Source organism: Mesorhizobium sp. M0615 (genome assembly GCF_040320805.1).
GTDB lineage: Bacteria > Pseudomonadota > Alphaproteobacteria > Rhizobiales > Rhizobiaceae > Mesorhizobium.
In genome coordinates this window covers 446,764-502,540 of record NZ_JAMYQI010000001.1, presented here as the reverse complement: position 1 = coordinate 502,540, position 55,777 = coordinate 446,764, and the positions used below count along the sequence as shown (strand labels likewise).

The following is a 55,777-nucleotide window of genomic DNA, read 5'->3' as shown; positions in this document are numbered from 1 at the left end:
GACGGCGAACAGCTGCGCATGCGCAACGCCCGTGATGCGGCCAGGCACGGCATCGGCATGGTGTTCCAGGAACAGTCGCTGGTGCTCAACCTGACGGTCGCCGAAAACATCTATCTCGGCGAAGAGGACCGCTTCACCCGTTTCGGCCTGGTCAACTGGCGCGCCATGAACGCGGCGGCGCGTCGGCAACTGGCCAAGATCGGCATCGACATCGACGTCACCGCGCGCACCTCCGAACTCACCTTCGCCGCACGCCAGATGGTCGAGCTCGCCAAGGCGCTGACCCTGGAGGAAGTGGTCGAGCGGCAGTTGCTCATCCTGCTCGACGAGCCGACCTCGGTGCTCAACGCCGCTGATATCGAGGTGCTGTTCGCGCGGGTGCGCTCGCTTAAATCCCGCGCCAGTTTTGTGTTCGTCTCGCACCGCCTCGACGAGGTGCTCAACATCTCCGACCGTGTCTACACGATGAAGGACGGCGCCGTCGTCGCCGAGCACCGTGCAGCCGAAGTCACCGCGCCGGAGCTGCACGAGATCATGGTCGGGCGCGGCCTGCAGGCCGAATATTACCGCGAGGCCCGCCAGCTGGCACCGCGCGATACAGTGATGGTCGAGGCCAAGGGCCTTGGCGCCAACGGTTACTATCACGGCGTCGATCTCTCGATCCGGGCGGGCGAGATCGTCGGCATTGCCGGCGTCGTCGGCTCCGGCCGCGAGGAGGTGACGCGCACCGTTGGCGGCTTCGTCCAGCATGATGCGGGCGAGATGAAAATCGCCGGCGATGCCGTGCGCTTCTCCTCGCCGGAACCGGCGGTGCGCAAGGGCATCGGCTATGTCCCGCGCGAGCGCCGGCTCGAAGGGCTGGTGATGTTCCTGTCGATCGCGGAGAACATTTCGCTGGCCGATCTCTCCAGCGTCATGCGCCATGGCGCCATCGACTATGGCAAGGAGCGCCGGCTTGCCGCCGACTGGATCAAGCGGCTGCGCATCAAGGCGCCCGGTCCCGATGCCGCCTGCCGCAAGCTCAGCGGCGGCAACCAGCAGAAGGTGGTGCTGGCGCGCTGGATGACGGCGGGCTCGCGCATCCTGGTGCTCGACCATCCCACACGCGGCCTCGATGTCGGCGCCAAGGAGGAGGTCTACGAATTGGTGCGCGATCTCTCGGCGCAAGGCGTGGCGATCCTTTTGATTTCCGACACGCTGGAGGAAACGATCGGTCTGTCGCACCAGGTGCTGGTGATGCGCGACGGTGCAATCACCGCGCGCTTCGATGCCAGTCCGGGCAACAAGCCGAACCAGGTCGATCTTCTCAGGGCAATGGTGTGAACCGATGAATGAGGCGTTCTCCATCAGGCAGGTTTTCGAGGGCAAGTGGACGCAAGGCGCCATTCCGCTGATCCTGCTGGTCGGCCTGCTGCTGATCATCGAGATCGCCGCGCCCGGCTTCCTCACCGGCGAAACCGTGGCGCTTTTGTTTGCCAACACCGCCGTGCTGTTCATCCTGGCGACCGGCGTCACCTTCGCCATCCTGCTTGGCGGCATTGATTTGTCGATCCAGGCGGTGGCATCGCTGGCCAGCGTCATCCTGGCGCAATTGCTGCCTTCGCTCGGCCTTGCCGCCTTCCCGGTGGCGATCCTGTCGGGGCTCGCCTTCGGCGTGTTGAGCGGCGTCGTCCACGTCAAGCTGCGCGTGCCGTCCTTCGTCGCGACGCTCGCCACCGGCGGCGTCGTCACCGGCTTGGCGCTCTGGGTCTCCAATGGCCGCGCCATCACCATCGAGGAGGCTGGTCGCGAAAACACCGCCTGGATCAACGCCACTGTCGCTGGCATTCCCGTGGTGGTGCTGATTTCGGCGGTGATCGGCATCGCCGCCTTTCTGGCGCTGCGCTACACGCGCTTCGGCCGCCAGGCGATCGCGGTCGGCGCCGGCGAGCCGGCGGCGTGGGCCGCGGGCATCAATGTCGACCGCACCAAGATCATCGCCTTTGCCGCGTCGGGTATGCTCGCGGCCATCGCCGGCATCGTGCTGGCAGCCAGGCTGTCGAGCGGTTCGCCGGTGCTGGCCAACCAGCTGCTGCTGCCGGCCATCGCCGCCGTCATAGTCGGCGGCACGGCGATCACCGGCGGGCTCGGCGGCGTTGCCCGCACGGCGGTCGGCGCGCTGATCATCTCGATCGTGCGCATCGGCATGACCTTTGTCGGCCTCAACATTTTCCTGGAAAATATGGTGTTCGGCGCGGTGCTGATCGCTGCCGTCGCCATTACCATCGACCGCAGCAAGATCGCGGTCATCAAGTGATCCCGCCTCCCAGGCAAGCGCGGACAGGACGGGACCGCATCGGCGCGAGGCCGATGCGGTCCGGCCCGATCGGATCACATTGTGTCGAGGCCGATCAGCTCGATCTTGTAGCCGTCGGGGTCTTCGACGAAAGCGATGTGGGTGGTGCCGTGCTGCATCGGGCCGGGCTTGCGCGGGATCTTGGCGCCGCGCTTTTCCAGTTCGGCGCAGACGGCGTAGATGTCGTTGACGCCGAGCGCCAGATGGCCGAAGCCGGTGCCGATCTCGTAGGGCTCCTCGCGGCCCCAGTTCAGCGTCAGCTCGACGACGGCTTCCTTGTCCTCGGGGCCGTAGCCGACAAAGGCGTTGGTGAACTTGCCGCCGGGGTAGTCGTCGCGGCGCAGCAGGGTCATGCCGAGCACCTCGGTGTAGAAGGCGATCGACTTGTCGAGGTCGAGCACCCTGATCATGGTGTGCATATAGCGAAATCCCGGGGCGTCGCTCATTGGGGAAGTCCTCCGAATTCTGTGATTTGCGGCTCTGATCATCCACATCGAACACTTGGCGGCAAGACGGCCTCGCTTGATGTTCTAAATCAGGGTTGTATGATAACACGACAACGTCGGTATTTGTCCAGTCGTTTTGCCGAGGGGCCCAGAGCCAATCCATGAATGCCGCGCCCTCCGCATCGCAGATCGCAGCCCTGGCCGGCCTGCTGCCGAATGGCGGGCTGCTGACCGAGGAAGTGGATCTGGCGCGCTACAGCCGCGATTGGTCGGGCGATCATTTCGGCCGGCCGCTGGCGGTGGCGCGGCCCTCTTCGGTTGAGGAGATGTCGGCGCTGATGCGGTTCTGCCATGCCGAGCGCATTCCGGTCGTGCCGCAAGGCGGGTTGACCGGGCTCGTCGGCGCCGCAGTGGCGGCGGATGGCGGCGAGATCGTCATCTCGCTGGAGCGCATGAACCGTATCCGTTCGATCAGCCCGATCGACTATGCCATGGTGGTCGAGGCCGGCTGCATCCTCGAGGACGCCAAGCGTGAGGCTGAAGCGAGCGACTGCCTGCTGCCGATCACCTTCGGCGCGCAAGGCAGCTGCCGCATCGGCGGCAATGTCGCCACCAATGCCGGCGGCTTCAACGTGCTGCGCTACGGCATGACGCGCGACCTGGTGCTTGGCCTCGAAGTGGTGCTGGCCGACGGCCGCATCTGGAACGGGCTGAAAGTGCTGCGCAAGGACAATCGCGGCTATGATCTGAAGCAGATCTTCATCGGCTCGGAGGGCACGCTCGGCGTCGTCACCGCGGCGGCGCTGAAACTATTCCCCAAGCCGACGCAGATCGAAACCGCGCTGGTTGGCCTCCGCTCCGTCGACGATGCGATGGCGCTCTATGCCCGCGCCCGGCGCGACTGCAGCGACCTGCTCACCGCCTTCGAGCTGATCCTGCGCGGCGGCATCGAGATCACCATGCGCGAAGGCCAGGATTTTCCCGATCCGCTCAGCCAGCCCTATCCCGTCTATGTGCTGATCGAGGTGTCCTCCGGCGGGCTCATCGACCTCTCCAACATGCTGCTGGGGTTTCTCGGCAGCGTCGAGGACATCGTCGAGGATGGCGTCATCGCTTCGACCAGGGCGCAGGGTGAGCGGTTGTGGCTCTACCGCGAGATCATGGTCGAGCGGCAGGGCAGGGGCGGCCGCTACCTGCGCACCGATGTGTCGGTGCCGATCTCCAGGCTTGCCGATTTCGTCACCGATGCGCTGGCCGCCTTGGAGAAAGCCCGGCCCGACGCGCTGGCCGTCACCTACGGCCATGTCGGCGACGGCAACATCCACCTCAACGTCGTGCCGCCGGAAGGCATGGGCATCGAGGCGATGGAACATCTGTTCGAGCAGGCGGAAGCCGAGATCTTCACCGTCGTCGATCGCTATGGCGGCTCGATCAGCGCCGAGCACGGCATCGGCCGGGTCAAGCAGAAGGCGTTCCTCGAACGCATCGATCCGGTGACGCTCGACCTCGCCGCCGGCATCAAGGACGCATTCGACCCGCGCCACATTCTCAGCAACGGCCGCATTCTGGCGCCGGCCGCCGCCGTCGACTATAGGTGAGCGATGACGCTGAAACTCGACAAGGTCAATCGCGGCCCACACCTCTCCACTCTGGTGGCCAGTTCCATCTCGCGCGAGATCGCGCAAGGCCGGCTGAAGCCGGGTGACCAGCTGCCGACCGAACAGGCGCTGGCGACCACATTCGGGGTAAGCCGCAACGTCGTGCGCGAGGCGATCGCGCGGCTGCGCTCGGAAGGCCGAATCTGGTCGCAGCAGGGACGCGGCGCCTTCGTGGTCGAGAGCACCAACCCGACGGTGCTGACCATCGACCATGAGACGCTGCAGCGCGCCGACTCGTTTCGCAATCTGTTCGAACTGCGTGGCATCCTCGAAGTGCAGGCGGCGGCCCTTGCCGCAAAACGGCGCAGCGACGCCGATCTCAAAGCCATGGGCGATGCGCTGTCCGGCATGCGCGCCGCCCCCTATGGCAGCGTCGCCTGGCTGCGCAGCGACCTCGAATTCCACCGCACCGTCGCCGAGGCGACGCGCAATTCCTACATGGGCCAATTCCTGGTCTTCGTGTCCGAGCGGGTGCGCGAAAGCATTCTCGCCGCCGGCAACCAGCAAAAGTCGGACGACATGGCCCGCATCACGCTCGGCGAACATGAGCGCATCCTGAGAGCGATCCGTGCCGGCGACGCCGAAGGAGCACAAGCGGCGATGCGCGACCACCTGGCGGGCGCGGCGCTGCGGGTGGGGTTGCATGAGGGGGAAGCTGCGGAGATAGCGCCGGGGCCCGAGGCAGCGTCTCCGGTACGGCATTCGCGGTTGCGGAAGGCTGTGCGCGGGCAGGCTTAGGGATAGCCTTGCCTTGTCCGAGCGCTGGGCCAATCGCCTATGGCAGCGCTGACCCCCACTCCGTCTCGGCTTCGCCGAGCCACCTTGCCGGGGCGAGCCACGGGTCTCGCCCGTCCTTCGGACCCCCCATTTCATGGGGGATGAGGAAATGCCAATCTCCGAGATCGCAGCCCTTCAAAAGCTTGGGTTTCCTCTCCCCCACGAATGTGGGGTAGAGGTGGCTCGGCGAAGCCGAGACGGAGTGGGGGAGCGCCATATCAGATTTCACACGGTCGTCGGCTCAACCAGCTCAGGGGCGGAGATAGGCCGCCACCCCACCGCGCTATTTCAGCGGCAGAAACAGCTCAAGCACCACCTCGCGCACCGGTCCGTTCGACGAAAAGTGCCGTTGGCAATAGATCGGAAAGTTGCGCGCCTCCTCGCCGCTGGCCGGAAGCCACTCCCGATAAAGGTAAAGCGCTGCCGGCTCGAGATTGTTGGTGTTGCCGGGGTAGCGCAGCACCGCGCAGCGTCCGCCGGGGATCACGCCGGCCTTCATCTGCGCGTCCTCGATCGGCCCGCCTTCTACCGGCAGGTCGGTTCCGGCACAAATATCCATGCTGTAATCGGCCGGGTTCGCCGGCTCCCTTTCGGAACGGAAGATGTTGAAGGTCGGGCTTGTCTCGGGCGAGAGGCCGGCCGCCTTGCGCCAGGCGATGAAGCGCTGGATGGTGTCAGGAAGCGTCGCCCGGTCGCCGCGATGCTCCATGATCGCCACCGGCGTCGGCAGCACATCGCGGATGATCACGTCGGCGGGTTCGAAGATTATCTGCATGAGCGTGGTCCTTGCTTTTTCGAGCGGCCCGAAGGCCATGAGCCACGCCCCCCAGTCGGGAGACTTCCGGAACGACGAAGGCGATTGTCCGAACCGTTGCCGAAAGGCGCGGGCGAAGGCATCCGGCGCGTCGTAGCCGGCATCCATCGCTATATCCGTGACGCTTTGGGCGTCGCTCTCGGCAAGCCTGTAAGAAGCGCGCTTCAGGCGGGCGAGCTGGACATAGCGATGCACGGACAAGCCGAAGGTTGACGTGAACTGCCGGTGGAAATGGTATTTCGAGAACGCCGCGACGCCGCTCAACGCTTCCAGGCCCAGATCTCCGTCCAGATGCTGGTCTATGTGGTCCAGCACCCGCTGCATCCGGGCATGGTAGTTTTCAAGTGCCGTCATCAACGTCTCGTCCTGCGTGGCGACACCAGATAGGCGCTCTTGGAGATGTCGCGCTCGACCGATCTTGCGGTTTGGCATGGATGGATCGGTGCTGGGCGCGGGCAATTCATGACTGTGGAAGGTTTCTCCGCAAGGAGGTTTCGGGATAGCGGTTTCGGCCCGCGCCCTCAATCGCGCCCATAGCACATGTCAGCGCTGGCCTCCTCTCCGTCTCGGTTTCGCCGAGCCACCTCTCCCCATTATGAGGGCGAGGAATCGCTATCGCAGAGGTCGCGGCCCGGAAAAAATTCGGTAATAGGTAGCAGCTACACCTGAGATTCCCGCGCTGCGCTGGGCATGTTACGGGCATTGTGCTACGGTTCGAATGTCGGAGGCAGCATGACCCAGTTGATACTTACGGGAACGATCGGCGGGCTTCTTGGCACCGGGCTGGCTCTAATTGGTGTTCGGCAGGTGAGGATTCTCGACTGTGTGGTCGCGTTCGGCATGTTGCTTCTGGGGCTGACGTGGTTTGTGGGCTAGCGCAACGCGCTTGTTAGCTCGACGGCTTCTCACGCAGTTGCACCGATCCTGTCCCGTTCCATTGGATGAACTCAGCCTTCTTGTCACAATCGCTTCAACAGCGGTTCGTGGACCTCACGAAGCGCGCGGTAGTGCTCACTCGGGTACGCTAGGAACGGACCGACGATGGTCTTGTGCATCGCCTCCGCTGCTACCAGAAAGCGCCCGATTTGGGGAGCGCCGTACGAGGTTTTACTCCGCCGCCTCCACCAGCGACACCCCATTCAGCCCCGCCACAATATCCGACAGCGCCGGCACGAACTTCTCGCCGTGGCCGGTGGTGACTGCCGTGGCGAACCCATTGCGCACCGCGGCGCCGATCGGGTTGGCGATGCCGGTGGCCTGGGCGAAGGAGGCGAGGTAGGTCATGTCCTTCAGCGCATTGGCGATGGCGAAGCGCTGGGCGTTTTCGTTGCGGTTGAGGACGAAATCGAAGAAGGCCTGGTAGAAGCCGCAATCCATGCGGCTGCCGGAGATGACGCTGTTGAAGACCTGCGGCGTCAGGCCGGCCTTGGCGCCGAGGCTCAGCGCTTCCGAGTAGATCGCGGAATAGCCCATCGAGACGAAATTGTTGAGCAACTTCATGGTGTGGCCGCTGCCGGTCGGGCCGGTGTGGACGATTCGCGCGGCGAAGGCCTCGAGCACCGGCCGCGCTCGGGCGACGATTTCGGCCGGGCCGCCGACCATGACGTCGAGCTTGCCCTCGGTGGCTTCCTTGGGCGTGCGCGCCAGCGGCGCGTCCATCAGCGTCATCCCCTGCTCCGCGACGTCGGCGGCAAGCGCTGTCGTCGATGACGGATTGGAGGTCGAGCAGTCGATGATCAGCAGCGGCGTCTTGGCCGCAGCAAGCCCGTCTGCGCCCTTGACCAGCGCTTCGACCTCGCGCGAACCGGTGACGCACAGGATGACGATGTCGCTCGCGGTGGCGAGCGCGCGCGGGCTTGGCGCTTCGGTGGCGCCGGCGGCGATCAGCCGGTCGGCGGCCGTGCGGCTGCGGTGGACATGCACCGTCAGCGGCCAGCCCTTGCGCAGCAGATTGTCGGCCATGCCGGCGCCCATACTGCCCAGGCCGATGAAGCCGATGCGTTCTTTCATGCAATCCTCGGGTTTTTTCATGTAATTCTCCTTGGACCCACACCGGCGGGCTCACCTTTCGTCACCTTGCGGCGAGCACCTGTCGATGCAATCCTTTGAACAAGAATCGAACCGGAGTCGCGCTGATGGCGGAGCCCATGACTTTCGACGCCATACCGCAGGCGCCCAACCTGCGGACGGGTCTGGTCAACACGCTGATTGCGCAGATCGAATCCGGTGACCTTGCGCCGGGGCAGCGGCTGCCGACCGAGCAGGAGATTGTTGCTGCCACAGGCGTCAGCCGCACCGTGGTGCGCGAGGCGCTGGCGGCGCTGCGTGCGCGCGGGCTGATCACCACGCGCCAGGGGCTCGGCGCCTTCGTCGCCAAGGATCCGCCGCCGAAGACGTTTTCCGTGCTGCCCGACGATCTCGAATCGATCGACGAGGTGCTGCGCGTGCTCGAACTGCGCATGGGCATCGAGGTGGAAGCGACCGGCCTTGCGGCCCAACGGCGCAGCGAGGCGGCGCTTCAACAGATGAGCGCGCGGCTCGACGCGCTGGAGGCGGCGGTGCGTGCCGGCGGCTCCGGCTCGGAAGAGGATTTCGGCTTCCACCGCGCCATTCTCGCCGCGACGCAGAACCCGAATTTCACCCGGCTGTTCGACACGTTCGGCAGCGCCATGGTCCCGCGCCATTGGACGCGGCTCGACCGCATGACGGAGGCCGAGCGGGAAAAATATCTCGACCGCATGCAGCGCGAGCATCGCGCCATTCTCGGGGCCATCGAAGCCAGGGACGTCAACGCCGCGCGCCGCGCCATGCGCAGCCATCTGACCAAAAGCTATGCCCGCTTCGAGGATCTGCGCAACAAGGCTGTTCACGATTAGGGGGCCAACCACGGTTGACGGACTGCTCATCCGGCGACCCCGTCGGAGATCGAGTTCGCGAATCAGCGACATGTTCCTCCCGGCTCGAAATCGTTGCAATCTTACCGGGTTGTCATACAACCCAGTGATCTGGTAAATCCAGGGAAGAGGGATGTCAATCGCGTTGCCGTGCGGTATGAGGCTCCCCGAAAAATCGCAATCATGGAGCCGGCATTGCCGGCGAAGCCGCAAGTCAGGAACAGCGAAATGCATTCACGGAAATTTGGCCGTACCGGCAGATCAGTCAGCGAGATCGGCTTCGGCGCCTGGGCAATCGGCGCAGCCTGGGGCGAGGTCAATGACGACGATGCGGTGGCCGCCCTGCATGCCGCGCTCGATGCCGGCGTCAGCTTCCTCGACACCGCCGACGTCTATGGCGACGGCCGTTCGGAAAAGCTGATCGCACGGGTGATGAAGGAACGCGGTGGCGCGCGCCCGTTCATCGCCACCAAGGCCGGACGGCGGCTGCCGAAGCAGACGGTCGAGGGCTACAGCGTCGAGAACCTCACCGGCTGGATCGACCGCAGCCTGAAATACCTCGAGACCGACACGCTCGACCTGGTGCAGCTGCATTGCCCGCCGACCGATCTCTACTATCATCCGGAGGTGTTCGAGCGTCTCGACAAGCTCACCGAGCAGGGCAAGATCCGCAATTACGGCGTCAGCGTCGAGCGCGTCGAAGAGGCGCTGAAGGCGATGCAATATCCCGGTGTCGTCAGCGTGCAGATCATCTTCAACGCCTTTCGCCAGCGCCCGGCCGAGCTGTTCTTCGACCAGGCGAAGAAGAACGATGTCGCCGTCATCGCCCGCGTGCCGCTGGCCAGCGGCCTGCTGTCCGGCAAGTTCAGGACGGACACCAAGTTCGAGACCACCGACCATCGCCTGTTCAACAGGAATGGCGAAGCCTTCGATGTCGGCGAGACGTTTTCGGGCGTGCCCTATGAGGTCGGGCTGGGGGCGGTCGAGAAGGTGCGGCCGCTGGTGTCAGGCGACACCACCATGGCGAAATTCGCGCTGCGCTGGATCCTGATGTTCGACGCGGTGACGGTTGTCATCCCCGGCGCCCGCAATCCGGCGCAGGCGGTTTCCAATGCGGAAGCGGCTGAGCTTGCGCCGTTATCCTCCGAGTTGATGGCCAAGGTGAAGGCGGTCTACGATGAGAACATCAAGCCCTACGTGCATCAGCGCTGGTGAGCCAGCGCCTGCCGCCCTCGACCGGCTGACTGACCAGAGGTCAGCCGGGGCAAAATTGCGCTCGTCGTTACAAGCTGTGCAGCGGCTCCTGTGATCCACCGGTCATTTAATCGGCCGTGCCGCTTGTTATTGTGCAGTGCAGCAACGATATTGCTGCGTGTGCGTTGTGTGCACGAGTCTGCCCATTCCGGCGCGCAAGGATACCAATTTGCGAGACATATCCGATACGATCGCCCGGCTGAGCGCGATGCGCCGCCGGCCAGCCGGTGCAGGACAGAGCAAGGAAGATCACCTGTCCGAGATAACAGGGTTCGGGTCCAATCCGGGCGCCTTGCGTGCGCGGCTTTATCTTCCTGAAAACCTGCCGAAGCAGGCGGCGCTGGTCGTGGTGCTGCATGGCTGTACCCAGACTGCCGCCGGCTACGACCATGGTTCCGGCTGGACCGAACTTGCTGCCGATCAGGGTTTTGCCGTGCTTTTCCCCGAGCAGCAGCGCGCCAACAACGCCAATCTTTGCTTCAACTGGTTCGTGCCAGGCGATATAAGCCGCGACAGCGGCGAGGCGCTGTCCATCCGCCAGATGATCGAGGCGGCGGTGGTCACTCACGGTCTCGACCGCAAGCGGATATTCGTCACCGGCCTTTCCGCTGGCGGCGCCATGGCGGCGGTGATGTTGGCGACCTACCCGGACGTGTTTGCCGGTGGCGCGATCATTGCCGGGCTTGCCTATGGCAGCGCCTCGACCATCCCCGAAGCCTTCGACCGCATGCGTGGCCATGGCGGCCCGTCCAGAAGCGACCTGCAGCGTCTTTTGCGGGAGGCCTCGCCGCACAAGGGGCCGTGGCCGAGGATTTCGGTCTGGCAGGGCTCGGCCGATACGACCGTGGTGCCTTCCAATGCCGACGCGGTGCTGGCGCAATGGCAGGGCGTGCACGGCCTCGCTCAAGCACCGACACGCACGGAAAAGGTCGACGGTCAGAGCCGAAAAGTCTGGTCCGATGGCAAAGGCCGCGACGTGGTCGAGGCATACAGCATTGCCGGCATGGGCCATGGCACACCATTGCAGGCGAGCGGCGACAATGCTCTCGGCAAAGCAGGGCCGTTCATGTTGGATGTCGGGATTTCCTCGACGCGCCACATCGCCCGTTTCTGGGGGCTGACGAAGCCAGAGGTACGACGCACGGCGAAAGCCAAGGCCGCTTCAGGCACTGCATTGCAGCCTTTCTCGCTGAAGGAAAAACCGCGAGCTGTCCGTGTCGATCCGGCCCCGGAGCCTGTCAATCCGCCAGGCGGTCCGGCGGGCGGGATTACCAAGGTCATCGAGGACGCGCTGCGGGCAGCGGGATTGATGCGCTGAGGCTGAGGCTCCCCCCGCACAAAGGACAAGGGCAAGCGCCAGCATCATTATCGCAGCAGGCCTTCGTCCTCGAACGCATCCCAGCCCTTCAGTCCGGGCGGCGGGCCATCCGTGTCCCGGGCGTTCCTCGCAGTGCGAGCCTGCCCGGTGCCCTTTCCCGCGCGCGTCAGCGCGGCCTTGCCCGCGCCGCGCCGCCTGTTCTCGGCGACCTCCTGGACATCCTGCTCTCTCCAGACGGTTGCCAGATCGCGGTCCAGGACGTCCTCGATGTGGCGCGGGTCGAAAACGTGGAAGGTGACAGACTTTGATCGCCCACGCATCTTGACGGTGCGTGTGCCGGTGCTTTGCAGCCGACCGTCCTTGAGCCATTTGTGGCGCTCGCGCGAAGAGATCGTAAGGATATCCTCGACCTCGCGTGGAAGCACAGGCAGCGCTTCCACTCCCTCCAGTGTTTTGGAGATACTGGCAGAGGCGGCCTTGAACGCTTCCGCTTCGGATCTCGACATTCGCAATGCGATGCGGCCCGTCTCGGCCTTGACGTGCTTCCTGACTGCCCATGGCAGCCGGGCTCTGACTTCACGTTCGATCCCCTTGGAGCGCGCGGCGGACCCGAGTGTCGCTGACGGCGACAACGGCCATTCGGCAATCAGTTGCGGGGACGGGCTCATGCTTTCCTGGGGCTGGGTTGGTTCGACGTTAACACGGCGAGAGCCGGTCAAGCCAAGGCAACAGCGAAAAGGGGCAGGTCCGATGAGAACCCGCCCCTTATGGCCGAATCTGAACGTCGCTTTCAGTGCGCCGACAGCACCTTCGGCCCCGCCGCCGTACGGCGACGGGGCTCGATGATCAGAGTGGGCTGGCGTTGCGCGTTCTGTCGCGCTCGGCCTCGATGTCGGTGTAGGGGTCGGCATTGGCATCGAAGCCGGTCCAGCCCCCGGCTTCATAGGCGCGTCGGCGGTCTTGCAGATCGACCGAGTTGGATTCGCCAAGAATACGCTCTGCCTCGTCGGCGAGTTCGTCGCTGACCCTGGCCGTCACCATCGTGCCACCGCGGCGAACGCCCTCCGCATAGACATGCGCATCCCTTTCGGGGACGCCTGACTCGGTCAGCGCCCCGACGATGCCACCGGCAGCGCCACCGACGACCGCGCCGCCAACGGCGCCGACCGCGGTGGCGGCCAGCCATCCTGCGGCCACGACAGGACCGACGCCAGGAATGGCCATGATGCCGAGCCCTGTCAGAAGCCCTCCGGCGCCGCCAATGACGGCTCCGAGACCGGCGCCCCCGGCTGCATCCTCGGCGGCGTTGGAAGTGTCGCCGTCGTCGTACCAGTCGTCCGAATTGTTGGCGACGATGCTGATGTCGGCCTGCGGCACGCCGATTGCCTCCAGTTCGCCGACGGCATCGGAGGCGTCATCGTAGTTGTCGAAAAGTCCGGTTACGGTTTTCATGGTCTTGATCTCCTCGATCTGGTTCAGAGGTTCAGTTGGCGCCGGCAACGACGTTGCCCTGATAATCGAGCGCCACGGTCGTGGTCTTGCCATCCTTGGTGGCCTGACCGCGCCAGATGCCCTGGTCGTCTTTGGTTAGCTTGGACACGCCGGAGAAGCCGGCATCCTGAATGCGGCTCTTGGCCTGATCCTCGGTGAAGCTGTTGGCACCCGGGACCGGGGCGGCCGGATTGGTGGTGTCGGTCGTGCTCACGGCAGGGGTGGTGGAGCTGGTGGTCGACGATGCATTGTCGGCGGAAGCGATCTTCTCGACCATTTCCTGATGCATTTTGAGCGTCGGCAAGGTCTCGGAGGCGAAGGTCTTCAACTGCGCGTTGTCGCCGTCCTTGGCATAGCTCTCGAACAGCGTGACCGCCTCCGAATGCGCATCGCGCTGCATCTGGAAATAGGGCTTGTCGACGGCATCGTTGGCATTCTGCAGAGCCTCCAGATCGGCCTTGTGCTTGGCGTCCAACTCCGTCGGCACTTTCAGCTTCTGTTCGCCGGCGATGGTCGCAAGCTTGGCGTTGGCGGCGCCGTGATCGTCGATCATCTTCTTGGCGAAATCCTTAACGCCTTGATCCTGGGCCTTGCCTTCTGCGATCTTGCTGGAATCCACTTCGAACAGGCCGCCGATGGCAGCCTTGTCGACAAAGTCCTGAGCACTGTCGGCGGCAAAGGCGGGCAGGGCGAAGACCATGGCTGTGGCGGTGGCCAGCGAAGCTAGAAGAACACGTGTTTTCATGGACAGAGATCCTCGTTGGGGCACACATCGTGCTGTGAGCCTAACCAGTGCGGCCAAGCTTTGTTCCGCCGCCCAAGCGTTATAACCGGGAGGGTCGATGCCGCGATGATGGCCCCTCATCCTCGGATTTTGCGCCTTTGCGATGTCGACGCGTGGCTCGGACGGCGACCCGCTCGATGGGCGCCTTGCAAGTCCATCGCAAAGGGAAACGAGGCCTTCGCCGCCCGCAATGAATAGTGCCCGCGGTGGCCTATCGAGGTTCAGCGATCGTTGCGTTCGAGGCGGCGCGCAACCTCTGTCTGGGCGACCTGCAGCAGCGTGTCTATTTCGAACATCGCCGCCGCATGGCCGCCGTCGCGAATGACAAGGCGGGCGCGGTGTAGCAGATCGGAGACCGTCCGCAGCGTTTCAGCATGGCTCGATCGATTCGACAAATGCGTGCCCTCCATCAGCCACAACCGTTGGATCGGGAGAGTGTTCCCAAAGTTGGCGGCCGGCCGGGTGAATGACTGTGAGCGCAGGCAGCGGAACCATCCTTGTCCGTTGGCCGTTCCCCCTGCCTCAACGAAAGGAACAGCCATGGCCGACAACGACACCCCGAAGGACACCGCGAAGGACACCCCCAAGGACACCCCGAAGATGTCCGCCCGAGAGGCCCAGGAGGCCCTGGAGAAGCAGGTCGCATCGCTGAAGCGCGAGATCAGCAAGATCAACCGGACGCTTGCCGACCGCGCAGAAGATGCCGTCGGCGAAGCCGGCGGCTGGTACGGCAGCGCGACCGAGCGCGCGGCACGGGCAACGCAGCAGCTGAGATCGCAGGCGCAGACGGTGTCCGAAGCCGTCCAGCAAAATCCCGGCACCATCAGCAGCGCTTTCGTGCTTGGCGGCATTGCCGGGTTGTTGATCGGCATGCTGCTCGGGCAAAGCCAGGAACGCGACCGAAGCTGGTTCTAGCGGCGTATCTTATGACTATTGCGCCCGCCGGCTTTGCTGGCGGGCTTTGTATGGACGCCAGATCACTGTGGCTTTGAGTGAAAAACTCCCCGCTCGGGTAAACGGGATTTGTGGTCGGCGCCGCCCGCGCGGCGCCCTCGACAGGTGAGTTGAGTTTCCCTGCCGCGGTCGTATGTTGTTGACCGTAGTGGAGGATCACAAATGCCCATTCGACGCAAAGCCACCGAGGCCGGCGTTTTGCAGCCATCCGAACTCGAGCTGTTGGGCCGTGTATTCGAGCAGCTTAAGCGCGACGGTCAGTCGCCCGAAGCACGCGACGCCATCGCATCCCGGATTATCGCGAACTATATGGCCGGCGTGGTCGACGAAGCCGAGCTCGTCAGTCTTTCGAGGCAACCGCTGGGCCGGTAGTGCGCTTTCCATTCCGGGTTCAGAAGAGTTTCAGGTCGACACATCAGAGGGATAAGGCAATGCCGACTGACCCACCGATAGAGCGACGGTCGCATATCCGTGATCTTGTTCTGAAGGAAGCGACAATCCGCGTTGGCGACGCCAGTATCAATTGTCTGGTTTGTAACCAGCACGCCCATGGCGCGGAGCTACGGGTGAAGGCCGATATCGCAATCCCCGACCGTTTCGTGCTTCACGTGCCGGTAGATCATACCAGCTATCGCGCCGTGGTGCGGTGGAGACGGAACGAGCGACTTGGGGTGCAGCTTGATTCGGGAAGGCAGGCCTAGATGGCGGTAGCGGGGACGGATCACCCAGCTGTTCAAGTGCAGGGTTGATGGGACAAGGCAGGGCTCGTTTGCGGCACGAACGCTTCCTTCCATGCCGCTTGCGATTTGCAATCAGTTGCGATAGCCTCTGACCGCTTGCATTGCAAGCGGTTGGTCCGTGGACCCACTAGGTGAAGGCGCTGCTTTTGGGCAAACTTATCTTGGGAATGAACGTTTCCATCGATGGCTATGTCGATGACCTTGCCGGAAATCTGGTCATGGGCGCACCAAGCCAGAAGCACTTCGAGTACTGGATCGAGACGATTCGCAACCATGCCGGCGCTGTGTATGGCCGCCGGATGTACGAGGTCATGCGCTATTGGGACGATGATCACGCGGAATGGGATGCTTCGCTTCGCCAGTTCGCGACACTCTGGCGCAGCTGCCCAAATGGGTCGTTTCGCGCACACTTTCACGGGTCGGCCCGAACGCCACCCTCATCTCCGGCGATATTGAAGCGCAGATTCGCGAGATCGCGGCCCGCACGGAGGGTATCCTGAGCGTTTCCGGTCCGGAACTGGCCGGTCTTATGACCGGGCTGGGCCTGATTGAGGAATATCACCTGCACGTGAGGCCGTTCGTGCTCGGCAAGGGCAAGCCTTTCTTCCACGAGGCAAGGCCTCCGCTGCAACTGGTGTCGAGCACATTGATCGATGACGATACGGTGCATATGATCTATGTGCCGCGAGGCTGAACGATAAGGCGCTTCAGCGCCAACATGCGAACCAACACGTACGTTCGCAGTGGGCCTGGTCCCGGCCTTCGCACCGAGGTCTCACATGTCAGCTTGCGTGCTGGGTACCCAAGCAGCAGAGGGTCTGCTGTCGGCCGAAAATCTGCCGGTCAGCAATGCGCCCCATGCCGGTCAAAGAGGCCTTGCCGCCGTTCCTCCATAAGCAGACATTGCAGACCTACAAGGACATCGCTTTTACGCCCGAAGCGCCGCTTCGGTTGCTCCTTCAGTGACCTGGCGGCCCAAGGGCGTCGTCCACCACCGCCCGCCCTGGTCCGCAACTCACCGTTGCCAGCGGCTCTGCTCCTGGCCTTCCCGCGATGACCGAGCGGGTAGTGAAACATCATGGTCAAGCCTGAAAAGCAAGGTCCAACCTAGCCGCCTTTCCAGGCCTGCGTCATCATCGTCCAGCAGTTCAGGATCCTGCGTGCGCCAGCCGGATCCGTCGGGTCGGCCGGCCGCACAGTTTTTTCATCCCGCTGGAACATTGGCGAAGGAATGCAGTTGGTGTCGCTGCAGATGCCGCCGCGCGGTGCCTGTGGGCGATTGGTGGCAACACCTGATCGGCCGCCGCTCCTTTACGAGGCGGCTTAGCGTGTGAGCCAATCCTGCAGCAAAGGCCTAGGGATTGGAACGACCAACAGGAGGCAGTCATGAAGCACCAGACACTCGATCAACTCCAGTCAGTCGCGGACATCAGTCCACTATCGCCGGCTCTGCTGGCTACAAGGACGCAACGGATAGAGCGGTGGGCGGAACTGCTCTATCGAAATCCGACGCGCTCCCTTGTGGCTCTCACCGGGACTGAGCATCTGCATCCCTCTGTCCGCGGAGAAGCGCGCGCGGTCGGATCGGCGATTAGTGTCGCCTTTGACGATCCACTGCTGCGTGCATCGGGCATGCAATCGGATACCTACGGGGAAGCCAGACGCTTCTTCGAACTCTCCGATTGGCAGTTGCATGAGATCGTCTGCAGTTGCCACACCGGCGCCACCATGCAGGCTGGCTGGGCCGCCGGGCGTGTCCGCAGGGTTCTCAATGGGAGCAAGATATTGGCTTGGCTGAGAAAAGGATTCATGCCGCACTGAGACACAGCGCTTGCGCCTGAAGAAGCATGCAGGCTCCAGCAGAGATTGCGTCGGCTCCGCGAAGGCATGGCTGACCTCAATGGAGTAGGGCGGCCGAGTTGCTTGCGACTTCAGAAATGACGTTCACCATTGCTTAGTGGACCTCGTCAGGGTGATCGGCAATTTCGTGAATAGCGAGTACCAGCGCCAGTTTCGACCAACCGGTCGGCAGCGCCCTCGTGACCAAGCGGGGTTACTTATCCTCGGTGCGTCACATGTGCGCTTCGTCAGCGGTATAGCCTGCCAATCCCTCCACAGCCGTTTTGACGCTGCGAAAAGCTCGAGGCGTGAGGGGGCAATTTAACCCAGGAATCCCGAAAACGGCACTTCCGCTTTCGGCCCCGAAATTGAAATTCGAGGCCCGCCCCATCACCCCGGAAAAATCGTAAACCCGCCATCCACCCGCAGCACCTGCCCGTTGATAAACCGCGCCCGCGGGCCAGCCAGAAACGCCACCGCCTCGGCGATCTCCTCCGGCTCGGCATAGCGGTTCAGCGACTTCTTGCTCGAGTCCATGCGCTCGGGATCGACCACGCGGGTCGCCTGGAAGCGTGCCGTCTTGGTGGCGCCTGGGCTGACCGCGTTGATGCGCACGCCGTCGTCGATCAGTTCCTTGGCGAGACAGCGCGTGTAATGCACGACCGCGGCCTTCAAGGTGGAGTAAACGACCTCGGGCGAGCAGCCGAGATGTGCCGCCGCGGAGGCGATGTTGATGACGGAGCCGCCGCCGCGCTGCTTCATCGGCGGCACGAAGGCTTGGCAGACCAGCATCGTGCCGATCAGATTGTTCTCGGTGAGCACGCGGATGTCGTCCAGTTCGATGTCGAGGGCGTTGTTCGGGTTCGGCTTGCCGCCCTTGGCGCCGATGTCGCCGCCGGCGCAATTGACCAGCACATGCACGTCACCGAGATCGGCCTCGATCTTGCGCTTCATCGCGGCCACCGCCTTCTGGTCGCCAATGTTGCCGGTCACCGACGTCACCTCCGTGCCGTGCCGCTTCAGGCGCTCGACCACTTCGCTCAGATTGGCGAACTCGCCATATTTGGCCGGCGCTTCCTCGTCCATGTCGTGGATCGCGACATTGGCGCCGAGTTCGGCCAGGCGCTCGGCCATCACGCGGCCGAGGCCACGGCCGGAGCCGGTTACGAAGGCGGTCAATCCATCGAGTTCACGTGCCGTCATCGGATATTCTCCATCAGTTTGCGCATGTTGGCGGCGCTGCGCCGGATCATGTCGAGCTCATAGGAAACCAGTGAGACGTCGGCTTCGCGCTCCCAAGGCGTGCGGTAGTCGGCATCGTCGGGCAGCCGGTTGCGCTGCGCGGCCGCCAGGCAGGCGGCAAATTCGCGTGCCGTCTTCTGCGGATAGCCGCGCCACCAGTCGTCGCTGAGATAGCGGACATGCCGGGCCTCCAAGGCGCCCGGTTCGAGAACGGCGGTCAGGCGATCGTGGTGCTGGCCAAGAATTGCGAACAGCTCGGCAAACGGTACCGCACCGTCGCCGATGGCGCAGCGGATCAGCCGGTAACCTTCGGTCGTGAACTGCACGCGATAATCCTTGAGGTGGACATGGCGGACATAGGGGGCGATCACCTTCGTAAAATCGAGCGGCGCTTCGCCGACCGGGAACGTGTTGCCGGTGTCGAAGGTGACGCCCACACTGTCACCACCGAGGGCGCAGAAATCGACGAGTTCCCGGCTGGTAAAGTCCTGGTGGTTTTCGATCGCAAGGACATACCCTTCGGCATTCGCGCGGGGACCCCATTCCACCAATCGCTCTCGAATGATGCCGACGTACTCGCTCCATTTTTCGCCGGCGGCGTTGCGGTCACCGCAGAGAACCGGCGTCAGCGCCGTCCGGATGATTTTGGCTTTGAGCAGGCGCGCGGCCCGAAACGCATCGTCGAGCGGCTCGCCCACCAGCAGGCCGCCGCTGACGACCGGCGCGATGCCAATACCGGCGAGCCGTTCGCGCAGCGCGATCACCGCGTCGTCGGAAAGCTCGGTCAGCCATGGCACCCAGATCTCCAGCACGCGCGCGCCGAGATCGGTCGCGAGCGCGATGAAACCATCGAGCCCCGCAGGTCTAGGATTGGCGCGTGGCGTGCCGCGGCCCTGGAGGCCGAGATGATAGGTCAGGCCGTAGGGGTTCAGGCCGACCTCGAGCATGAAGCGATCCTTTGAGTCAGGTGTGGTCATCTCAGGCCGGCATCCACGGTGATCGACTGCTTGGTGATCATGCGGCTGTCGTCGGCGGCGAGGAACAGCACCGTGCGCGCGATCTCCTCGCCGAGCAGAACCTTGCGGATCACCTGGCGCTGCACGACCTGGTCGACCGAACCTTGGGTCTTGTACCAAAGCTCCCGCTGCCGGTCGGTGATGACGGCGCCCGGCTCGATGGCGTTGACGCGGATGTTGTCGGGGCCAAACGCCCGCGCCAGCGCGAAGGTCAGCCCGACCACCGCAGCCTTGGCCGCCGCATAGGGCGCCATCTCTGACGCGCCGAAACGCCAGGCGATCGAGGAAAAATTGACGATCGAACCAAAGCCCAATTCCTGCATGTGCGGATGCACGGCCTGGGCGGCAAAGAAGTGGTGCCTGAGGTTCACATCCTGGGCGTGGTCCCAGTATTCCTGCGTCACGTCGGCGACGGAGAGGCGATTGTCGTCGGCGGCGTTGTTGACCAGCACCGCGACAGGCCCCAGGCGGTCGCGCACCGTGCCGATCGCGGCCTGCAGGGCAGAGATATCGGTCACGTCGCAGCGCAGGAACAGGGGCGGATGCGCTGCCGTGGCGGCGAGGTCGCGGGCAAGCTGCTCGCCGGCCTCCTGCTGCAGATCGAGAAACGCGACGCGCGCGCCATTGGCGCAGAAGGCGCGGACCGTGTCGGCGCCGATGCCCGACGCACCGCCGGTGATCAGCACGACACGCTCGGACAGGCTCGGATAGGTGGCGAAGGACAAGGCGGAACTCTTTTCAGATCAAGCTTCGGTCAGATCGGGTCAGATCAGATCAGGCGTTGGGTCGTCGGGTCGAACAGGCAGGCACGCGCCATGTCGATGCCGAGCGTCACCGTCTCGCCCATAAGCGGCGTGCCGTCGGGGTCGAAACGGCCGGTGATCTCCTTGCCGCCCAGGCGCAGGACGGCCATGGTCTCCGCGCCTGTCGGCTCGACCAGTTCGACCACTGCATCGATCTGCGCGATGCCCGGCTTGCGGCGCGCGAGGTCGGGATCGAAGCGGTAGATGTGCTCGGGACGGATGCCGAGCACAAGCTGTCGCGGCGTGTCGGATGGGAGCGCCTGGACGATCGGCAGGCTGGCCGTCTTGCCGTCGGCGGTCTGCAGGACGACAGTCGGGCGGCCGTCTTCCTGGTTCAGTTCCGCGGCCAAAAAATTCATCGCCGGCGACCCCATGAAGCCGGCGACGAACATGTTGGCCGGACGGTTGTAGATCGTGGCGGGATCGTCGAATTGCTGGACCTCGCCCTGATGCATCACGGCGATGCGCGACGCCAGCGTCATCGCCTCGACCTGGTCGTGGGTGACGTAGACGGTGGTCTTGCCGACGCGGTGATGCAGCTTCTTGATTTCGGTGCGCATGTCGACGCGCAGCTTGGCATCGAGATTGGAGAGCGGCTCGTCGAACAGGAACAGTTTGGGATCGCGAACCAGCGCCCGGCCCATGGCGACGCGCTGGCGCTGGCCGCCCGAGAGCTGTCCGGGCTTGCGGCCAAGCAACGGCTCGATCTGCAGGAAGGCAGCAACTCGACTGACGGCCTCGTCCTGCTGCGGCTTCGGGACGCGGCGGCTTTCCATGCCGAAGGTGATGTTCTCGCGCACCGTCATCGTCGGGTAGAGCGCGTAGGACTGGAACACCATGGCGATGTCGCGGTCCTTCGGCGGCACCGAATTGACCAGCCGCCCGTCGATGCGGATCTCGCCGGAGGTAACGGTTTCAAGCCCGGCGATCATCGCCAGCAGAGTGGACTTGCCGCAGCCGGAGGGTCCGACCAGCGCGATGAACTCGCCGTCCTGCGCCTCGAGATCGACGCCCTTCAGCACCTCGACCGCACCGTAGTTCTTGCGCAGCGATCGGATGGTCAATGTCGACATGCGATGCCCTTCACTTGATCGCGCCTCATTTGATGGCACCTTGCGTCAGGCCGCGCACAAAATACTTGCCGCCGAAGAGATAGATCAGCAGCGGCGGCAGCGCGCCGATCAGCACGGCGGCGCTCATGACATCGTAGGCGCGCACATTGGTGCCGCTTGCCGTCAGCGCGACGAGCGCTGCCGTGATCGGCTGTTGCTGCCCGGAGGTGAAGACGACGCCGAACAGATATTCGTTCCAGATGCCGGTGAACTGCCAGATCACCGTGACGATCAGGATCGGTGAGGAGAGCGGCAGAATGATCTTGCGGAAGATGCGCCAGAAGCCGGCGCCGTCGATGCGCGCCGCCTTGATCAGGTCGTCGGGGATGCTGACGTAGTAGTTGCGGCAAAACAAAGTGGTGAACGAAATGCCCTGGATGACGTGGATGAGGACGAGCCCGTAGACCGAATTGCTGAGGCCGAGATTGCCGAGGATGAACGCCCACGGCATCAACGAAATCTGGCCCGGAATGAAGACGCCGAGCAGCATGCAGGTGAACAAAGCTTCCGAACCCCTGAAGCGCCATTTCGACAGGATGTAACCGTTCATCGCGCCGACCGCCGTCGAGATGATCGTGGCCGGGATCGTCATCTTCAGGGAGTTGTAGAAGTTGCGCTGCATGCCCTCGCAGGTGCCGCCGATGCAATAGGTGCTCCAGGCCTGGCCCCAGGCATCGAGGCGGAAGCTGCGCGGCAGCGAGATCAACCCGTTGCGCGCGATCTCCTGCTGGTCGCGGAATGAATTCAGCACCACCACCAGCAACGGGACCAGGTAGATCGCCGCGAAGACGACCAGCAGCCCATAGATGGCGAAGCGGGTGAGAAAATGCCGGCGCGACGCGACTGCGGCAGCGCGACGGTCGAGCGACTGGTCCAGGGAGACGTCAGCCATGGCCGGCTTCCTTGCGCCGGCGCCAGACCACCCAGAATGAATAGGGCACCAGCACCACGGCAACAGCGGCAAGCATCATGATGGCGGCGGCCGCACCTTCGCCGATCTGGCCGCGTTGGAACATCAGGTCATAGACGTAGATGGCGGGGAAGGTGGTCGAGATCCCCGGGCCGCCTTTGGTCAGGGCCGCCACGAGGTCGAAGGTCTTGATGGCGAACTGGATCTGGATGACGGCGACGGCCAGGAAGATCGGCGCAATGGTTGGCAGAAGCACCTTGCGATAGATGCGGAACGTCGATGCGCCGTCGATCTGCGCGGCCTTGACGAGGTCCTGATCCACCGAGCGCAGGCCGGCCAGGAACAGCGCCATGGCAAAGCCCGAGGCCTGCCAGACACCGGTGATGATCACCGCGTAGATCGCATAGTGCCGGTCGCTGGCGAGTGCGAAACTGAAGCTCGCCCAGCCGAAACCGCGCACCATGGCCTGGATGCCGTCGGTCGGATTGTAGAGCCAGCTCCAGACCGTGCCGGTGACGATGAAGGAGACGGCCAGCGGATAGAGGAAGATCGTGCGCCAGGCCGCTTCGCCGCGCACGCGCTGGTCGATCAGGATCGCCAGCAGCAGTCCCACCGCCATCGAGCCGACGATGTAGAAAGCGCTGAAGAAAAACAGGTTGTTGTAGGCGATGTTCCAGCGCCGGTTCGCCCACAGCGACGAGTAGTTGTCCAGGCCGACGAAGCCGTAGGTCGGCAGCAGCGAGGAGTTGGACAGCGAGATATAGAGCGTCCAGCCGGTGAACACGAAGACGTAGACGAAGCTCGCCACGAGAGAGGGGCCGAGCACCAGCAAGGGCATCGCGGAGCCCAGCCGCTCGCGCCAGGGGCGGGCGGGCGCCGGTACCGACAGGATCAGGTCGTGATTTGACATTCAGAGCACGGAGATTGGCAGAGCACAGGACTGGCGGAGCGCGGGACCGGGATGGCGGACGGCCGGGTGCGGATGGCGCCCGGCCATTCCCGTCTATTTCTGTGCTTCCGCCGCGTCGGCCATCGCATTGGCGCCATCCTCGGGCGACATGTCCGGCGTCGCCACGAACTCGGTAATCGAGTCCATGATCGCGCCGCGCATCTTCTGCGGGATTGTCATGTTGTGCGCCATCGAGCGGACCAGCGTGCCCTCCTTGATCGAAGCCTGCAGATCCTTCTGCGAGAGCTGCTGGCACGGATTGAAGCCCTTCGACAGATCGATATCCAGGCGTGCGGGGATCGAGCCCTTGGCCTGGTTGAAGACCGTCTGGAAGTCGGGCGACAGGATCAGGCTGGCCAGCAGCTTCTGGCCGTCGATGTAATCCTGGTCCTTCTGCTTGAAGAACACGACCGAGTCCGAGTTGAGGATGAAGCCGGGTTTGCCCCAATCGGTCGGCGCCTGGGCGCAGACATAGTCGGTGCCTTCCTTGAAGCCAGCGGCGGTCAAAAGGCCGATCGTCCAGTCGCCCATGATGTGGAACGCCGCGTCGCCCTTGCCGACGAGCGCCGACATCGAATCCCAGTCGCGGCCGACCATGCCCGGATCCATGTACTTGCTCGTCATCAGGCGCATCTGCGTGAAGGCCTTGACCATCCCCGGGCTGCGCATGGACTCGACATCGCCTTGGACGAAGGCCTTGCGGTAGAGATCGATGTCCTGGCCGTAGAGCACGACCTCGAACACCGTCGAATCCGTCCAGTCGGCGGTCGAATGCGAGATGCAGATCTTGCCTGTGGCGACGATCTTGTCGCAGGCCGCATTGAACTCGGCCCAGGTCTTCGGCATTTCCGCCACGCCGGCCGTCTGCATGACCTTGGGCGAGGCCCAGAGCCAGTTGATGCGGTGGATGTTCATGGGCGCGGCGACCCATTTGCCGGTCGGCTTCATCACCGGAAGCAATTCCGGCGCCACCACTTTCTCCCACCCTTCCGAGGCCGCCAACTCGTCGAGATCGGCGGTCATGCCGGTCTCGTTCCATTCGGCGATCTCAGGGCCCTTGAGCTGCACGGCAGGCGGGGCATTGCCGGCAATCACGTCGGCGCGCAGCTTGGCCAGCGTATTGGCGGTGTGGCCGGCGATCGAGGTCTGTTCCCATTTGCCGCCCTTGGCCGTGAACATCTCGCCGAGCTTGGCGATCGCCTGGGCGTCCGATCCGGTCGCCCATTGGTGCAAAAGGTTGGTCTTGGGCTCGGCGAAGGCTGTTCCGGCGAAAAATGTGCACGCAGCAGCGGCCGCAAGCGCGGTCATGACGGACTTCATCGTTTCACTCCCATATCGTGTTGCACGGTTCGTCTCGACCGCTTATGGCCGCGGTTTGAAGCCGCCGCCAGCGAGATGCGTCAATCTCGAGTTCTTTCCAAGATGACATATTGGAGCTATCAGTCAACGATGTTTATGTTGAGCCATGACAAAACCTTCGCTTAGAACCTGGCTGATCGACAGACCCTCCGCGTCGCCGGAGAGCATGATCGTGCGCTGCCTGAGCGAGCGCGGCGCACTCTCCGCGTTGCAGATCGCACGCGCCACCGGCCTGGCGCGCTCGACGGTGTCAACCGCGCTTAACGGCTTGAAAAAGTCTGGAATGGTGATCGAAGCCCCGACCAGCCGCGACGGCATCAGAGGCATCGGCAGGCCAGCCGCGGCGGTGACGCTCAATCCGACAGCGGGCACCTGCGTCGGCATTCACCTGGCTCTTCAGCAGATACGGCTCATCGTCGCCGATGTCTCGCATTCCGTCATTGCCGAACAAAATATTCCAATGGCGCTGGACTACCAGCCGCAACAGGCGGCCCAGGCGGTCAAATCGGCAATTGCCCAATCTTACAGGGAAAACGGTCTGCCGGTGACGGGGCTCCTGGGGGTTGGTGTCTCCGTCTCCGGCCCTGTCAGCCGCGATGGAGTTGTGCTGCGCGCCAGCATGGTTCCAACATGGGCCGGCGTCAACATACGAGATGTGTTTGGACCCGTTCTGGAACAGCCGATCTTCGCCGACAACGAGAGCAACTGCGCGGCCATTGCCGAGCTGATGTGGGGTGCGGCCGTCGGCCAGGACGATTTCGTGCTGTTCAAGATCGATCTGGGTGTCGGCGGGGCCATTGTCCAGCATGGCCGGCTGGTGACGGGCGTCGCCGGCGGCGCCGGCGAATTCGGGCACATCAGCATCGATCCCGGCGGCGACCTTTGCCGATGCGGCAATCGCGGCTGCCTGGAGCTCTACGCGAGTTTTACCCGGCCGCTGGAACAGATTTCGCGTGTCGTTGGGCGGCAAGTCACCATGGACGATGTCATCGCCATGGCCGAGCAGGGCGACGTCAGGGCGTTGCGGATGATCGAGGATACCGCCGAGATCGCCGGCCGGGGTCTCGGCCTGATCGGCTCGGTGCTCAATCCGCCGCTCATCATCATCGGCGGCCACATGGCTTTGGCAGGGGACATTCTGTTGACGCCGCTGATCGCGTCCTATGAACGCCATACGCTGATCAAGTCCCGCGATGTCGCTCCCGCCCTGCGCACGCGCATCATCGTTGGCAAGCACACCGAGAACGATGCCTTGCTGGGCGCGGTCGGCCTCGTTTTGAGACACCAGACGAAGGAACTGTCGCTGGGGTGATCGTCAGGACCAGCCTGTGCTTGTTCAAGTCAATTGCATGTGTCCGCAGCCTTGAGCGCTTCGGCGCGAAACGATTTGGGCAAATCCGCGATCCGCCGGACAGAAGCGTAAAACCTTGGATAGTCGCCCGAACACAGGTCGAACAAGCGAAGAAAGGCCGGAACCTGTTCACCGTAGACGGCAGTCGCGGCGAGCTTTGCGTTGTTGATCGGGGCAGCGAAACAGGCGTCGTATCCCCGGTATCCCGCCCAGTGCTTGTCGCGCATCTGCCTGTAGCGCGCCCGCATCCTCTCGATCGCGGCCGCCTTGGCAGTCGCCATCTGCTCCGGGGTACGGGGACTACCATAGACCTGCCTTAGCTCGTCGCGCGTCCTCGCCACCAGCCCGAGAAAATCGGCGCTGCGTTTGCGATCGGCTTCGTAGCGGCGCAATCCGGCCCGGTCGCCGGCGGCGCGCAGCCATTTCCTGACGCCGCTGGTTTCGACGGTAACGGCGAATGCCTCGTTGAATGCGGAATCGCCATCCACATAAAGCCGCTGATGCGCCAGTTCATGAAAAACAAGGCTTGCGAGATAGGTGTCGTCCTGACGCAGCATGGTGCTCAGCAGCGGGTCACTCGACCAGCCAAGCGTGGAATAGGCGGTGACGCCCGAGACATAGACGTCGAGGCCTTGTCTTTGAAGCTCGACAGCGCTTTCAGCCGCGGATTTCCGGGAGAAGTAACCCCGGTATGGAACGCAGCCGAAGACCGGAAAGCACCATGTTTGTGGCGCGAGCGAGAATTGCGGCGCGGCAAAAACGGCCCAGGTCACGGCGTCGCGATGGATGTCGACATAGCTGCGGTAGCTGCTGTTCTCGGGCAATGCCAGTTCATCCGTCGCAAACCGTCTTATCGCGCTCGCCAACGTCAATTTCGCGCGCAATGCCTCGGGCGTCGAAGGGTCAAGGATGAGTTTCCCGACATTCCTGCGCGCGGCCATGATCTGCGCGTGACCCTGCAACGACTGCGCGTAGTAGGAAATGCTCGTGCAGCCGGTCGCCCCGGACGCCATGATCGCCGCGGCAAGCATCCGAAGAACGCGCTTCACTGTTTGCCCACCCTTGCCCATCTCCCCATGCAGCAAACGTCCTGGTCACCCTCAAACAGGAGGCACCGGTTTCCGTCAAGAGCTGCAGGGTAGGGGGCGACACCGACCTGGGCAGGGCGATGCGGCCATTCGCCTACGATTGACGAAAGGCCGCCGCAGGGCGGAGCGAGCGAGATACGGACCGTCCGGAGGCGCGGTTCCCCCAAGCTGCCGCGCGCTACTGGTCCGAAAACTTCACGCTCACGCCGCGCTGGCGAAAATAAGCCTGCATCAACTTACGGCCCGAGCGGTTGTTCTGCGCCAATTTGGCCGGATCGAACACCGCCTGTTTTGCGCCCTCTCGTGTCAGCGCGGCCTTGAGCGTCGCGATATGGGCGTCGATGTCGGCATTGTCCGCCCGCAGCGAGGCATAGATACTTTCGGTCGCTTCGGCCACAGTCGGTTCGCTCACAGATGTCGTCCTTTGGTTGGTTGGGCGGCGGCTTTACCACAGATTTGCGGCTCCGACGATATCGACTGAACCGTCAGAGCACAGCACCCAGGGCGCAAAACCGTAAAACGTATGTATTCGGCCCTGCTAAACATTGCCCGGCAGGCGAATGGGTCTAACTATCGCTAGGAAACGGGGGGAATCACGTGGCTGCCAATCGTCGAAACGACATCTCATCGTCCGAGCGAGGGCTAGGACGGATTCTTGCGGCAGGCAATGCCCATCCGCGCACAACTCTGCCTACCGTGGCAACCATCGTCACGACAGTAGCTGCGCTATATTTCGGTCGTGAGGTGTTCCTTCCCATTGCCATCGCGCTGCTTTTGACCTTTGCGCTGGTGCCGATGGTCTCCGCACTGAAGCGTGTCGGCTTGCCTCGGCTGCCCGCAGTGCTTCTGAGCGTGATTGGCGCGTTCGCGGCCCTGGGCCTGTTCAGCTTCATTGTTGCGACCCAGGTAAGCGAGCTTGCTCAGAACATTTCCGTCTACCAGACAAACATTCTGACCAAGGTGCGTTCCCTCAAGGAGACGGGCGTTGGTGGCGGCATAATTGCCAGGCTGAGCGGGGTGATCGAGCGCGTCGGTCAGGAGATCGACAAGCAGGATGTGGCGCCGCCTGCGGCCGACAAGCCCCGGCGCGAGCCCGTACCGGTCGAGATCGTCGCCCGCGAGAGACCTCTGGAGGTATTGCAGAACATCATCGGACCGTTGATCAGCCCGCTGGCATCAGCTGGCCTGATCATCATCGTCGTCATCTTCATGTTGCTTGAGCGCGAGGATCTGCGCGACCGGTTTATCCGCCTCGTCGGCTATGGCGACCTCCATCGCACAACGCAGGCATTGCAGGATGCCGGCAAACGGGTTGGCCGTTATCTGATCATGCAATTGGTGGTCAACATCGTCTACGCGATACCAATCGCAATTGGCCTTTGGGTGCTCGGCATTCCCAACGCGCTGCTGTGGGGGTTGCTGGCACTGGCGCTGCGCTTCGTTCCTTATATCGGCCCTGTTATCGGCATGCTGCTGCCCTTGTTTCTGGCCTTGGCGGTTGCGCCCGGCTGGTCGCTGGTGCTGTGGACCGCCGCACTGTTTGTCGTCATGGAATTGTTAACCGGCAACGTCATCGAACCGTGGCTCTATGGCTCGCGCACGGGACTTTCTCCTTTGGCAATCATCGTTGCGGCAATTTTCTGGACATGGTTGTGGGGGCCCCTCGGCCTGGTCCTTTCGACGCCGCTGACAGTTTGCCTCGTCGTCCTCGGGCGACATGTTCCGCAGTTCGAATTTCTCGACGTCCTGTTTGGCAACGAGCCCGTCCTTGAAGCTCACGCCCGGCTCTATCAACGGCTCCTGGCCGGCGATCCCGACGAGGCAACTGACCATGCCGAGGAGATCCTCGAGGAGAAGTACCTGATCGATTTCTACGACACGGTCGCCATTCCTGCTCTCCTGTTGGGCGAGCAGGACCGCATGCGTGGCGTGATGGGCGATCAACAGCGAAGGCAGGTGGCGGCGAGCGCCCAAATTCTTGTGGCAAATCTTGCCGACGATGCACAGGAAGAGGCAAGCGAGGAAGATGCGCCGACAACCACCGCGGAAGGGAGCGCGAGCAGGGAAACAGATGGCGTCGAAGAGGAAGAGATCGAGCTGCCCGACGGCAAGGACATGTCGGTGCTTTGTGCCGGCGGTCGCGGCGAACTCGACGATGCCGCTGCCGCCATGCTCGCTCAGGTGCTGGAGGTGCAAGGTGCTACGGTGGCGAAGGCCAGTTTTGTCGATATGGAGCCGGCAGGTATTCGTCGTCTCGAACTAGAGGCGATCGACACCGTCGTGGTCGGTTTCCTGAACCGGGATTCGCTCAAGCATGCCCGCTTTCTGGTCCGGAGACTGAAGCGCGCCAAGGCAGGTTTGAGAATTGGGATTGTGTTCTGGTCAGACGCGGAGCAGGGCGATGTCGGGCAAGAAAGGCAAGCTTTGGCCGCCGACATCAGCGCCGATTTCGTAGCCCACGGCATGGTCAACGCTGTGCTTGGCGCACTTTCTCCAGCGCCAGCCGTTCCCCTCAAAGTCGTTTCGAAACGCCGCGACCGACGCCGTCCGGCCCCTCGAAAACGGGCCCCGGCCCAGGCGACGGCCGCAACAGCCTAGCCGCACCGCCATGTTTCAGATTTCCGCGCCGGCGCTGAAATGTCTGGTGCGACGGCAAGATCGTCCCCACTCGCAAACCATGGAACAATCTCGCGGCCTTGCGGTTCCTAACGTCGAAGGAGACCCCCCATGCTTAGATTCCTTATCCGCCTCGGCGCGATCTATGCGGCGTTCCAGATCGGCCGGGAGTTCGGCCGCAAGGAGACCGAAGTCGTGCTCCTGCCGCCGCCCGTTGACTACGAGCGGCACCCGACGTCAAGAAACGAAACCGAGTTCGGAGAGACATAGGACCGCTCAATCTGTCTGGTCGATCTGGCCCATGCTGGCGCCGTCCTGCGGGGGGCGCATTATCATGCGAACGGACCGGCCACTTGGCTGTGCCAGGATCGATCCTCGCAACGCAATAGTTGAGCCGTTATCTCTGCCGTTCAAACGCGGCACAGCGAGGTTGACCGTGCGTCGAGGAATGAGTCTCTCTCAGATCTTGGCGTTGAGCCGATGGAGAAGGCATGATCAGCACGGGCAAGCACGACCCTAAGAAAGTGGAAGGGTATGAAGCACTGGTGCTGTCAATTGCCAGGGAGAGCGGGCATCACCGAGGATCAAGCGCGCGACCTTGTTCGCCTGATCGGCACCGGCCGCAATTCGCTGCTCCGTGAGGCGCGGCAGCTGCTCCGGCAGCGCCTGGCTATTTTAGACCAAAGGTGCTCAGAGCACGGCTATCCCGTCGCCTTCTGCTGCCCGGCGGTCATCGCTTTGAGAGCTCGGACCACTTCTGCAGGTCCGGCGGGTTTCATCACTCTTACGCCAGACGAGAACGCTTCGGGGGTTTCCTCGACCCCCAAGCCGGAATAGACGATGAAAGGAACCGCCCGCCCTGCCAAGGTTTTTGCCGCGTCAACAGCCTCGCCGTCCGACAGCCTGACGTCCAGGATCGCTGCGGCGGGGGTATGGTCCGCAAGAAAACGTTTCGCCTGGGAACATGTCGCTGCCAATGCCACGGCAAAGCCCGCCTCCGAAAGAGTGGACTCCATATCCAGTGCTATCAAGGCTTCGTCGTCGACGACAAGGACCAAGGGTTTGCCCATGCGCGGATGATCGCACGTTTGTAGATGGAAGACGAGTCGAGGCTACGACCCTTTTAGGGTCCGTTTCCCGTACGCAGCGGGTCGAGATCGCGAGCAATGGGAACCAACTGATCCAAGCCGCATTATATTTGGTTGGACTGGACAAGGTGTTTGGGATGCATGAAGCAACACAGGCGACTGTTGTCGCCTTCGAAAACCCGGGAGTGTCCAGCAATGACAGTCTGGATTTCGATTACAAGGATTTCTTCGAAAACGGCGCCGTTGCCCTGCATCTGGTGAACGCAGACGGCGTGATCGTGCATGCCAACCAGGCTGAGCTCGACCTTCTCGGCTATCCCGCAGAGGACTACCTCGGTTGCCACATCGCCGAGTTCTATCCCGACCGGGACGTCATAGAGGACATTTTGGGTCGCCTTGCCAATGGCGAGAAGATCGTAAGATATCCGGCGCGATTGAGGGCCAGCGATGGATCGATCAAGCACGTCGAAGTCACCTCAAGCGGACATTTCCGGGACGGCAAGCTGATCAACACCCGGTGCTTCACGGTCGATGTAACCGACTTGGTGCACACCCGCTCGGAGCTCAGGCAGCATGACAGTACCTATCACCAGATACTCGACGGCCTACCCGTCGCCATCTACACGACCGATCAGGATGGGACGATCACCTATTACAACCGCGCCGCGGCCGATCTGGCAGGCAGGGAGCCTGAAATCGGCAAGGATAAATGGTGCGTGACGTTCAAGCTGTTCACTGCCGACGGCAAGGAATTGCCGCACGATGAATGCCCGATGGCCATCGCGCTCAAGGAGAACAGGCCGGTCCGCAATCAGGAAGCTGTTGCGCAGCGTCCCGATGGATCGTTTTTTCCGTTCCTGCCCTACCCGACACCCCTGCGGGACGAGCACGGCGCTCTGATTGGCGCCGTCAACATGCTGCTGGACCTGACGGACCGCCAACGTGCCGAAGAAACCAGGCAGCACCTTTCGGCGATCGTGGAATCCTCATTTGACGCTATCGTCAGCAAGGATCTCAACACCATCATAAAAAGCTGGAACCAGGGCGCCGAACGGCTTTTCGGCTATACCGCCGAGGAAGCGATTGGCCGGTCGGTGACCATGCTGATCCCCGAAGACCATCAGGACGAGGAACCCCGCATCCTCCAACGCATTCGCCGTGGCGAGCGCGTCGAACCATTCGAAACGACCCGCCAGCGCAAGGACGGCAGCCTGGTTCCGGTTTCGCTGACGATATCGCCCGTGCGTAACGCAACAGGGCAGATCACCGGCGCATCGAAGATAGCGCGAGACATCACGTCGGCGAAGGAGAATGAATATCGCATCCGCATGCTGATGCGCGAGGTCAACCACCGGGTGAAAAACCAGTATTCGGTCATCCTGTCGATGATCCGGGAGACCAACAAGCGATCGGAGACGCCAAAACAATTTGAAACCCAGGTGCGCGAGCGCATCATGGCGTTGTCACGATCTCACGACCTGCTTGTATCGGCGGATTGGAAGGGTGCCACGATCAGCGACCTTTTGGCGGCCCAGGTCGAGCCTTTCCCGCGGGGGGATTTGATCGAAATGTCGGGCCCATCATTGGTGCTCAGTCCCAACGCAGTTCAGTATCTCGGGATTGCCTTCCACGAACTGGCGACCAACTCGGCCAAATACGGGGTGCTCTCAGGGGACAAGGGCCGGATCTCGGTCACATGGGGCATCACCGGTTCCAGTGCTTCGAGGCTCTTTCACCTCACCTGGGTCGAAACCGATGGTCCGCAGGTTCAGACTGTCGGACAAGGTGGCTTTGGAACCGTGGTGCTGAAGCGGGTCGCGCCCGCAGCGGTTAGTGGGCAGGGAATTCTCGAACACGGTCCGCATGGCATAACATGGAGCTTGGAAGCGCCTTTGGCTTCCGTGGCAGCTTCTGCCGTCCATGAAGCTTAGAAGCAGGAAGCAGCCCTGCGACGAGCATTCGTCAATTGGAAGCCCTTGATGCGGCCTTCGTCGAGCGGAAACCCCGTTTCCGCTAAAGATCGCCAGAGCCATTGCTAAAGTCGACAGAGCAAATCACCGGCAGAGGGCGCATTTCGTTGCACGGAACGGGACAGGACCGGCGTAGCCAGAGGCGAGGTAACTATGGACATCGACGAGTTCCGTGCGACCCTTCAGGGAGTAGAGCCCCCGGCGAATCTTGGGATGGCGCTCCACGCTCTATGGTGGGATAGACAGGGCGATTGGGAGCGGGCGCATGAGTGTGTGCAGGCCAACGAATCTGATCCGGCCTCTGTATGGGTTCATGCCTATCTGCACCGCAAAGAAGGCGACCTTTCTAATGCAGCCTACTGGTACCGCCGCGCCGGGCAGCCTGTGGCAACTGGCAAGCTAGACGCAGAGTGGGAGTCGATTACAGAATCACTTCTTGCAGGATAGTGAGGGGTCGCCCAAGGGGCAGCCTAGCGCCTCATCGCCCCCGTAGAGGCGAAACTCACCTCCGCCCGATGGGATCGGCTGGAGCCCAGGAGGTCCGAACGTTTCCGCATAAATTGATGCAGCGAGATTGTTCTCGCGATTCCGTAAGGTCTCTGTTTAATAAGCTATATCTAATATTGACTACTTTCTGTCGCTCAAAAGTCGCAGACTTCATTTTACTGATCACCGTTAGCTTCTTGGTAGCTCTCATGACTATAAACCTCTTGCGGGCGAATAGCTTTCATGCTGCCTTCGCGCACTCAGGAATCAGGGAGCTTAGGCATGGCGGAGCGGATTGCGCGTGATGGGTTTTGGGTTTTGCATCTCGCGCGCTTGCCGCAAGTCGTGTCGCTTCGCTCCAGCACTTCCGCCTTGATGATCCTAACTGTTGCCCTTGCGCTGAGCGCCGCGCCGGCTCGGGCCGATGGCGGCAATGGTAGCAGCGCAGGCGCTGGACAAAGTGGCGTTGACGGCGCGCTCGCGAGTGCCACGGGTCAGAATGCCGCCAATGGCGCGACCGCTGGTGGCGGTGGTGGCGGCATTGACCTCACGACGGGTGACGGGGCGCCAGGAGGATCGGGAGCGGTAAGTGGGACAGCCAACAACCCAAATGGCGTTGCCGGTGCCACTGGTGCTACGGGTCTGGTCATCTCGACAGACGGGACCATTGCAACCAGCATCAGCGGCGGGGCCGGCGCTTTGGGCTCCCCTGGCACGAATGGCGTCGTCAGGAGCGGCGGCGGTGGCGGTGGCGGTGTGGGCGTCAGTGCCACGGCCGACCTTACAGTCACTGGCACAGGATCGGTGAGTGGTGGCACTGGCGGCCGAGGTGGGACCAATGGCAACAGCGGCAGCGGTGGTGGCGGCGTCGGCATATTCTCGTCCGCAAACGTGTTTGTAGAGGCGGGCGGCAGCGTTACCGGCGGCACGAGTCTCTCCACAATTGGGGTCCAAGCAGGTGGTGGCGGCGGCGCAGCTGCCATCGTCCTGATGGGCGGCGGGACAATCCAGAACAGCGGGAATCTGCTCGGGGGTGCCGGTGGAAGAACAGTTCTCGGCGGCGGTGGGGACGGTGGCGCCGCTGTTCTGCTGCTTTCAGGTGGAACCGTCATCAACAAGCTAGGTGCGACGATCGTTGGCGGCAGTGGCGGTCAGGGCTCCTTGGCAGGCGGCGATGGCGCCGCAGGGATCAAGGGCGCCAACATCGCGGTCATCAATGCGGGTACGATCAGCGGCGGTGCCGTCGGCACCGGTGGCGGAACGCCGGCAGCCGGCAAAGCCATCCAGTTCACCGGCGGCGTCAATTCGCTGGAGATTCAGGCCGGCTCCACCATCGCAGGCAATGTGGTCGCTTTCAGCGCCGCGGATACATTCAAGCTGGGTGGCGATATCAGCGCCAGTTTCGGTGTGTCGCAGATCGGCGCTGGCGCCAAATATGACGGGTTTGGGTTCTACGAGAAAACCGGAAACAGCACCTGGACCCTAACGGGGACGACAACTGCCGTCACGCCTTGGACCTTGTCCGGCGGGATCCTGCAGATTTCGAACAATGACAATCTGGGCGCCCTCTCGGGCGGCTTGACCTTCGACGGCGGCACGTTGCGCACGACCACCAGCTTCGCCACCAATCGCAATGTCCTGATCAATTCGACCGGCGGGTTCGACACGGTGGCAGGCACGCAGTTGGACGTGTCAGGCCAGGTGACCGGCACCGGCACACTGGTCAAGAGCGGCGCCGGCACCCTCAACGTCACCAATTTGTCCAACAGCTATACGGGTGGCAACATCGTCAATGCAGGAACGCTTGCCGGCAACACCGTGGCGATCCGTGGCGATATCCTGGACAACGGCGCTGTCTCGTTTCTCGACCTCGGCCCCCACACCTTCGGCGGAAATATCTCCGGCTCGGGCAGCGTCGACATCGAAGGCTTCGGCACGCTGACGCTGACCGGTGCCAACACCCACAGCGGCGGCACGAAGGTCGGGACCGGCAAAAGCATCTCGGTCGCGTCGGACCAGAATCTGGGTGCCGCGACGGGCCTGCTGACACTCGACGGCGGCGAACTCGGCACGACAGCAAGCTTCGCCATGAGCCGCGATGTCAACCTCACTTCCGCCTATGGCTACTTCCGCGCGGCGGCGGGTACGACGCTGACCGCCAATGGCGAGCTGAGCGGCGTGGGCGGCGTCTACAAGGAGGGCGCCGGCACCCTGGTGCTCAAGGGCGACAGTACCTATTCCGGCCGCACCACCGTCGACAGCGGCAAGCTTATCGTCGAGGGCTCGCTCGGCAGCACCGAAACGACGGTCAACAGCGGCGGCACGCTGGGCGGCTCCGGCTCGATCGGCGGCGCGGTGATCGTCGCCGATGGCGGTGTGCTGGCGCCGGGGTCCAGCCCTGGCACGCTTACGGTCGGATCGCTCAGCCTGAGCTCCGGTTCTATGCTCGACTACGAGCTCGGCCAGGCGGGCATTGTCGGCGGCGGTGTCAACGACCTGATCGAGGTGACCGGCGCGCTGACGCTGGACGGCAGCCTCAACATCACCGATGTCGGCGGCTTCGGGCCTGGCGTCTACCGGCTAATCAATTATGGCGGCGCACTCACCGACAATGGTCTCGAGCTCGGCAATCTGCCGGCCGGTGTCACGGCCGCCGACCTGACGGTGCAGACCTCCGTCGCCAACCAGGTCAATCTCGTCAGCAGCGTCGGCACCGACTTGCTCTTCTGGGATGGTGACGCGGCCGGCAATGCCAACAATGATCTGGTCGACGGCGGCAACGGCACGTGGACGGCGACAAGCCTGAACTGGACGACGAGCACCGGCCTGGTAACTGGCGCGATGAAGCCGCAGCCCGGCTTCGCCATCTTCCAGACGCTCGGCGGCACCGTCATCGCCGACGGCAGCGCCGGCGCGCTTGCGATTACGGGCATGCAATTCGCCGCCGATGGCTACCGCATCGAAGGCGACGCCATCACGCTTGATGGCGCTGGCGGCGAGAGCATCATTCGGGTCGGCGACGGCACGGTGGCCGGAGCAGGTTACACCGCCACCATCGCCTCCGTGCTAACCGGGACCAGCAGCCTGACCAAGACCGATGCGGGCACGCTGGTGCTGTCCGGCGCCAACACCTACACGGGCGGCACCACCGTCCTGGGCGGCGTGCTATCTGTTTCAGCCGACAACAATCTCGGCGTTGCCGCTGGCGGCCTAACGCTCTCCGGCGGGACGCTGCGCAACACAGCGGCGTTCAGCTCGGCGCGCGACGTCACGCTTTCGTCGGCCGGCGGCACCTTCGACACTGTGGCCGACCTGACCTTGTCCGGTGCGATCTCTGGCGCTGGCAGCCTTGCCAAGACCGGCGCCGGCACGCTGACGCTTACGGGAACGAACAGCTATGGCGGCAACACGTTGGTCAGCGCTGGCACGCTGGTCGGCGATGCAACCTCGATTCGTGGCGACATCGGCAATTCCGGCACTGTCGTGTTCGACCAGGCGGCGGACGCCAGCTTCGCCGGCGATATCTCCGGCACCGGCGCAATGATGAAGGATGGCGCCGGCGTGCTGACGCTGTCAGGCACGTCGCTGCTGGACTGGACCGTGAATCAAGGCGGCCTCGTCTCGGCAGCCGAGCGCTTCGGTGGCGATGTCGCGATCGGCGCCGGCGCCTCCTTCACATTCGACCAAGTCGCCTCCGCCAGCTATGCCGGCGTGTTCTCGGGCGCCGGTACGTTCATCAAGGACGGCCAAGGCACGCTGCTGCTTGCGTTGGACAACTCAGGCTTTACCGGCGCCACTACGGTCAGCGGCGGCACGCTTGCCGCGGGCGCTGCGAACGCGTTCAGTTCCTCCTCGCAGTTTTCCGTCGCCTCGGGCGCCACGCTCGATCTTGCCGGCACGTCCCAGACGATTGCGGGGCTGAGCAACGCCGGAACGGTGCGCATCGCGGGTGGCGTCCCAGGCGACACACTTACCGTAAGCGGCGAATATGTCGGCAATAGCGGCGCCGTCGTTCTCAACGCTGCGCTCGGTGGTGACGGTTCGCCGACAGACATGCTGGTGATCGCCGGCAACACGTCAGGGACGGGTACCCTTCAGGTCGTCAATTTCGGCGGGTCGGGCGCCCAAACGGTCGGAGGCATCAAGATCGTCGACGTCGGCGGCGTCTCGAACGGCAGCTTCTCGCTCGACGGCAATTATACCTTCGAAGGCGATGCAGCGGTCGTCGCGGGCGCCTACGCATACAGGCTCTACAAGAACGGCGTCAGCACACCGGCCGATGGCGATTGGTATCTGCGCTCGGCCCTGGTCAACGGCGATCCCGATCCGCAGCCACTCTATTCGCCCGGCGTGCCGCTGTACGAGGCCTATGAAGGGGTGCTGCAGGCCTTCAATGAACTGGGCACCATGCAGCAACGCATTGGCAATCGGTCGTGGGGCGAGGGTGCTACGCCGCAAGGTGCGGACCTGCCAGGCCAGGGCTCGGTCGACGGCAAGGCGATATGGGCGCGCATCGAAGCTGCCCATGCCGAGATCAAGCCGGAGACGTCGACCTCCGGCACGAACTATGACGTGACCACCTGGAAGCTGCAGGCCGGCGTCGATGGCCTGCTGCACGAAAGCGACGCCGGTACCCTGATCGGAGGGATTACGGCCCACTACGGAACCGCGTCGTCGGACGTCTCCTCGATCTTCGGGGCAGGGTCGATCGCTGCCACCGGCTACGGCGTCGGCAGCACGCTCACCTGGTTCGGCAGCGGTGGCTTCTACGTCGACGCGCAGGCTGAGGCGACATGGTATGACAGTGACATCCGGTCGGCCACGCTGGGCACCACGCTTGCGGACAGCAACAACGGTTTCGGCTACGGGCTGAGCATCGAGACTGGACAGAAGATCGCCCTCAACGGCAACTGGTCGCTGACGCCGCAAGCCCAGCTTGCCTATTCGTCGGTCGACTTCGACACGTTCACCGACCCGTTTGGCGCCATCGTGTCGCCCGGCAGCAGCAACAGTCTCGTTGGCCGGCTCGGCCTCTCCGCGGACTATGAAGACCAGTGGGTGGACGATGCCGGGCAGGTAAGCCGTACGCACATCTATGGGCTCGGCAACCTTTACTACGACTTCCTCGACGGAAATGATGTCGATGTGTCTGGCACGAAGCTGGTCAGCGAAAATCAGGCGCTGTGGGGCGGTGTCGGCCTTGGTGGCTCGCTGAGCTGGGCGGACGGCCGCTACGCCGTCTTCGGAGAAGGGACAGCGCGGACAAGCCTCAAGGATTTTGGCGATAGCCACGCCCTGGGCGCCAAGCTCGGGTTCGCTGTGAAATGGTAGCGGCGATCAAGCTGGACATGTCGACTTTGGCTTGAGGGTTGTGTCCGGCACGGCTATGGAATCCGGACTTGCGGGCCACCTGGCTCGTCGGCCCTCGGACGTTTCCTTACCGGCTGCCGGCATCAAGTACCAGGCTCGAATCCGAAGCACCCTGGCGCTCGATCACAGGGATGCCAGCGCGCTGGACATGCGCTCCAGCCCTTGGCGCAACAGGGGACGCGGGCAGCCGACATTCAGGCGGATGAAGCCTTCGCCGCCAGGCCCATAGACGCGGCCGTCATAGAGATTAACCCCGGCCCGAACTGCTGCTGCGGGTAGCCGGTTGATGAACTTGCCAGCCGAAAGCGTTTGCGCAAGGCAAAACAGCCGGTCGGCCCCGCGCCTCTTTCCCCTACGCAAGAGGTGCGGGCGATGTCGCGGGCTTCAGTCCTTGTGCGGGACGATATAGCGACGGCTCACCGAATCCGCCCCTGTGCCCCGCGTGACGACAATGGTCCTGTATCCCGCGGGAACGGAACCTGTAGCCATCGGATCGATTAAACGGCATCGACCGACAATCTCTCCGTTGGGCGCGTCCGCGAGCCTCCTCGCTAGCGTCAACTGGCATGTGTCAAGGGATCCGAAAACGGCCGGTGATGTACCGAGTGGTTCGCAGACTCCCTGGCCGGGGCTGCCAGAAAGCAAAACTAGCACAGCAGCCGTTACCGGATCCATTTTTGAAGCTCCCTCCGCGAATGAGCCTCAACGCGCTATGTCGCAGTTTGTTTCATTAAGCCCGGTTGTGCCGAGCCCGGCCAGCAGGGGCAGGAAGCCATGCCCACTATATCGCGCTGCCGGAATCGCCAGACGCCGGCAGCAACCAGCGAGATGACAAGGCGCGGATGTAGAGCGGGACGAAGCTTATATCAGTGGTGGGTCTTTCGATCCGCCGGCGTAAGCGCTTCGTCTATTTGTTGGCGCAGGCGGGTGAGGTCGTCCAACCGAAAATCAAGCGGCAGTTCCGCTCCACTCTCCAATCGGAGAAAGATGGCTACAGTGCCGTCCTCTTTCATGGCCAGTTGAGTGCTCGTTATAGAAATGCCCTGCAGTTTTGGTGTCATTTCGGCAGGAAGAGTGGCGACGAGCTTTCCCATCTCGACCGAGAGGGCAGCAATTGCCAAAGGAACACATTGTGCGGAGAAATCGAGTTGGAATCTCTTTGTGTCGATTGATCCAAATGTGACCGACACCGTGCCTAAGGCGGCGTCGATCCCAGATGCTAAAACTACATCCAGAACCGGAGCCTTCATAACCGTGTCCGCCATGGCGTTCCCCCGCTTTGTTGAATCGCAGCAAATCATCATCCCTGCGCCGGCACAAGGACACGCCCAACGCTCCCCGCCAACCATGGGATCTACGCCTTGTCGACAAGTCGCGTCTTCCGCTTCGGCGCTACGTAGCTCTCCACTAAGCGAGCGTGGAAATTCGAACTCGGCGCAATGATAACCCACAAAGACCAAATCTTGCCGTCTATGGTTATGGGAGGGGTTAGTACCAGCAAGGTCCGCGGGATTTGCGGCGTGCGATCCTTCATGAACGTGGATCCCAATCGGGATAGATCTTGGCGGACAGCCTAAAGCCGATTGATGACGAGGCATGGGCGCATTGCATTCTGACTCCGGAGATGGTTGCGAAGCTCTCCGCCTAACCGCTCCGCATCGCAAACGACAGAACCCCGCCAAGTGTGGGGTTTTGTTGTGGCAGGCGGGCGGAACCGGAACGCTCTTAAACCGTTTAAAGCCCATAAGGGACGGCAACGGAAAGATAGAAGATCATGAATAAGATTGTATCGGGTATGCTGGCGGCCACGCTGTCAGTTTCGTTCGCGGCCACCGCCGCTGTGCCTGCAGGTGCAGCGCAAATGTTCACGCCGCAGGCGCCTTCGGCGTCGTCCGATGTGCAGGCGGTGGACTACAAGCCGTGGATGAAGCATCACGGCGATCGCAATTTCTCGCGCTACAACAATGACGGCCCCTACTGGAACGGCCATCGCGGCTCGCGCCATTACCGACACGGCTATCGCCGCCACGGCGATTTCTGGTTCCCCGCCGGAGCATTCATTGCCGGCGCCCTGATTACCGGCGCGCTCAACAACAACCATCGCGTCTACCGGGGTGGCGATTCGCATGTGCAGTGGTGCTACGATCACTACCGCAGCTACCGCGCCTCGGACAACACCTACCAGCCGAACTACGGCCCTCGTCGGGAGTGCAATTCTCCCTACTGAGATTTTTGACCGAAATGAGAACCCCGCTTCGGCGGGGTTTTTCTTTGTGTGAGGCGTGACGGCGAATTAGGGTTACGAGACCCGACATCGCTGTGAGGGATAAACAAATGCTCCGCCGCCACGAGACTCAAGATATCCGGCTGGGCAAGGTTCCGATCAATGGCGATGGCGGAGAGAGCGGGATTCGAACCCGCGTTACGGTCTCCCGTAAACACACTTTCCAGGCGTGCGCCTTCAACCACTCGGCCACCTCTCCGTCCTTGCATTCGCGCCGGCCGGTTTTGCCACGCGGGTTGGGGAGATGCATCCCTTTGGGATTTGCGGGAAGACCCGCTTGATGGACACCGCCAACCAGCGGATGCCCTTCCCGGCGCCCGTCAATCAAACAGGCGCGGGGCTCATCTAGTCGATCCGGCGCCGAATGCCAAGCCATAACGGCAGTCTATTCGCTTTGCCGGCCATGCATCGTTTCGCGGGGCGTTGAACGGCTCCGCTTCTAAGGCGCTTCGGTTCTGAATGGTGTGCACGGGCAAGGCGGCAGGGCCGGCCGCGCTTGACTTCGCCCCTCGCCACCTGTCGAGTGCGGCGGAGGCTTTGCGGGGGCAACGTCCAGACATGACATCGAGCCATGAACAGCCAGCCAGCGGAACGCCGGCCGGAGGCATGCCAGGCGGGCTGACGCCCGCAGGGCGTCCGGACAGCGGGCTGTCCTTCGTGCCCGTGGTCTGGCTCCTCTTCGTGATGGCATGGTCGGTCTACTGGCTGGTCTCGGCGCGGTGGCTGTTCGAGAGTTCCGGCCTGCCGGACAGGGTCTTCTATTTCGTGCTTGGCGGACTGGCCTTCGACATCGTCACCATCGTGTGGGGGCTTTATCTGCTCGGCCTCGCCTTCAGCCGTTCCGCGCGCTTTCCGCGTCATTTCACCATCTGGCAGATCACCACCATGGCCTGGCGGCTGGCCGAGCAGGTCTATGCGCTGACCGTGCCCGATTTCACCGTCTCCGCCAGGGAGCTTGCGATCGCCGCCACCGAAATCGTCATCGGCCTGTTTTGCATTTACCTGCTGCGCCGCCGCGACGAGGCCAAGGCCTTTTATGCAAGGCCGGAAGCGCAGGCACCGTCAGCCTTTAGTTCGATCGTCGCCGCGCTGGCCGGCATCACCCTCGGCGCCGTCGTCGGCGCCGTCGCCGGCTTCGCGCTCGGCGCGGGGATCGCCGAAGCCACCGACATCAGCTGTTTCGAAGGCGGCTGCGGCTACTTCGCGGTGTTCATCGGCCTTGCCGGGCTGGTGGTCGGGGCCATTGGCGGCGGCGTCCTCGGCGTCTGGCTCGTCCATCGGCGGAGCCGAAAGGTGGCCATATAGGCGGGCGATAGGCTTCAAATTCGCGTATGGTGATTGCACGCCGGGCGTGCGCATTCTATTCCTCGCCTTGACCGGAAGGTCCTCGGGAGGAACTTGAGGACCGGGGAAGATTTCGATGTTGCGTTTTTTGTTTCGCCTCGCGGCCATGATCGCACTCTCGGTCGCCGTCATCATGGCCGTGCTCGACGCGACGCGCTCGGTGGCGGCTTCCACATTGGTCATGACGCCGCTGAATTCGAGCTGGCTGGCGGTTTCGCCCGACACCCGCGCGGCCTTCGAGACCTTCGTGCGCGCCAAGGTCAATCCGATGATATGGGATGGCGGCATCGCCTGGGTGCTTGCCCAGCCGGGGTTTGCCGTGTTCGCGGTGCTTGCCTTCATCCTCTATGCGATCGGCTACCGGCGCCGGCGGCGCGGCGGAGAGTTCGCGCCGGGCTGATGGGTTGTCCCAGCGGACTGCGACGACAATGCGGCAATCGTCCACAGCTGTCACCGCATTGGGCATGTTTTTCCAACGGGGGGCATGCTTTTCCAAAAGGTCAAAATTCCGCGTGAATTTTGTTTCGGGCCGTGCCAGATTGCCTTGAGCGGGAGGGGAGTACACTCCTGGCTGATGCCGCATGCCTGCCGGAGAACCGGGCAGACGGGCGGCGCGTAACGGAAAAAAATAACCGACAGGGTGTGGATCACATGAAACGTATCGTTCTCGGCCTCCTGGCCGCAACCGCAATGGTTCTTCCGGCTTTCGCCGCGGATGTCCAGCCGGCCATCCTCTACGATCTCGGCGGCAAGTTCGACAAATCCTTCAACGAGGCTGCCTATCACGGCGCCGAAAAGTTCAAGACCGAGACCGGCACCGCCTATGTCGAGTTCGAAGTGTCGAACGCCTCGCAACGCGAGCAGGCGCTGCGCCGCTTCGCCGAAGACGGCCGCAACCCGATCGTCATGGCCGGCTTTGCCTGGGAAGATGCGCTGAAGGTGGTCGCGAAGGAATATCCCGATCTCAACTTCGCCATCATCGACGATGCCGTCGATATGCCCAATGTCCGCTCGCTGGTCTTCAAGGAAAACGAAGGCTCCTATCTCGTCGGCATCCTGGCGGCGATGGCCTCGAAGTCCAAGAAGGTCTCCTTCATCGGCGGCATGGACATTCCGCTGATCCGCAAGTTCGAATGCGGCTATGTCGGCGGCGCCAAGGCGGCCGGTGCGACCGATGTCATCCAGAACATGACCGGTGACACGCCCGCGGCGTGGAACGATCCGGCCAAGGGCGGCGAGATCGCCAAGACGCAGATCGACCAGGGCTCCGACGTGGTCTATGCCGCGGCCGGCGGCACCGGCGTCGGCGTGCTGCAGGCGGCGGCGGATGCCGGCAAGCTCGGCATCGGCGTCGATTCCAACCAGAACGGCCTGCAGCCCGGCAAGGTGCTGACCTCGATGCTGAAGCGCGTCGACGTGGCGGTCTACACCGCCTTCATGGACGGCAAGAACGGCACCTTCAAAGGCGGCCTGCAAAATCTCGGCCTCAAGGAAGGCGGTGTCGACTACGCCATGGACGACAACAACAAGGCGCTGGTCACCGACGAGATGAAGGCTGCCGTCGAAAAGGCCAAGGCCGACATCATCGCCGGCACGATCCAGGTGCACGACTACACCGCCGACAACGCCTGCCCGTATTGATTGATAAGAATTCGCTTACGAACCGCCGGGTGAAAGCCCGGCGGTTTGTTTGAGGGCTTTAAAGGACGTTGAGGATTGGCGGAGGTCTCGGCGACGTCCGATCTCCCCCCTTGCGGGGGAGATGCCTGGCAAGGCAGAGGGGGGTGCTGTCCCTCGGCCTAACAGCCAATTACGGTTTTCATTCTGGAGCCATTCAGGTTGGCGATCCTTGACACCCCCCTCTGGCCTGCCGGCCATCTCCCCCGCAAGGGGGGAGATCGGCAGTTCCGGCGTTGCGGGTCCTTCTTCGCAAGAATCCATATGCGATTGCCTTGGACGTCAGGGCAGAAGCGCACCGCCGGTCGACAACAAGCCCAAGAGATAACCCAGCGCAAACACCACCATCAGCGTAATGGCGATAGCGAAGCCGCGTCGGCCACCGAGCGAATGCACGCCGACGCCATAGGGCTTCCGCTCCAGTCTGCCGATCACCGGCTTCGCTTCGTCCTGGCCAACCACACGCATCTGCGGCAGTTCGGCGATGCGTTGCGAAATCAGCCGCCAGCGATCGCCGTCGCCCGAGGGCCGCCCCATGCGGTCGAAGACATGCATGCGCTCGGCCAGCCGCATCACCGTGTCGCGGAAGGCGGGATCGATCTCCAGGTCGCGCTCGGCACGCTCGCGGTCGCGATCGTTCATCAGGCCAAGCACATAGTCGCCCGCCCGCGCAACGCGATCGCTTTCACCGGCCATCGGCTTCTCCTTGTTACCAGTGCGGGGGTTTGGTTATCGGCACGTCGGGGGCCGACTGTTCCTCCAGCGCCATGAAGCGCCCGGTCAGCGCATCGAGCTTGCGCTGCATGCGTTCGATCGCCGTCCACTGCTCGGCGATCTGGCCCGACAGTTCCTCGATGGTCTTTTCCTGCTCGGCGGCGCGGATTTCCAGCGTCGTCAGCCGGTCGACAGGCATGATCATTCGAAACTCCCCAGGTCCTGGTGCACGCAGTTGCAGCATGATGCGACTGTTGAGCCTTGCATATTAGTGAATGTGAAGGTCTGCGGCCACGTTCGAAATTGACAAGCGCACCGGGATTTGTCGAGAGTGGCCACTGCGCCGCCAATTGGCACGGGTGGGGCATCATGCTAGGCGTTTTGACCAAGCGATAAAAAAATAAGAGTGGGACAGGCTGCATGGCGCAAGCCGCAATCGAACTGATCGGCATCAACAAGAGTTTTGGCGCCGTTCGCGCCAATCGCGACATCAATCTGGAGATCGCACGCGGCACCATCCACGGCATCGTCGGCGAGAACGGCGCCGGCAAGTCGACGCTGATGTCGATCCTCTACGGCTTCTACCAGGCCGACAGCGGCGAGATCCGTGTCGGCGGCAAGCCAGCGTCGATCAAGACCTCCAACGACGCCATCGCGCTCGGCATCGGCATGGTGCACCAGCACTTCATGCTGGTCGACAATTTCACCGTGCTGGAAAACATCATCCTCGGCGCCGAAAGCGATGCGCTGTTGAAAAAGAGCATCGCCAAGGCGCGCTCCGAACTGGAGCGGCTCGAGCGCGAATACGGGCTGGAAGTCGATCCCGACGCCATCATCGAGGAATTGCCGGTCGGCCTGCAGCAGCGTGTGGAAATCCTCAAGGCGCTTTATCGCGGTGCCGAAATCCTGATTCTCGACGAGCCGACGGGCGTGTTGACGCCGGCCGAGGCCGACCATCTGTTCCGCATCCTCAGGCAGTTGAAGGACCAGGGGAAAACGGTGGTGCTGATCACCCACAAGCTGCGCGAGATCATGGCCATCACCGACAATGTCTCGGTCATGCGCCAGGGCACGATGGTGGCGACGCGCGAGACCAGCAAGACAACAGTCGGCGAACTGGCCGAACTGATGGTTGGGCGGCGCGTGCTGCTGCGGGTCGAAAAGGGCGAGACGGAGGCCGGCGCGGTCAAGCTGGCCGTCAAGAACCTGACGGTGAAAGACCAGCGCGGCGTCACCATGGTCGACGACATCTCCTTCGATATCCACGCCGGCGAGATCGTCGGCATTGCCGGTGTCGCAGGCAACGGCCAGTCCGAACTGCTCGAGGCGATTTCCGGCATCAGGCGCGCGGTTTCCGGCTCGGTGATGCTCGATGGCAAGCCGATCGACCTGACCGGGGCCGCCGATCCCGGCGAGTTGCGCGACCGTGGGCTCGCCCATGTGCCGGAGGACCGCCATCATGTCGGCCTGGTGCTGGCCTTCGAGGAGAACGAGAATTCGATCCTCGGCTACCATGACGACCCGCGCTACCTCAAAGGGCCGTTCCTCAACATCGACGCCATCATGACCGATGCCAAGGACAAGATCGAGAAGTACGATATCCGTCCCGGCAATCCGCGTCTGAAGACGGCGAATTTCTCCGGCGGCAACCAGCAGAAGATCGTGCTGGCGCGGGAAATGGAACAAGACCCAGGTGTTCTGATCGTGGGCCAGCCGACGCGCGGCGTCGATGTCGGCGCCATCGAATTCATCCACAAGCGGCTGATCGCCATGCGCGACCAGGGCAAGGCGGTGCTGGTGGTGTCGGTCGAGCTCGACGAGATCCGTTCGCTGTCCGACCGCATCCTGGTGATGTTTGCCGGGCGCATCGTCGGCGAACGTGGCCCCGAGGCGACCGAAGGCGAGCTTGGCCTGCTGATGGCAGGCGTCGATCGCCAGGAGGCGGCAGAGTGAGCACGCCTTACGCCAAACTGCCGGCCTGGGCCGATTATGGGCTGATCCCGCTGATCAATCTGTCAGTGGCCTTCATCGTTGCCGGTTTCGTCGTCATGCTGGTCGGCGAAAACCCGTTTCGTGCCGCCGTCATCCTGGTCGAGGGCGCTTTCGGCAAGGGAACCGGCATTGCCTTCACGCTGTTCTATGCCACCACCTTCATCTTCACCGGCCTGTCGGTGGCGGTGGCCGCGCATTGCGGCCTGTTCAACATCGGGACCGAGGGCCAGGCCTATATTGCCGGCCTTGGCGTGGGCGTGGTCTGCCTCGCCTTCGACACTGTGCTGCCGTGGTGGCTGACCTTTCCGCTGGCGATCGTCGCCGGAGCCGCCGTCGGTGCGCTGTGGGCGCTGATCCCGGCCTATCTGCAGGCCAAGCGCGGGTCGCACATCGTCATCACCACCATCATGTTCAACTTCATCGCGGCCTCGATCATGGTCTACCTCCTGGTTGGGCCGTTGAAGCCGGCGGCGTCGCAGGCGCCGCAGACGCGCAACTTCCTCGCCGGCGCCGAACTGCCCAAACTCAACTGGATCATCGAACTGTTCGGCGCCAAGATCCGCTCGGCGCCGTTCAACATCTGCTTCCTGCTGGCGCTGCTCATGGCATTCCTGGTCTGGCTGCTGATCTGGCGCACCAAGCTCGGCTACGAGATGCGCACCTATGGCCACAGCCCGAAAGCGGCGCGCTATGCCGGCATTTCGGAGACCCGCATCATCATCATCGCGATGATGATTTCGGGCGCGCTGGCCGGCATGATGACGCTGAACCCGGTGATGGGCGACCAGCACAATGTGGCGATCGATTTCGTCTCCGGCGCCGGCTTCGTCGGCATCGCCGTGGCGCTGATGGGCCGACTGCATCCGGTCGGCATCGTGCTGGCGGCGATCCTGTTCGGCATGCTCTACCAGGGCGGCGCCGAACTTGCCTTCGAAATGCCGGCGATTTCCCGCGACATGATCGTCATCATCCAGGGTTTGGTCATCCTGTTTGCCGGTGCGCTGGAGCACATGTTCCGGCCCTACGTCCAGGCGCTGTTCGCCTCGTTCAGTCCAAGGTCGGTGGGCATCGAAGCGGTCAAAGGGAAGGGCGCCTGAGATGGACGTCTTCATCGCCATCGTGCAGATCCTGGATTCGACCATACGCCTGTCGGTGCCGTTGCTGCTCGCTTGCCTTGCCGGCCTCTATTCGGAACGCGCAGGCGTTTTCGACATCGGGCTGGAAGGCAAGATGCTGGTCGGCGCCTTTGCAGGTGCGGCCGCCGCTTCGGTCTTCCATTCGGCCTTCCTCGGTCTCGGCATGGCGATCGTGATGTCGGTCGCCTTTGCCTTGGTGCACGGCTTCGCCTCGATCACCCATCGCGGCAACCAGATCGTCTCCGGTGTGGCCATCAACTTCGTCGCCGCCGGCTCGACCATCATTCTGGGCCAGGCCTGGTTCCAGCAGGGCGGGCGCACGCCGGCGCTACAGCCGGGCGAGCGTTTCGAGGCCATCACTCTGCCAGGTGCTGCCGCGATCCATGATGTGCCGATCATCGGGCCGATCTATTCCGAGCTGCTCTCTGGCCATTCGATCCTGGTCTATCTCGCTTTCGCCATGGTGCCGTTCACCTGGTGGGTGTTGTTTCGCACCCGCTTCGGCCTGCGCCTACGCGCCGTCGGCGAGAACCCGGCCGCCGTCGACACCGCCGGCATCTCGGTCGCCTGGCTGCGCTACCGGGCCCTGATCTGCACCGGTGTGCTGACCGGCATTGCCGGCGCCTACCTCTCGATGGTGCAGAATGGCGGCTTCGTGAAGGACATGACCGCCGGCAAGGGCTACATCGCACTGGCGGCGCTGATCTTTGCCAAATGGCGACCGGTGAACGCCATGTTCGCCTGTCTTCTGTTCGGCTTCCTCGACGCGGCGGCGATCCGCCTACAGGGTTCGCCGCTGCCGTTGATCGGCAAGGTGCCGGTGCAGTTCATGCAGGCGCTGCCCTATGTGCTGACCGTGATCCTGCTTGCCGGCTTCATCGGCAAGGCGATCCCGCCGCGCGCCGGCGGCGTGCCTTATGTCAAGGAACGTTGATCCGGGCGCCCAGGAGCACTGTGTCGAACATGCGGCTGGTGCTCGAAAGGCGCCAGGAAAACGCAAATGGCCGGGTTTTGACCACGATCGTCGGAGAGAACGTCTAGATGTCGCATGATCTGTTCGAAGCCGCGCAGGAGGCCATGGCCAAGGCCTACGCGCCCTATTCGAAGTTTCCGGTGGGTGCGGCGTTGCGCACCGAAGACGGCCGTGTCTTCACCGGCGCCAACATCGAGGTCGCGTCCTATCCGGAAGGCTGGTGCGCCGAGACCACGGCGCTCGGCCATTACATCATGGGCGGCGGCGGCAAGATCGTCGAGGTCGCCGTCATTGCCTCGCGCATGGCCAAATGCTCGCCCTGTGGCGGCTGCCGGCAAAGGCTGGCGGAATTCTGCCGGCCGGACACAAAGCTCTATCTTTGCGACAACACCGGCGTGGTCGAGACCGTGACCATGGGCGACATGCTGCCCTACGGGTTTCGTGGCGACATTTTGAAGTGAGAGTTGGCTGATATGAAGGAAGCTCTGGACCACCTCGTTGAAAGGCTGGACGGGTTGGCGCCGACAACGGCGATGGTGCTGGGGTCGGGCCTTGGCGGGCTTGTCGACCAGGTCGAAAATGCCGTGCGCATCTCTTATGCCGACCTGCCGGGTTTCCCCCGCAGCGGGGTGACTGGCCATGCCGGCGAGGTGGTCGCGGGGCTTTTCGCCGGCACGCCGGTGCTAATGCTGTCCGGCCGCGCCCATTATTACGAGCACGGCGTTGCTGCTGCAATGCGGCCGGCGCTGGAGGTGCTTGCCGGCATCGGCATCACCAAGCTGATCCTTACCAATGCCGCCGGCTCGGTCGATCCCGACATGCTGCCAGGATCGGTGATGCTGATCACCGACCACATCAATTTCTCCGGCTCCAACCCGCTGATCGGCGAGCCTAGCGACCGCCGCTTCGTCGGCCTGACCGAAGCCTATGATGCCGGCCTGCGCGCGGCGATCGAACGGGCGGCGAAGGCGACAGGGACGGCGCTGCACAAGGGCGTCTATATGTGGTTTTCCGGTCCGTGCTTCGAAACCCCTGCTGAAATCCGCATGGCGCGCGTCATGGGCGCCAATGCGGTAGGGATGTCGACCGTACCGGAGGTCATTCTCGCCCGCTTCCTTGGGCTTCGCGTAGCCGCCTGTTCGGTGATCACCAATCTCGCCGCCGGGATGACCGGGGCGGAACTGTCGCACCAGGAGACCAAGGACATGGCGCCGATCGGCGGCGCACGGTTGGCGACGATCCTTGCGCATGTGTTCCAGGATGGGTTGCCGGAGCTGAAGGGCGACGCCTGATGCTTCCCCAGGAAATCATCCGCCGCAAGCGCGATGGCCAGAAACTGTCGGCGCAGGAGATTTCGGCCTTTGTCGCCGGCGTAACTTCGGGCAGCGTCTCGGACGGTCAGGTCGGCGCCTTTGCCATGGCGGTGTTCTTCAACGGCATGAACCGCGACGAGGCGGTGGCGCTGACGCTCGCCATGCGCGATTCCGGCGATGTGCTCGACTGGTCGGACCTGCCGGGTCCGGTCACCGACAAGCATTCGACCGGCGGCGTCGGCGACAATGTCTCGCTGATGCTGGCGCCGATCGTCGCCGCTTGCGGCGCCTATGTGCCGATGATCTCCGGCAGGGGCCTTGGCCATACCGGCGGCACGCTGGACAAGATGGATGCCATCCCGGGCTATATCAGCCAGCCGGATATCGCGCGCTTCCGCAAGACGGTGCTCGAGACCGGCTGTGCCATCATCGGCCAGACCGCCGATCTCGCGCCCGCCGACCGTCGCCTCTATGCGATCCGCGATGTGACCGGAACGGTGGAATCGGTGCCGCTGATCACTGCCTCTATCCTGTCGAAGAAACTCGCGGCCGGCCTGCAGTCGCTGGTGCTCGACGTCAAGGTCGGCAATGGCGCCTTCATGGAGAAGTCGCGCGACGCGACAGCACTGGCCAACAGCCTGGTCGAGATCGCCAACGGCGCCGGCCTGAAGGCCTCGGCGCTGGTCACCGGTATGAACGAGCCGCTGGCGTCGGCGGCCGGCAACGCGGTCGAGGTGCGCAACGCCGTCGATTTCCTCACCGGGAGGCTCCGCGACAAGCGACTGGAGGATGTGACGCTGGCGCTGGCCGCCGAGATGCTGCAATCGGCAGGGCTGGCGTCGTCCAATCAGGACGGTCTCAGGCGCGCGGCCGAGACGCTGGCCGGCGGCCGCGCGGCAGCCGCCTTCGCACGTATGGTCGCAGCCCTTGGTGGTCCCGCCGATTTCGTCGAGAAGCCGGAAAAATACCTGCCGAAAGCGGCGGTGGAGTTTGCGGTCAAGGCGGCAGGCAACGGTTTTGCCACCGGTATTGCCACCCGCGATATCGGCCTTGCCGTGGTCGGGCTCGGTGGCGGGCGCACGCGGCCGGACGACAGGATCGACCATGCGGTCGGCATCACCAGACTACTGCCGCTCGGCGCCGAGGTGCGGGCCGGCGAGCCGCTGGCGCTGGTCCACGCCCGCACGCAAGTGGAGGCCGAAGCGGCCGCAGCCGCCTTGCTTTCGGCCTATACGATCGGAGCGTCGAAACCAGCCGCCGACAAGACTGTCATCCGGCGCGTGCTGCCGCGCGGGTAGCGGAAGGCGCTACTGTACCAGCAACAGTGTGCCGTTTTCGACCTGGTATTTTGCCAGCCGCTGCAAAAAGCTCATGCCGATCAGGTTGGTGCGCAGCGCCTTGTCGTCGAGGACCACGGCCTGGATGTTGTCGACGCTGATCTTGCCGATCTGCAGGCGGTCGATGTTGACCACAGCGGCCCTGATCGCGCCATTGGCGGTGTTGACCTGATGGCTGAAATCCGACGGGTTGAGCGAGATGCCGATGCGGCGCGCCGTCGAGGTGTTGATGGCGACCAACGTGGCGCCGGTGTCGATCATGCCGTCGACCTGGCGGCCGTTGAGCTTGAAGGCGGAGGTGAAATGGCCGCGCTCGTCGGCCGCCACCAGGACCTTGCGACCGGTGGGCAGCGGTGCGGCCGGCTTGGCGGGAACCGAGGCGAGGCTCAGCTCGGGCTGCGGTTGCGGCTTGCCGGCGACGGTCGACTTCAACAGGTTGTCGAGAATCTGCGGGTTCGACTGATAGACGATCGGGATCGATGCCGACGTTCCGGCGAACACGCCCAGAATGAGAAGCTTGCGCAGCATGAACGGACCTTCGTGAAGGCCCATTCTTGCCCACGTATGGTGTGTGCCGCTTTAACGCCAACCCGAAACCGCGGCTTTGCGTAAACGGGCGGTAAACGACTGGATGTCAGCTGGCCTTGCCAGCCGCCGTCATTTGGTTCCGTACATGCGGTCGCCGGCATCGCCGAGGCCGGGCATGATGTAGCCCTTCTCGTTGAGCTGGCGGTCGATGGAAGCGGTAAAGACCGGGACATCCGGATGCGCCTTGGTGAAGCGCTCGATGCCTTCTGGCGCCGCCAGCAGGCAAAGGAAGCGGATGTTGGTGGCGCCGCGCTCCTTCAGCCTGTCGATGGCCGCGATGGCCGAGTTCGCGGTCGCCAGCATCGGATCGACGACGATCACCAGCCGGTCGGCGAGATCGCTCGGCGCCTTGAAGAAATATTCCACCGCCTCCAGCGTTTCGTGATCGCGGTAGAGGCCGACATGGGCAACGCGGGCCGCCGGGACCAGGTCGAGCAGGCCTTCGAGCAGGCCATTGCCGGCGCGCAGCACCGAGGCGAAGACCAGCTTCTTGCCCTCCAGCGTCGGCGCTTCCATGGTTTCCATCGGCGTTTCGATGGTCGTCGTCGTCAGTTCGAGGTTGCGGGTGACCTCGTAGCCGAGCAGCAGCGAGATCTCGCGCAGCAGCCGCCGGAAACCAGCGGTCGACGTCTCCTTCTTGCGCATGATGGTGAGCTTGTGCTGGACAAGCGGGTGGTCGACGACGGTGACGCCCTGCATGGGTTGCTCCAGTGAATGGTGAATAGTGAATAGTGAATAGTGAGCAGGTTTGCGAGTCCCGATGGCTCAATCATTGCGGTTGACAGGCCGAAGAGCCGGCAAACCATTCACCTCTTCGCATCGAGCCGGGCAAGCAGCGCGCTTTTCGTTTTCCTGTCGACGAAAGCCGCCTCGATCGCGGTTCGGGTGATGGCGGCCAGCGCCTTTTCGTTCATGGCGAAATGCTCGGCGGCGATGTCGTATTCGCGCTTCAGCGAAGTCCAGAAATAGGGCGGGTCGTCGGAATTCAGCGTCACCTTGCAGCCGGCCGCCTGCAGGGCGGGGAAAGGGTGATCGGCGAAACTGTCGTAGACCTTGAGCGCAATGTTGGAGCCGGGGCAGCATTCGAGCACGATGCCCTCATCGGCGATGCGGCGCACCAGGTCGGGATTTTCGATGGCGCGCACGCCATGGCCGATGCGCGAGGGGCGGATGTGGTCGAGTGCGGCCTGCACCGTCTCCCAGCCGGTCAACTCGCCGGCATGGATGGTGATGCCAAGACCCGCTTCACGGGCGATCTCGAAGGCCCTGACATAATCCTCCATCTCGCCCATGCGTTCATCGCCGGCGACGCCGAAGCCGGTGACCAGCGGATTTCCGCAGCGCGCCGCAAAACGCGCCGCCTGCTCGATCGATTCGACGCCGACATGGCGTACGCCGGTGACGATCATGCGGCCCTCAATGCCGGTCTTGGCTTTGGCGCGCAGCATTCCTTCGCCGAGCGCATCGGTGTAGGCCTTGGGCGACAGGCCGGCCCTGACGGCATGGTCGGGCGAGGTGAAGACCTCGGAATAGATGGCGCCGTCGCGGGCAAGGCTGGTCAGATAATGGTCGGCGAGGCGGGCATAATCCTCCTCGGAGCGGAACAGGTCGGCGGAAAAGTCGTAAGCCGCGAGGAAAGAGGTGAAGTCGTGCCAGACGAACGAGCCGTTCTGGATATAAAGCGAGGTGTCCTTGCCGTATTTCTGCGCCTGGCGGACGACGAGTTCGGGCGCCGCTGCCCCCTCGATGTGGCAGTGCAGTTCCGCTTTCAAAGGCATGCAGTTATCCCGTCTCATCAGTCCAGGCCGTAAAGCCCACCACCTGGAAGCGCGGCCGAACACCGCGCCTTAAACAATAGCGCCCGCACCATCGATCGGCTATGGTCCCGCCGGTTTTATGACGGATCAAAATAATGTCAGTTGAGAGAACCACGGCCGCGGGCGGCATGGAAACCTCCTATGGTTTCAAGAAGGTAGGGCCAGGCGACAAGCAGCCTCTGGTCAATGAGGTTTTCCACAAGGTGGCGAAGCGCTACGACCTGATGAACGACCTGATGTCGGCCGGACTGCACCGGCTGTGGAAGGATGCCATGGTGACATGGCTCAATCCGCCGAAACGTCCGGGCTGGAAAGTGCTCGACGTGGCCGGCGGCACCGGCGACATCGCCTTCCGCATCGTCGACGCCAGCCATGGCAACACGCATGCCACGGTGCTCGACGTCAACGGCTCGATGCTCAGCGTCGGCCGCGACCGGGCAGAAAAGAAGGGCCTGTCCGGGAATACCGATTTCGTCGAGGCCAATGCCGAGGAACTGCCTTTCGCCGAGAGCACCTTCGACGCCTACACCATCGCATTCGGCATCCGCAACGTGCCGCGCATCGATGTCGCGCTGACGGAAGCCTTTCGCGTGCTGAAGCCCGGCGGACGGTTCCTGTGCCTGGAGTTTTCCGAGGTCGAGATGCCGCTGCTCGACAAGGTCTACGAAGCCTGGTCGTTCAACGCCATTCCGCAGATCGGCAAGATGGTGACGGGCGACGGCGAGCCCTATTCCTATCTGGTCGAATCGATCCGCAAATTTCCCAACCAACAGAATTTTGCTGCCATGATCACCCGCGCCGGCTTCGAGCGCGTGTCGTTCCGCAACTATTCCGGCGGCATCGCAGCGCTTCATTCGGGCTGGAAGCTTTGAGGCCGGACAGTTTGCAGCAGCAGGGTAGACGATGAGCAGCGTCGGCGCCGCCTTTCGGCTCGCGCGGGCCGGCTGGGTGCTGGTCCGCGAGGGCGTGATCGCAGCACTGCCGGGGGACGAACTCAGCGGCCTGCCGAAATTCGGCTGGCGCATGGCCCGGCTGTTCACCCGCCGCCGCGCGCTCGCTTATGAGCGCAGCGACCGGCTGGCCAAGGCGGTGGTCAGGCTCGGACCCTCTTATGTCAAGCTCGGCCAGTTCCTGGCGACGCGGCCCGATGTCGTCGGCAACGACATGGCGCTCGACCTCGCCATGCTGCAGGACAAGATGCACACTTTTTCGCAGGCGGAAGCGGTGGCGGCGATCGAGGGCTCGCTCGGGCGCAAGATCGGCGAACTCTATACGCAGTTCGGCGGGCCGGTCGCGGCGGCCTCCATCGCCCAGGTCCATCCCGCGCAGGCCATGCATGACGGTGTCGATACCAAGGTGGCGGTGAAGGTGATCCGGCCTGGCGTGCGCCGCCGCTTCTTCCAGGATCTCGAAAGCTATTTCCTCGCCGCCCGGCTGCAGGAGAAATACATCCCGTCGTCGCGCCGGCTGCGGCCCGTCGAGGTGACCGAGACGCTGGCGCAAACCACCAAGATCGAGATGGATCTGAGGCTCGAGGCGGCAGCGCTTTCGGAACTTGGCGAAAACACCAAGGATGACCCGGGCTTCCGCGTGCCGTCGGTCGACTGGGAGCGCACCGGGCGCGATGTGCTGACCATGGAATGGGTCGACGGCGTCAAGATGAACGACATCGCCGGCCTCGCTGCGGCGGGGCACGATCTGAAGGCGATCGCCACCAACCTGATCCAGTCGTTCCTGCGTCACACGCTGCGCGACGGCTTCTTCCATGCCGACATGCATCCAGGCAATCTGTTCGTCGAGGCCAATGGCAATATCGTCGCCGTCGATCTCGGCATTGCCGGACGGCTCGGCAAGAAGGAGCGCCGGTTCCTCGCCGAAATCCTCTACGGCTTCATCACGCGCGACTATCTGCGCGTCGCCGAGGTGCATTTCGAGGCC

The 55,777-nt window shown here is 63.3% G+C and carries 53 protein-coding genes, 1 tRNA gene and 1 pseudogene (2 of these 55 running past the window's edge); 31 read left to right on the top strand and 24 right to left on the bottom strand.

Translation table 11 applies throughout. The features are described from left to right. Both NKI46_RS02480 and NKI46_RS02475 read left to right on the top strand, forming a co-directional pair. On the top strand, positions 1-1,323 hold the 3' portion of the coding sequence (locus tag NKI46_RS02480) for a sugar ABC transporter ATP-binding protein (RefSeq protein WP_352744648.1). Its footprint begins 180 nt before the window's first position; 1,323 of the gene's 1,503 nt are visible here — the last part of the coding sequence; its start codon lies off the left edge, out of view; its stop codon occupies positions 1,321-1,323. A gap of 4 nt (positions 1,324-1,327) precedes the next feature. Then, positions 1,328-2,296 carry an ABC transporter permease gene (locus NKI46_RS02475; RefSeq protein ID WP_352744555.1) on the top strand — a complete coding sequence of 323 codons (969 nt, stop codon included), beginning with the start codon at positions 1,328-1,330 and terminating at the stop codon, positions 2,294-2,296. Between the two features lie 74 nt (positions 2,297-2,370). Here NKI46_RS02475 and gloA read toward each other — a convergent pair whose 3' ends face one another. After that, a complete protein-coding gene (gene gloA, locus NKI46_RS02470) occupies positions 2,371-2,781 on the bottom strand; it encodes a lactoylglutathione lyase (RefSeq protein ID WP_019856614.1) in 411 nt (136 codons plus the stop codon). A 161-nt stretch (positions 2,782-2,942) separates the two neighbouring features. On the opposite strand from gloA, the gene NKI46_RS02465 reads away from it, so the two are divergent. Both NKI46_RS02465 and NKI46_RS02460 read left to right on the top strand, forming a co-directional pair. After that, positions 2,943-4,379, top strand: coding sequence for an FAD-binding oxidoreductase (locus tag NKI46_RS02465; protein ID WP_352744552.1), 1,437 nt, complete (start codon positions 2,943-2,945; stop codon positions 4,377-4,379). A gap of 3 nt (positions 4,380-4,382) precedes the next feature. Next, positions 4,383-5,177, top strand: a complete 795-nt coding sequence (locus tag NKI46_RS02460; RefSeq protein ID WP_352744551.1) for a FadR/GntR family transcriptional regulator — start codon at positions 4,383-4,385, stop codon at positions 5,175-5,177. Between the two features lie 322 nt (positions 5,178-5,499). On the opposite strand, the gene NKI46_RS02455 is transcribed toward NKI46_RS02460, so the two are convergent. Further along, the gene (locus NKI46_RS02455) at positions 5,500-6,387 is read right to left on the bottom strand and encodes an AraC family transcriptional regulator (RefSeq protein WP_023671081.1); all 888 of its coding nucleotides are present in this window, start codon (positions 6,385-6,387) and stop codon (positions 5,500-5,502) included. A gap of 375 nt (positions 6,388-6,762) precedes the next feature. On the opposite strand from NKI46_RS02455, the gene NKI46_RS02450 reads away from it, so the two are divergent. After that, the gene (locus NKI46_RS02450; RefSeq protein WP_023756462.1) at positions 6,763-6,906 is read left to right on the top strand and encodes a hypothetical protein; all 144 of its coding nucleotides are present in this window, start codon (positions 6,763-6,765) and stop codon (positions 6,904-6,906) included. 231 nt (positions 6,907-7,137) lie between these two features. Here NKI46_RS02450 and NKI46_RS02445 read toward each other — a convergent pair whose 3' ends face one another. Then, entirely contained in the window at positions 7,138-8,040 is a 903-nt protein-coding gene (locus tag NKI46_RS02445; protein ID WP_352460761.1) for an NAD(P)-dependent oxidoreductase, read from the bottom strand. A 125-nt stretch (positions 8,041-8,165) separates the two neighbouring features. On the opposite strand from NKI46_RS02445, the gene NKI46_RS02440 reads away from it, so the two are divergent. The 3 genes from NKI46_RS02440 (at position 8,166) to NKI46_RS02430 (ending at position 11,496) form a co-directional block, all read left to right on the top strand. Continuing rightward, positions 8,166-8,906: a FadR/GntR family transcriptional regulator gene (locus tag NKI46_RS02440; RefSeq protein ID WP_352460743.1), complete on the top strand. Its 741-nt coding sequence runs from the start codon at positions 8,166-8,168 to the stop codon at positions 8,904-8,906. 246 nt (positions 8,907-9,152) lie between these two features. Next, positions 9,153-10,139: an aldo/keto reductase gene (locus NKI46_RS02435; protein WP_352460742.1), complete on the top strand. Its 987-nt coding sequence runs from the start codon at positions 9,153-9,155 to the stop codon at positions 10,137-10,139. A gap of 208 nt (positions 10,140-10,347) precedes the next feature. Further along, a complete protein-coding gene (locus NKI46_RS02430; RefSeq protein WP_352460741.1) occupies positions 10,348-11,496 on the top strand; it encodes an extracellular catalytic domain type 1 short-chain-length polyhydroxyalkanoate depolymerase in 1,149 nt (382 codons plus the stop codon). Positions 11,497-11,543: 47 nt separating this feature from the next. On the opposite strand, the gene NKI46_RS02425 is transcribed toward NKI46_RS02430, so the two are convergent. The 4 genes from NKI46_RS02425 to NKI46_RS02410 form a co-directional block, all read right to left on the bottom strand. Beyond that, entirely contained in the window at positions 11,544-12,164 is a 621-nt protein-coding gene (locus tag NKI46_RS02425; RefSeq protein WP_352460740.1) for a hypothetical protein, read from the bottom strand. A 178-nt stretch (positions 12,165-12,342) separates the two neighbouring features. Further along, positions 12,343-12,948, bottom strand: a complete 606-nt coding sequence (locus NKI46_RS02420) for a general stress protein (protein WP_023704148.1) — start codon at positions 12,946-12,948, stop codon at positions 12,343-12,345. Between the two features lie 31 nt (positions 12,949-12,979). After that, entirely contained in the window at positions 12,980-13,732 is a 753-nt protein-coding gene (locus NKI46_RS02415; RefSeq protein ID WP_352460739.1) for a DUF4142 domain-containing protein, read from the bottom strand. Positions 13,733-13,992: 260 nt separating this feature from the next. Further along, a complete protein-coding gene (locus tag NKI46_RS02410) occupies positions 13,993-14,313 on the bottom strand; it encodes a hypothetical protein (protein WP_352460738.1) in 321 nt (106 codons plus the stop codon). Between NKI46_RS02410 and NKI46_RS02405 the strand changes: the two genes are divergently transcribed. From NKI46_RS02405 to NKI46_RS02385, 5 genes and pseudogenes are all read left to right on the top strand, one after another. Continuing rightward, a complete protein-coding gene (locus NKI46_RS02405; protein ID WP_023833641.1) occupies positions 14,312-14,686 on the top strand; it encodes a hypothetical protein in 375 nt (124 codons plus the stop codon). The two genes, NKI46_RS02410 and NKI46_RS02405, sit on opposite strands and share 2 nt — an antisense overlap. Before the next feature lie 201 nt (positions 14,687-14,887). Beyond that, positions 14,888-15,097, top strand: coding sequence for a hypothetical protein (locus tag NKI46_RS02400; RefSeq protein ID WP_023671091.1), 210 nt, complete (start codon positions 14,888-14,890; stop codon positions 15,095-15,097). A gap of 59 nt (positions 15,098-15,156) precedes the next feature. Further along, on the top strand, positions 15,157-15,426 hold the full coding sequence (locus NKI46_RS02395) for a PilZ domain-containing protein (protein ID WP_081725353.1): 270 nt from the start codon (positions 15,157-15,159) through the stop codon (positions 15,424-15,426). A 185-nt stretch (positions 15,427-15,611) separates the two neighbouring features. Next, positions 15,612-16,159: pseudogene (locus NKI46_RS02390) on the top strand (dihydrofolate reductase family protein). A 692-nt stretch (positions 16,160-16,851) separates the two neighbouring features. After that, positions 16,852-17,286: a hypothetical protein gene (locus NKI46_RS02385; protein ID WP_023671095.1), complete on the top strand. Its 435-nt coding sequence runs from the start codon at positions 16,852-16,854 to the stop codon at positions 17,284-17,286. Between the two features lie 408 nt (positions 17,287-17,694). On the opposite strand, the gene NKI46_RS02380 is transcribed toward NKI46_RS02385, so the two are convergent. From NKI46_RS02380 to NKI46_RS02350, 7 genes are all read right to left on the bottom strand, one after another. Further along, on the bottom strand, positions 17,695-18,507 hold the full coding sequence (locus NKI46_RS02380) for an SDR family NAD(P)-dependent oxidoreductase (RefSeq protein ID WP_352461146.1): 813 nt from the start codon (positions 18,505-18,507) through the stop codon (positions 17,695-17,697). After that, positions 18,504-19,493: a sugar phosphate isomerase/epimerase family protein gene (locus NKI46_RS02375; protein WP_352562641.1), complete on the bottom strand. Its 990-nt coding sequence runs from the start codon at positions 19,491-19,493 to the stop codon at positions 18,504-18,506. The genes NKI46_RS02380 and NKI46_RS02375 overlap by 4 nt, the downstream gene beginning before the upstream one ends. 26 nt (positions 19,494-19,519) lie before the next feature. After that, the gene (locus NKI46_RS02370) at positions 19,520-20,287 is read right to left on the bottom strand and encodes an SDR family NAD(P)-dependent oxidoreductase (protein ID WP_023737595.1); all 768 of its coding nucleotides are present in this window, start codon (positions 20,285-20,287) and stop codon (positions 19,520-19,522) included. Positions 20,288-20,331: 44 nt separating this feature from the next. Further along, on the bottom strand, positions 20,332-21,438 hold the full coding sequence (locus NKI46_RS02365) for an ABC transporter ATP-binding protein (RefSeq protein WP_352461144.1): 1,107 nt from the start codon (positions 21,436-21,438) through the stop codon (positions 20,332-20,334). Between the two features lie 25 nt (positions 21,439-21,463). Next, positions 21,464-22,369, bottom strand: coding sequence for a carbohydrate ABC transporter permease (locus NKI46_RS02360; protein ID WP_023671100.1), 906 nt, complete (start codon positions 22,367-22,369; stop codon positions 21,464-21,466). Next, positions 22,362-23,297 (bottom strand): carbohydrate ABC transporter permease, encoded by a 936-nt coding sequence (locus NKI46_RS02355; protein ID WP_352461143.1) that lies wholly within the window; start codon positions 23,295-23,297, stop codon positions 22,362-22,364. The genes NKI46_RS02360 and NKI46_RS02355 overlap by 8 nt, the downstream gene beginning before the upstream one ends. A 93-nt stretch (positions 23,298-23,390) precedes the next feature. Continuing rightward, positions 23,391-24,656, bottom strand: coding sequence for an ABC transporter substrate-binding protein (locus tag NKI46_RS02350; protein WP_023737597.1), 1,266 nt, complete (start codon positions 24,654-24,656; stop codon positions 23,391-23,393). A 145-nt stretch (positions 24,657-24,801) separates the two neighbouring features. Here NKI46_RS02350 and NKI46_RS02345 point away from each other — a divergent pair, with 145 nt between their 5' ends. After that, positions 24,802-26,007: an ROK family transcriptional regulator gene (locus NKI46_RS02345; RefSeq protein WP_352744542.1), complete on the top strand. Its 1,206-nt coding sequence runs from the start codon at positions 24,802-24,804 to the stop codon at positions 26,005-26,007. Between the two features lie 29 nt (positions 26,008-26,036). Here the strand turns inward: NKI46_RS02345 and NKI46_RS02340 are convergent, their stop codons facing one another. Together NKI46_RS02340 and NKI46_RS02335 are read right to left on the bottom strand one after the other, a co-directional pair. Beyond that, a complete protein-coding gene (locus NKI46_RS02340; RefSeq protein WP_352744539.1) occupies positions 26,037-27,077 on the bottom strand; it encodes an aminopeptidase in 1,041 nt (346 codons plus the stop codon). A 235-nt stretch (positions 27,078-27,312) separates the two neighbouring features. Next, positions 27,313-27,546, bottom strand: coding sequence for a hypothetical protein (locus NKI46_RS02335; protein ID WP_023686482.1), 234 nt, complete (start codon positions 27,544-27,546; stop codon positions 27,313-27,315). Between the two features lie 185 nt (positions 27,547-27,731). On the opposite strand from NKI46_RS02335, the gene NKI46_RS02330 reads away from it, so the two are divergent. Then, positions 27,732-29,732 carry an AI-2E family transporter gene (locus NKI46_RS02330; protein WP_023737600.1) on the top strand — a complete coding sequence of 667 codons (2,001 nt, stop codon included), beginning with the start codon at positions 27,732-27,734 and terminating at the stop codon, positions 29,730-29,732. A gap of 129 nt (positions 29,733-29,861) precedes the next feature. Then, on the top strand, positions 29,862-30,020 hold the full coding sequence (locus tag NKI46_RS02325) for a hypothetical protein (protein ID WP_023726519.1): 159 nt from the start codon (positions 29,862-29,864) through the stop codon (positions 30,018-30,020). A 431-nt stretch (positions 30,021-30,451) separates the two neighbouring features. Here the strand turns inward: NKI46_RS02325 and NKI46_RS02320 are convergent, their stop codons facing one another. Further along, entirely contained in the window at positions 30,452-30,820 is a 369-nt protein-coding gene (locus NKI46_RS02320; RefSeq protein WP_023737601.1) for a response regulator, read from the bottom strand. Positions 30,821-30,975: 155 nt separating this feature from the next. Here NKI46_RS02320 and NKI46_RS02315 point away from each other — a divergent pair, with 155 nt between their 5' ends. The 3 genes from NKI46_RS02315 to NKI46_RS02305 all read left to right on the top strand — a co-directional run bounded on the left by NKI46_RS02315 (position 30,976) and on the right by NKI46_RS02305 (position 38,625). Then, complete coding sequence (locus NKI46_RS02315; protein ID WP_352461141.1) at positions 30,976-32,769, top strand: PAS domain S-box protein; 1,794 nt, start codon at positions 30,976-30,978, stop codon at positions 32,767-32,769. A 192-nt stretch (positions 32,770-32,961) separates the two neighbouring features. Further along, positions 32,962-33,255 carry a hypothetical protein gene (locus tag NKI46_RS02310; protein WP_023704064.1) on the top strand — a complete coding sequence of 98 codons (294 nt, stop codon included), beginning with the start codon at positions 32,962-32,964 and terminating at the stop codon, positions 33,253-33,255. A gap of 414 nt (positions 33,256-33,669) precedes the next feature. Next, positions 33,670-38,625 carry an autotransporter outer membrane beta-barrel domain-containing protein gene (locus NKI46_RS02305; RefSeq protein WP_352744535.1) on the top strand — a complete coding sequence of 1,652 codons (4,956 nt, stop codon included), beginning with the start codon at positions 33,670-33,672 and terminating at the stop codon, positions 38,623-38,625. Positions 38,626-39,530: 905 nt separating this feature from the next. Here NKI46_RS02305 and NKI46_RS02300 read toward each other — a convergent pair. Continuing rightward, a complete protein-coding gene (locus NKI46_RS02300; protein WP_352461139.1) occupies positions 39,531-39,929 on the bottom strand; it encodes a hypothetical protein in 399 nt (132 codons plus the stop codon). A 509-nt stretch (positions 39,930-40,438) separates the two neighbouring features. Between NKI46_RS02300 and NKI46_RS02295 the strand changes: the two genes are divergently transcribed. Continuing rightward, on the top strand, positions 40,439-40,891 hold the full coding sequence (locus NKI46_RS02295; protein ID WP_352744533.1) for a BA14K family protein: 453 nt from the start codon (positions 40,439-40,441) through the stop codon (positions 40,889-40,891). A 166-nt stretch (positions 40,892-41,057) separates the two neighbouring features. On the opposite strand, the gene NKI46_RS02290 is transcribed toward NKI46_RS02295, so the two are convergent. Further along, a tRNA-Ser gene (locus NKI46_RS02290) sits at positions 41,058-41,147 on the bottom strand. Between the two features lie 359 nt (positions 41,148-41,506). Here NKI46_RS02290 and NKI46_RS02285 point away from each other — a divergent pair. The 3 genes from NKI46_RS02285 to NKI46_RS02275 all read left to right on the top strand — a co-directional run bounded on the left by NKI46_RS02285 (position 41,507) and on the right by NKI46_RS02275 (position 43,933). Next, positions 41,507-42,253 (top strand): hypothetical protein, encoded by a 747-nt coding sequence (locus NKI46_RS02285; RefSeq protein ID WP_352744530.1) that lies wholly within the window; start codon positions 41,507-41,509, stop codon positions 42,251-42,253. Between the two features lie 115 nt (positions 42,254-42,368). Continuing rightward, the gene (locus tag NKI46_RS02280; protein WP_023683176.1) at positions 42,369-42,692 is read left to right on the top strand and encodes a hypothetical protein; all 324 of its coding nucleotides are present in this window, start codon (positions 42,369-42,371) and stop codon (positions 42,690-42,692) included. A 251-nt stretch (positions 42,693-42,943) separates the two neighbouring features. Further along, positions 42,944-43,933, top strand: coding sequence for a BMP family lipoprotein (locus NKI46_RS02275; RefSeq protein WP_023683177.1), 990 nt, complete (start codon positions 42,944-42,946; stop codon positions 43,931-43,933). A 318-nt stretch (positions 43,934-44,251) separates the two neighbouring features. On the opposite strand, the gene NKI46_RS02270 is transcribed toward NKI46_RS02275, so the two are convergent. After that, complete coding sequence (locus NKI46_RS02270) at positions 44,252-44,665, bottom strand: hypothetical protein (protein WP_352744527.1); 414 nt, start codon at positions 44,663-44,665, stop codon at positions 44,252-44,254. A gap of 13 nt (positions 44,666-44,678) precedes the next feature. Beyond that, entirely contained in the window at positions 44,679-44,885 is a 207-nt protein-coding gene (locus NKI46_RS02265) for a SlyX family protein (protein WP_196813821.1), read from the bottom strand. A gap of 218 nt (positions 44,886-45,103) precedes the next feature. Here NKI46_RS02265 and NKI46_RS02260 point away from each other — a divergent pair, with 218 nt between their 5' ends. The 6 genes from NKI46_RS02260 to deoA all read left to right on the top strand — a co-directional run bounded on the left by NKI46_RS02260 (position 45,104) and on the right by deoA (position 51,395). Continuing rightward, positions 45,104-46,636 (top strand): ABC transporter ATP-binding protein, encoded by a 1,533-nt coding sequence (locus NKI46_RS02260; RefSeq protein ID WP_023698756.1) that lies wholly within the window; start codon positions 45,104-45,106, stop codon positions 46,634-46,636. Continuing rightward, positions 46,633-47,772: an ABC transporter permease gene (locus NKI46_RS02255; protein ID WP_023686470.1), complete on the top strand. Its 1,140-nt coding sequence runs from the start codon at positions 46,633-46,635 to the stop codon at positions 47,770-47,772. Before NKI46_RS02260 ends, NKI46_RS02255 begins: the two co-directional genes overlap by 4 nt. A gap of 1 nt (position 47,773) precedes the next feature. Then, complete coding sequence (locus NKI46_RS02250; RefSeq protein WP_023683182.1) at positions 47,774-48,745, top strand: ABC transporter permease; 972 nt, start codon at positions 47,774-47,776, stop codon at positions 48,743-48,745. A gap of 107 nt (positions 48,746-48,852) precedes the next feature. Next, positions 48,853-49,245 (top strand): cytidine deaminase, encoded by a 393-nt coding sequence (cdd, locus tag NKI46_RS02245; protein ID WP_023714063.1) that lies wholly within the window; start codon positions 48,853-48,855, stop codon positions 49,243-49,245. A gap of 12 nt (positions 49,246-49,257) precedes the next feature. Then, a complete protein-coding gene (locus NKI46_RS02240; RefSeq protein WP_023691860.1) occupies positions 49,258-50,076 on the top strand; it encodes a purine-nucleoside phosphorylase in 819 nt (272 codons plus the stop codon). Further along, positions 50,076-51,395, top strand: coding sequence for a thymidine phosphorylase (deoA, locus tag NKI46_RS02235; RefSeq protein WP_352744524.1), 1,320 nt, complete (start codon positions 50,076-50,078; stop codon positions 51,393-51,395). The genes NKI46_RS02240 and deoA overlap by 1 nt, the downstream gene beginning before the upstream one ends. A gap of 9 nt (positions 51,396-51,404) precedes the next feature. On the opposite strand, the gene NKI46_RS02230 is transcribed toward deoA, so the two are convergent. The 3 genes from NKI46_RS02230 to NKI46_RS02220 all read right to left on the bottom strand — a co-directional run bounded on the left by NKI46_RS02230 (position 51,405) and on the right by NKI46_RS02220 (position 53,800). Further along, positions 51,405-51,962 carry a TIGR02281 family clan AA aspartic protease gene (locus NKI46_RS02230; protein WP_352744644.1) on the bottom strand — a complete coding sequence of 186 codons (558 nt, stop codon included), beginning with the start codon at positions 51,960-51,962 and terminating at the stop codon, positions 51,405-51,407. Between the two features lie 129 nt (positions 51,963-52,091). Beyond that, a complete protein-coding gene (gene upp / locus NKI46_RS02225; protein ID WP_352744521.1) occupies positions 52,092-52,721 on the bottom strand; it encodes a uracil phosphoribosyltransferase in 630 nt (209 codons plus the stop codon). Positions 52,722-52,828: 107 nt separating this feature from the next. Next, positions 52,829-53,800 carry an adenosine deaminase gene (locus NKI46_RS02220; RefSeq protein ID WP_023804686.1) on the bottom strand — a complete coding sequence of 324 codons (972 nt, stop codon included), beginning with the start codon at positions 53,798-53,800 and terminating at the stop codon, positions 52,829-52,831. A gap of 134 nt (positions 53,801-53,934) precedes the next feature. Between NKI46_RS02220 and ubiE the strand changes: the two genes are divergently transcribed. Both ubiE and ubiB read left to right on the top strand, forming a co-directional pair. Further along, positions 53,935-54,711 (top strand): bifunctional demethylmenaquinone methyltransferase/2-methoxy-6-polyprenyl-1,4-benzoquinol methylase UbiE, encoded by a 777-nt coding sequence (ubiE, locus tag NKI46_RS02215; protein WP_352744518.1) that lies wholly within the window; start codon positions 53,935-53,937, stop codon positions 54,709-54,711. 31 nt (positions 54,712-54,742) lie between these two features. Continuing rightward, on the top strand, positions 54,743-55,777 hold the 5' portion of the coding sequence (gene ubiB / locus NKI46_RS02210; protein WP_023755055.1) for a 2-polyprenylphenol 6-hydroxylase. The gene runs 540 nt beyond the window's last position; 1,035 of the gene's 1,575 nt are visible here — the first part of the coding sequence; it begins with the start codon at positions 54,743-54,745; the stop codon falls past the right edge of the window.

Excerpts from the sequence above, each read along its gene's own strand:
- NKI46_RS02340 (WP_352744539.1), bottom strand. The coding sequence starts at position 27,077 with ATGCTTGCCGCGGCGATCATGGCGTCCGGGGCGACCGGCTGCACGAGC.
- NKI46_RS02275 (WP_023683177.1), top strand. The coding sequence starts at position 42,944 with ATGAAACGTATCGTTCTCGGCCTCCTGGCCGCAACCGCAATGGTTCTT.
- NKI46_RS02310 (WP_023704064.1), top strand. The coding sequence starts at position 32,962 with ATGGACATCGACGAGTTCCGTGCGACCCTTCAGGGAGTAGAGCCCCCG.
- NKI46_RS02380 (WP_352461146.1), bottom strand. The coding sequence starts at position 18,507 with ATGACGGCACGTGAACTCGATGGATTGACCGCCTTCGTAACCGGCTCC.
- NKI46_RS02350 (WP_023737597.1), bottom strand. The coding sequence starts at position 24,656 with ATGAAGTCCGTCATGACCGCGCTTGCGGCCGCTGCTGCGTGCACATTT.
- upp (WP_352744521.1), bottom strand. The coding sequence starts at position 52,721 with ATGCAGGGCGTCACCGTCGTCGACCACCCGCTTGTCCAGCACAAGCTC.
- NKI46_RS02435 (WP_352460742.1), top strand. The coding sequence starts at position 9,153 with ATGCATTCACGGAAATTTGGCCGTACCGGCAGATCAGTCAGCGAGATC.
- NKI46_RS02385 (WP_023671095.1), top strand. The coding sequence starts at position 16,852 with ATGAAGCACCAGACACTCGATCAACTCCAGTCAGTCGCGGACATCAGT.
- NKI46_RS02295 (WP_352744533.1), top strand. The coding sequence starts at position 40,439 with ATGAATAAGATTGTATCGGGTATGCTGGCGGCCACGCTGTCAGTTTCG.
- NKI46_RS02230 (WP_352744644.1), bottom strand. The coding sequence starts at position 51,962 with ATGCTGCGCAAGCTTCTCATTCTGGGCGTGTTCGCCGGAACGTCGGCA.
- NKI46_RS02400 (WP_023671091.1), top strand. The coding sequence starts at position 14,888 with ATGCCCATTCGACGCAAAGCCACCGAGGCCGGCGTTTTGCAGCCATCC.
- NKI46_RS02315 (WP_352461141.1), top strand. The coding sequence starts at position 30,976 with ATGCATGAAGCAACACAGGCGACTGTTGTCGCCTTCGAAAACCCGGGA.
- ubiE (WP_352744518.1), top strand. The coding sequence starts at position 53,935 with ATGTCAGTTGAGAGAACCACGGCCGCGGGCGGCATGGAAACCTCCTAT.
- cdd (WP_023714063.1), top strand. The coding sequence starts at position 48,853 with ATGTCGCATGATCTGTTCGAAGCCGCGCAGGAGGCCATGGCCAAGGCC.
- gloA (WP_019856614.1), bottom strand. The coding sequence starts at position 2,781 with ATGAGCGACGCCCCGGGATTTCGCTATATGCACACCATGATCAGGGTG.
- NKI46_RS02240 (WP_023691860.1), top strand. The coding sequence starts at position 49,258 with ATGAAGGAAGCTCTGGACCACCTCGTTGAAAGGCTGGACGGGTTGGCG.
- NKI46_RS02405 (WP_023833641.1), top strand. The coding sequence starts at position 14,312 with ATGGCCGACAACGACACCCCGAAGGACACCGCGAAGGACACCCCCAAG.
- NKI46_RS02420 (WP_023704148.1), bottom strand. The coding sequence starts at position 12,948 with ATGAAAACCGTAACCGGACTTTTCGACAACTACGATGACGCCTCCGAT.
- NKI46_RS02415 (WP_352460739.1), bottom strand. The coding sequence starts at position 13,732 with ATGAAAACACGTGTTCTTCTAGCTTCGCTGGCCACCGCCACAGCCATG.
- NKI46_RS02445 (WP_352460761.1), bottom strand. The coding sequence starts at position 8,040 with ATGAAAGAACGCATCGGCTTCATCGGCCTGGGCAGTATGGGCGCCGGC.
- NKI46_RS02465 (WP_352744552.1), top strand. The coding sequence starts at position 2,943 with ATGAATGCCGCGCCCTCCGCATCGCAGATCGCAGCCCTGGCCGGCCTG.
- NKI46_RS02475 (WP_352744555.1), top strand. The coding sequence starts at position 1,328 with ATGAATGAGGCGTTCTCCATCAGGCAGGTTTTCGAGGGCAAGTGGACG.
- NKI46_RS02305 (WP_352744535.1), top strand. The coding sequence starts at position 33,670 with ATGATCCTAACTGTTGCCCTTGCGCTGAGCGCCGCGCCGGCTCGGGCC.
- NKI46_RS02355 (WP_352461143.1), bottom strand. The coding sequence starts at position 23,297 with ATGTCAAATCACGACCTGATCCTGTCGGTACCGGCGCCCGCCCGCCCC.
- NKI46_RS02450 (WP_023756462.1), top strand. The coding sequence starts at position 6,763 with ATGACCCAGTTGATACTTACGGGAACGATCGGCGGGCTTCTTGGCACC.
- NKI46_RS02365 (WP_352461144.1), bottom strand. The coding sequence starts at position 21,438 with ATGTCGACATTGACCATCCGATCGCTGCGCAAGAACTACGGTGCGGTC.
- NKI46_RS02375 (WP_352562641.1), bottom strand. The coding sequence starts at position 19,493 with ATGCTCGAGGTCGGCCTGAACCCCTACGGCCTGACCTATCATCTCGGC.
- NKI46_RS02460 (WP_352744551.1), top strand. The coding sequence starts at position 4,383 with ATGACGCTGAAACTCGACAAGGTCAATCGCGGCCCACACCTCTCCACT.
- NKI46_RS02260 (WP_023698756.1), top strand. The coding sequence starts at position 45,104 with ATGGCGCAAGCCGCAATCGAACTGATCGGCATCAACAAGAGTTTTGGC.
- NKI46_RS02410 (WP_352460738.1), bottom strand. The coding sequence starts at position 14,313 with ATGGCTGTTCCTTTCGTTGAGGCAGGGGGAACGGCCAACGGACAAGGA.
- NKI46_RS02360 (WP_023671100.1), bottom strand. The coding sequence starts at position 22,369 with ATGGCTGACGTCTCCCTGGACCAGTCGCTCGACCGTCGCGCTGCCGCA.
- NKI46_RS02250 (WP_023683182.1), top strand. The coding sequence starts at position 47,774 with ATGGACGTCTTCATCGCCATCGTGCAGATCCTGGATTCGACCATACGC.
- NKI46_RS02425 (WP_352460740.1), bottom strand. The coding sequence starts at position 12,164 with ATGAGCCCGTCCCCGCAACTGATTGCCGAATGGCCGTTGTCGCCGTCA.
- NKI46_RS02325 (WP_023726519.1), top strand. The coding sequence starts at position 29,862 with ATGCTTAGATTCCTTATCCGCCTCGGCGCGATCTATGCGGCGTTCCAG.
- NKI46_RS02300 (WP_352461139.1), bottom strand. The coding sequence starts at position 39,929 with ATGGCGGACACGGTTATGAAGGCTCCGGTTCTGGATGTAGTTTTAGCA.
- NKI46_RS02440 (WP_352460743.1), top strand. The coding sequence starts at position 8,166 with ATGGCGGAGCCCATGACTTTCGACGCCATACCGCAGGCGCCCAACCTG.
- NKI46_RS02270 (WP_352744527.1), bottom strand. The coding sequence starts at position 44,665 with ATGGCCGGTGAAAGCGATCGCGTTGCGCGGGCGGGCGACTATGTGCTT.
- NKI46_RS02285 (WP_352744530.1), top strand. The coding sequence starts at position 41,507 with ATGACATCGAGCCATGAACAGCCAGCCAGCGGAACGCCGGCCGGAGGC.
- NKI46_RS02220 (WP_023804686.1), bottom strand. The coding sequence starts at position 53,800 with ATGCCTTTGAAAGCGGAACTGCACTGCCACATCGAGGGGGCAGCGGCG.
- NKI46_RS02320 (WP_023737601.1), bottom strand. The coding sequence starts at position 30,820 with ATGGGCAAACCCTTGGTCCTTGTCGTCGACGACGAAGCCTTGATAGCA.
- NKI46_RS02395 (WP_081725353.1), top strand. The coding sequence starts at position 15,157 with ATGCCGACTGACCCACCGATAGAGCGACGGTCGCATATCCGTGATCTT.
- NKI46_RS02280 (WP_023683176.1), top strand. The coding sequence starts at position 42,369 with ATGTTGCGTTTTTTGTTTCGCCTCGCGGCCATGATCGCACTCTCGGTC.
- NKI46_RS02345 (WP_352744542.1), top strand. The coding sequence starts at position 24,802 with ATGACAAAACCTTCGCTTAGAACCTGGCTGATCGACAGACCCTCCGCG.
- deoA (WP_352744524.1), top strand. The coding sequence starts at position 50,076 with ATGCTTCCCCAGGAAATCATCCGCCGCAAGCGCGATGGCCAGAAACTG.